The following is a 57,671-nucleotide window of genomic DNA, read 5'->3' on the forward strand; positions in this document are numbered from 1 at the left end:
CGGCGGCAACACCGAGCCGGTGCCGATGAAGAAGGTCGGCGAGATCACCCTGCCGAAGACCACCACCGACAACCCGCTCAACATCATCGGCCGGGTGGCCATCACCGGGGCGGCCCGCTCGCCCGACGGCAGCAAGGTGGTCCTGCGCACCTACGCCGACGCCTTCGAGTACGACGTCAGTGGCGACGACATCGTGGCCGCCCTGACGACCGGCAAGCCCCGGGTCACCCCGCTGGCCGACCCGTTCGGCGAGGCCATCTCGTACACCCCGGACGGCACCGGGTTCGTGACGGTCTCCGACGGTGGGGAACTCTCGCCGGAGGACCCGATCGACATCCTCGGCTACACCCCGTCCACCAAGGGCGCCGAGGCGGTCGAGGGCGCGGCGGGGGTCAAGCCGGCGGCCGACAAGTCCTGGTACGACAACCTCAGCCTGGACCAGATCACCTACCTGATCGCCGCGGTCGGGGTGGTCGGTGTGGTGTTGGTCGGGGCCGGCATCGTCGGGATCGTGCGCTCCCGGCGGCGGGCCGCCACGGCCGGCGAGGAGTCGGACGATCCCGACGACGAGGTCTTCACCTCCGGTGCGGTGTCCCGGGCCGGGAGCTTACCGGCCGGTGAGTCCCCCCGGGGTGCCGAGCCGGCCCGTGGTGGTGGCGGCGTCTACGGCGCTCCGGCGGCGGCCGGTGGTGCGCCCGCCCGCCCGGCCGGCGGCGCGGTCTACGGCGGCGGCCGACCCCCGGCCGCGGCCGGGGCGGCTCCCCCCGCAGGCCCGGGCGGCGGTGCCCCGGCGGGCGGCGGGCGTCCGGCGGGTGGTGGTGTCTACGGTGGCGGTCGCCCGGCCGGCGGCGGTGTCTACGGTGCCGCCCCGGCCGGCGGTCCGCCGGTCAACGGCGCCGGCCCGCGCGGTGGTGCCCCGGGCGGCGGTGCCCCGGGCGGCGGTGCCCCACGCACCGTCCCACGCGGTGGTGCCCGGGGCGGTGCGCCGGCCGCCGCCGACCCGCGCGGCGGTGCTCCCGCCGGGGGGCGCGGTGGTGCGCCGGTCGGTGGGCGTGGTGCTCCTCCGGGGGCCCGTGGCGGTGCCCCGGTGGCCGGAGGCGGCACGCCGCCGGGTGGCCGGGGCGGCACGCCGCCGGATGGACGTGGTGGTGGTCCGGTCGGTGGACGTGGTGGTGGTCCGGCGGATGGACGTGGCGGCACGCCGCCGGGCGGGCGTGGTGGTCCGCCGGGCGGCCACGGCGGTGCTCCCGCTGGTGGGCGCGGCGGTGCTCCGGCTGGTGGGCGCGGCGCCGGCCCGGCGGGCGGGCGGGGTGGCGCTCCGGCCGGTAGGGACGGTGTCTACGGCGGTGGACGGGCCGAACCGCCGCGGCGCGAGGCCGGCCCCCGCGAGCCGCGTTCCGGTCCGCGCCGTGACGGCGGCGCTGATGACCGGCGGGGCGGCCCACCCCCCGGCCGCAGCGGCGAACGCTACTGAATCACCCGGCGCGACGCACGGCGACCGTCGCCACGGATACCCCCCCGGAGGGGGCACGGCGATCGCCACCAACGGATACCCCGGAGGGGGCACGGCGATCGCCGCGACGGGGAACAGCCGCTGAGGGCAGCGCCGGCCGCCTCCGACGGAGGCGGCCGGTCGAGGTGGGGTCAGATCCGGCGGAGCACGGCGACGACCCGACCCATGATGGTGGCGTCGTCGCCGGGGATCGGATCGAAGGCCGGGTTCTGCGGCATCAGCCAGACGTGACCGTCGCGTCGCCGGTAGGTCTTGACGGTCGCCTCGCCGTCGAGCATGGCGGCGACGATGTCACCGGCCTCGGCGATCGGCTGCTGCCGGACCACCACCCAGTCGCCGTCGCAGATCGCCGCGTCGAGCATCGAGTCGCCCTTGACCTGGAGCATGAAGACCTCGCCCTCACCCACCAGTTCGCGGGGGAGCGGGAACACGTCCTCCACCGCCTGCTCGGCCAGGATCGGCCCTCCGGCCGCGATCCGGCCCAGCATCGGCACGTACGCCGGGGTGGGGCGCTGGGCGCGGCTCAGCTCGTCGTCGGCGTCGTGGGGGGCGCGGACGTCCACCGCGCGGGGGCGGTTGGGGTCGCGGCGCAGGAAGCCCTTCTTTTCCAGCTCCTTGAGCTGGTAGGCGACGCTGGACGGGGAGACCAGACCGACCGCCTCGCCGATCTCGCGGACGCTCGGCGGGTAGCCGTGCCGCTCCACCCAGCTGCGGATGAACTCCAGGATGCGGCGCTGCCGGGCGGTGAGGTCGACGGCGGTCGGGTCGGGAAAGCCGCTGACCACCGGGGTGACCTGCCGGACGGCCGGCTGGCCGGTCCGGCTGCGGGCGGCGCGGGGACGCCGAGTGGCCGGGGGACCCGCCTCGGCGATCGGCTGCGGGTTCTTCTGCCGGTTGACCCGGTCCTCGGTCACGTCCGTCCTCCCTGGTCGGCGCTGGGTGCCTTGGCGGCTCGTGGTGCGTGCGGGGGTGTCGCGGTGCCGGGACCGACGTGGTGCGCCGTGCCCGGTCGTTCATGACCGTATAGGTGAGATCGGTCATTTTCAAACATCTGTACGACGCGCCCCGGCGTGTCGGACGGAAAGCCTGGCATCTCGTACGTCTGTTCTGGTAGATGGTACGTCCTTGTCGAACCCGTGTTCGACGGGTCGACACGTCCCGGGTCGGTCATCCGTTCCGTCGGAGCTGGCCGGACGGCCGGTAACCTCCCGGTGGTCCGGTCGGTTGGAGCTGTCGACGTCCGGGTGTGACGAGGTGGTCACGGGGGTGGGGGAGGCGGCTCGGGCGTGACGCGCCGGACACCCGGGCAACTTGACCCGACCCGGTCGGCGGCCTACGGTCGACCCCTAGATGTAGTAGTCACACGGGCGTAAGTTGCCCACAGGTTGGGTTCGACTACCCACCGCACTCCCGTATCGTCGACCACGGCGACGGCCGGTGACGCCGGCTCCGCCGGGTCGACGCGTGCCCGGAGGTGGGTGGCGGGCCCACGGTCGATCAAGGAGGTCGGGCGATGCGGTGTCCGTACTGCCGGCACGCCGACTCCCGGGTGGTCGACTCGCGCGAGGCCGACGACGGCCAGCTGATCCGGCGGCGGCGCTCCTGCCCGGAATGCGGCAAGCGGTTCACCACGGTCGAGGAGGCCGTGCTCGCGGTGGTCAAGCGCAGCGGGGTGACCGAGCCGTTCAGCCGGACGAAGATCATCGGTGGGGTACGCAAGGCCTGCCAGGGTCGGCCGGTCGACGAGGACTCCATCGCGCTGCTGGCGCAGAAGGTCGAGGAGACCGTCCGGGCCAAGGGGGCGGCCGAGCTGCCGAGCCACGACGTGGGGCTGGCGATCCTGGGCCCACTGCGCGACCTGGACGAGGTGGCCTACCTCCGCTTCGCCAGCGTCTACCGCTCGTTCGACTCGCTGGCCGACTTCGAGCGGGAGATCGAGACACTCCGGGCCGCCGCGCAGGCCCGTGTCGACGCGGCCGAGGCCGCCGACCGTACCGAATGACAGCTTTTCTGACAGCGACCTGGATTCCGACAGTGACGACGCGTGGCGGGTGGCCGCGCAGACGAGGGGGCCGATGAGATGGCGGGGGACGGCGTGACAACAAGCCGGACGCGGGCGGCGAAGAACGGCGCGGTGACGGGGCTCAAGGTGCAGCGGGTCTGGACGACCGAGGGCGTGCACCCGTACGACGAGGTGGCGTGGGAGCGCCGCGACATCGTCATGACCAACTGGCGGGACGGCTCGATCAACTTCGAGCAGCGCGGGGTGGAGTTCCCCGAGTCGTGGAGCGTCAACGCGGCGAACATCGTCACCACCAAGTACTTCCGGGGCGCGGTGGGGACCCTGGAACGGGAGTGGTCGCTCAAGCAGCTCATCGACCGGGTGGTCAAGACCTACCGGGCCGCCGGTGAGCAGCACGGCTACTTCGCCAACCCGGCCGACGCGGAGATCTTCGCGCACGAGCTGACCTGGATGCTGCTGCACCAGGTGTTCAGCTTCAACTCGCCGGTCTGGTTCAACGTCGGCACCCCGTCGCCGGCTCAGGTGAGCGCCTGTTTCATCCTTTCTGTGGATGATTCGATGGATTCGATCCTGGACTGGTACAAGGAGGAGGGGCTGATCTTCAAGGGCGGCTCCGGCTCCGGGGTCAACCTGTCCCGCATCCGCTCGTCACGCGAGCTGCTCTCCTCCGGCGGCACCGCCTCCGGCCCGGTCAGCTTCATGCGCGGCGCGGACGCCTCCGCCGGCACCATCAAGTCCGGCGGCGCCACCCGGCGCGCGGCCAAGATGGTCATCCTCGACGTGGACCACCCGGACATCGAGGAGTTCGTCACCACCAAGGCGCGCGAGGAGGACAAGATCCGCGCGCTGCGGGACGCCGGCTTCGACATGGACCTCGGCGGCAACGACATCGTCAGCGTCCAGTACCAGAACGCCAACAACTCGGTCCGGGTCTCCGACGAGTTCATGGCGGCGGTGGAGAACGGCGGCGGCTTCGACCTGCGGGGCCGGCTCGACGGGCAGACCATCGAGACCATCGATGCCCAGAAGCTGTTCCGCACCATCGCCCAGGCCGCCTGGGAGTGCGCGGACCCGGGCCTGCAGTACGACGACACGATCAACGACTGGCACACCTGCCCGGAGACCGGCCGGATCACCGCGTCGAACCCGTGCTCGGAGTACCTGCACCTGGACAACTCCTCGTGCAACCTGGCGTCGTTGAACCTGATGAAGTTCCTCCGCGCCGACGGCGGCTTCGAGGTGGAGAAGTTCGTCCGGTCGGTCGAGTTCGTCATCACCGCGATGGACATCTCGATCTGCTTCGCCGACTTCCCGACCGAGAAGATCGGCGAGACCACCCGCGCCTTCCGGCAGCTCGGCATCGGCTACGCCAACCTGGGCGCGCTGCTGATGGCCTCCGGCCTGCCGTACGACTCGGAGCAGGGCCGGTTGGTCGCCGCTTCGATCACCTCGCTGATGACCGGCACCGCGTACCGTCGGTCGGCCGAGCTGGCCGCGATCGTCGGCGCGTACGACGGCTACGCCCGCAACGCCGAGCCGCACAAGCGGGTGATGCGCAAGCACGCCGCCGCCAACGACGCCATCAAGCCGGCCGGCACGGTGGCCACCGCCATCGCCCGGGAGGCCACCCGGCAGTGGACCGAGGGCAACAAGGTCGGTGACCGGTACGGCTGGCGCAACTCGCAGGCCGCCGTGCTGGCGCCCACCGGCACCATCGGTCTGATGATGGACTGCGACACCACCGGGGTCGAGCCGGACCTGGCGCTGGTGAAGTTCAAGAAGCTGGTCGGCGGCGGCTCGATGCAGATCGTCAACCAGACCGTGCCGCGCGCCCTGCGTAGCCTCGGCTACCCCGAGGAGCAGGTCGAGGCGATCGTCGAGCACATCGCCGACCACGGTCACGTGGTGGACGCCCCCGGCCTCAAGCCGGAGCACTACCCGGTCTTCGACTGCGCGATGGGCGAGCGGTCCATCGCCCCGATGGGCCACGTCCGGATGATGGCGGCCGTCCAGCCGTTCATCTCGGGTGCCATCTCCAAGACCGTCAACATGCCGGAGCAGGCCACCGTCGCCGACGTCGAGAAGATCTACTTCGAGGGCTGGAAGCTCGGCCTGAAGGCGCTGGCGATCTACCGGGACAACTGCAAGGTCGGCCAGCCGCTCTCGGTGGCCAAGCCGAACAAGACCGCCGCCCCGGCCGTCGTCGAGGCGCCGGCCCCGGCCGCCGTGGAGAAGGTCGTCGAGTACCGCCCGGTGCGCAAGCGGCTGCCGAAGAAGCGCGCGTCGGAGACGGTCTCCTTCTCCGTCGGCGGCGCGGAGGGTTACCTCACCGCCTCGTCCTACCCGGACGACGGGCTCGGCGAGGTCTTCCTCAAGATGTCCAAGCAGGGCTCCACCCTGGCCGGGGTGATGGACGCCTTCTCGGTGGCCATCTCCATCGGCCTGCAGTACGGCGTCCCGCTGGAGACGTACGTCAGCAAGTTCACCAACATGCGCTTCGAGCCGGCCGGCATGACCGACGACCCGGACGTGCGGATGGCCGCCTCGGTGATGGACTACATCTTCCGTCGCCTGGCGCTGGACTTCCTGCCCTACGAGCGCCGTGCCGAGCTGGGCATCTTCACCGCCAAGGAGCGGGCCGCGCAGTTGCGGGCCGAGGCCGAGGCAGAGGCCAGCGGCACGGACCTGACCGCCATGGCGTCCTCGGCCCCGGTGGAGACGATCGAGCCCAGGACCGGCCCGCTGGCCCAGCCGGCCCTGGAGTTGGCCGAGGTGGCCGCCGCCAAGCCGGCACCCGCCGTGGGCTCCTCCACCGAGTTGCTGGAGGCCGTGATCGGCAAGGCCGCCGACGCGCCGCTCTGCTTCACCTGCGGCACGAAGATGCGCCCGGCCGGTAGCTGCTACGTCTGTGAGGGCTGCGGCTCCACCAGCGGTTGCAGCTGACCTACGGGGACTCCACGGGAGGGCCGGCACCGATCGGGTGCCGGCCCTCCCGCTTCTATCTCCATGATCGACTCCAGTGGGGCGAGGTAGCGGTATCGGTCTCACCCGGACACCACTACATCGCCCTCGGCGAGTGGATCAAGCCGATGCCGTGCGCGGCGCGGCCGACCCGCGGGAGAGGTCGCCGGGCGGACGCGACCATGCGGGACAGGTCGCCGGGCCGACAGGCGAGCCTCCCGGACAGGCGGCCGGGTGGGACAGGCGGCCGGGCCTCCGGACGGGGGTGGCGCGGGGCCGCGCGGGACGGGTGCGGCGGGGATGATCGGGGCATGACCACCGCCGACCGGTATGCCGAGTTCGCCACCCGCGAGGCGCACGGCGTCTCGCTGGCCTACGAGCGGCTGGCCCACGCGGTCGCCCGGGACGGCGAACTGCTGGCGCTGCTGGACACCCTGCCGTCGGCCAGGCGGCAGCCGCAACTGCTTCTCGGTGTCGTCCGCTGGCTCGGTGGCCCGGTCGACGACCCGGCCGCCTTCCGCGCCCACACCGTGACGCACTGGGCCGGCGTGCGGGCTGCGATGCTCACCCGTTCGGTGCAGACCAACGAGGCGGGGCGCTGCGCGGCGCTGCTGCCGGTGCTGGCCGCGCTGCCGCAGCCGTTGGCGTTGCTGGAGGTCGGCGCGTCCGCCGGCCTCTGCCTCTATCCCGACCGGTACGCCTACCGCTACGGCGACCACCTGCCCGGCTCCGGGGACCCGGCCCTCGACCACCTGCTCGGCCTGGGGGAGCCGGTCCTCGACTGCACGCTGACCGGAACCGAGCCGCCGGCCGCCCGGCCGGAGGTGGTGTGGCGGGCCGGCCTGGACCTGAACCCGCTCGACGTCACCGACCCGGCCGACGTGGGCTGGCTCGACGCGCTGATCTGGCCGGAGCACACCCACCGCCGGGCCAGGCTCCGGGCGGCAGCGTCGGTGGCCGCCGCCGACCCGCCGGAGCTGGTCCGCGGTGACCTGGTGGACGACCTGCCGGCGTTGGCCGCGCGGGCACCGGCGGGCGCGACACTGGTGGTCCTGCACACCTCCGTGCTCTATCAGGTGCCGTCGCCGCGCCGGGCGGCCTTCGTCGCGCTGGTCCGCACCCTTCCCGGGCACTGGGTGGCCAACGAGGCGGTCGAGGTGCTGGGCCACCCCCGGCTGCCGGCCCCACCCGACGGGGCGCTGTACAACGTGCTCAGCCTCGACGGGGCGCCGCTGGCCTGGACCCGCTCGCACGGCCAGGAGGTGCACTGGTTCGGCCGACCCAGGGTGGCGGTGTGACCGGGCGAGCCGGGCGGCCGGTGCTTCGTGGAGCCGGCGGGGAGACGACCCGGGCCGTGACGTTCCGTGCGGGTGGCGGGACAGCGGATGAGATCGATCATCACTAGGCTGGGGTGCCGACGACTCCGGTGAGGTGTCATGGCGAAGCCGTCGTTCCCCCGACCTGCCTTTCTCGCCCGTGCTGCCCGGTCGGCCCACCCGCTCCGGTGGGTCGTCGCCGGCGTCGTTCCGCTGGGCTGGGGTCTGGTCGTCGGCTGGTGGACACCGCGTGGTCCCGGCACCAACACCGAGGCGGTGACGTCGCTGCTGGTCAGCCTCGCGGTCGGCGAGCTCGCCGGCTGGTCGAGCCGGTCCCGTTGGGCGATGTTCGCGGCTCCGGTGTTCTTCGCGCTCGCCGTCGAGCTGGTCCGCTGGCCGCTGCGGGGGCCGACCGTGGACGCCCCGCACCTGAGCGGCTTCGGCCTCGGCGCGCTGCTGTTGGGGCGGGGCGTGCACGGGCTGCTGTCCCTGCTGCCGCTGCTGGTCGGCGCGGCGTACGGCGCGGGCCTGGCGCGGCGGGCCGCCCCGACGGCGGGCCGCCGTCCGGTGTGGACCTGGCTGGGACGGGTCGGGGTGGGGTCGCTCGCCGCGCTGGTGGCGCTCGTGACGGTCGGGGTGGCGCTGCCGGCCGCAACGGCCGCCCTGCCTGGTGGGATCGCCGAGCTGACCACCGTGCGCGGCGGCGGTGACCGGGAGTTGGGGGTGCTGCTGCGGGGAACCGACCGGCACGCCCCGGTGCTGCTCTTCCTGCCCGGTGGGCCGGGTGGTTCCGAGGTGGGGGCGGTCCGCCGGCACCTCGCCGGCCTGGAACGGCAGTTCGTGGTGGCGAGCATGGACCGCCGGGGCGCGGCACGCTCCTGGGCGGCGTTTCCGCCCTCGTCGTCGTTGACTCTCGACAACGAGGTAGCCGATCTGCTCGCCGTCGCCGACCGGCTGCGCCAGCGGTTCGGCCGACCGGACGTCTACCTGGTGGCGCACTCCGGCGGGTCGCTGGTCGCCACCGTCGCCGTGCAGCGCCGCCCGGAGCTGTTCCGGGCGTACGTCGGGGTCGGGCAGGCGGTCCACCTGCTGGACGCCGACCGCAGCCAGTACGCCGACACCATCGTTTGGGCCCGCCGCACCGGACGGGCCGAACTGGTGCGGCAGCTCACCGAGCTGGGGCCGCCGCCGTATCCGGACATGTACCACTACGAGCCGTTGCTGGCCAACGAGGCCGCCGCCTTCGACTTCGACCGCACCGGCAGCCACGAGGGGCGGGGCGGCGCGGGGGAGAACCTCGGCGTGGCCGAGTACACCGTGCTGGAGAAGGCACACGTGCTCGGCGGTGCCCTGGACGGCTGGGACGTGCTCTACCCGAAGGTCCAGCAGGTCGACCTGCGTACCCGGGTGCGGCAGCTCGCCGTGCCGGTCTACCTGGTCGACGGTGCGCACGAGGTGCCGGGCCGGCTGGCCCTGACCGACCAGTGGTACGCCCAGCTCCAGGCCCCGCACAAGGAGCACGTGGTGTTGGGCGACGCCGGCCACCGCTCGCTCTACCAACGGCCCGGCCCCTTCGTCGACCTGCTGACCCGGGTCCGTGCCGAGACCGCCGGCGCGGGCGGCTGAGCTCGTCGGGTCCGTAGACTCGCCGCGATGAGTGGCGAACGACGTCGTCCGTTGGCGGACCGGCCGTTGACCGAGCCGCACCCGTCCCGGCTGCCGCCAGAGCACCCTGACCGGGCACGGGTGCTGGCCGCGCACGCCACAGCCCTCGCCGCCGGTGAGGCCGGCTATCCCGACCCGGCCACCGGGCTGTTCGTCCTCAGCGCCGGTTTCCTGGCCCGGCGCGGCACCTGCTGTGGACGCGGCTGCCGACACTGCCCGTACGTCGACGACTGATCCAGCTGTCCCCGCTTCGGCCGGCCGCCCGGCTCGGGTGCGGACCGTCGGGGGACCGATGACGGCGCAACCGGGGCGAGGACCGGCCGGTGCGCCGGCGAGCCGACCCCCGGGTCTTCCGTCCGGGGAGGCCAACCCGTACGGTTCGACGACATCCGGCGGACCGTCGACCGGGCCACCCGGACGGCCTGCCGACCGGTCACCCGGCGGTTCTCCGTCGACGATCACGGAGGTGTGCCCGTGCACGGGCGGATCTGGCTGGCCGGCATGGGCGTGCTGTTGACCACGGGCTGCGGCGCGTCGCAGGGCGACCCGGTACGGCTGCCGGCGGGGGAGCCGGTCACCGTCGAGGTGGGTGCCGCCTCGTCCGGCGGGGCGTGCCGGCTGCTCGACTTCGCGGTGATCGAGGAACACACCGAGATCCGCTTCGACGTGGCGGCGGCCAGTGAGCGGGGGGACACCCGTACCTGCGTGGTGCGGGCCACGGACACCACCTGGCCGGAGCTGACCCTGACGGTCACCGACACCTCGATCGACGTGCCCACCTTCACTGCCGACGTGCTGCCCGACGGGGCGACGAAGGTGTCGAAGCTGGGCCAGGCCGCCTACCGGCGGACCGGCGCGAAGACCGCGAAGCACGGGCCGACGGCCGAGGTGGGCTGGCTGGCCGCCGAGGACCGGCTGGCCATGCTCCGCTGGACCTGCCCGCCGGCCGACGACCGGGCGACCGCCGGTGCGGTGGCCGCCCGCCTGGTCGACCTGGCCAGGAAGCTCGACACCCGGTCCCTGTGACCCCCGTCCGGGCTGACGGCGACCCGAGCCGAGCCCGGACCAGCGGCGACGGGGCCCACCCCGGCCCGGCGTACGCCGGCAGCGGCCCGTGGTCAGTGTGTGGCGACGAAGACCCGGGAGGCGACCTCGCGGGGCAGCCGGACCCGTTCGCCCGAGCGGTCGATGAACACCCCGTCGCGTTCCTGGGCCACGGTGACGGTGGCGCCCGGGTCCACCCCGGCGGCGTGCAGTTGCCGCAGCACGTCGGCGTCGGTCTGCACGCTCTCGCAGATCCGCCGGACCACCACCGGGCCGGTCAGCCCGGGGAAGGCGAGGTTCCGCTCACCCTCGACGGTGTCGGTGGCCTCGGCCTCCGCTGAGCCCAGCTCCTCCAGGCCCGGGATCGGGTTGCCGTACGGCGAGCGGGTGGGGCGGTTGAGCAGGTCGTAGACCCGCTTCTCCACCGCGTCGCTCATCACGTGCTCCCACCGGCAGGCCTCCTCGTGGGCCTCCTCGTAGGGCATCCCGATCACGTTCACCAGCAGCAGCTCGGCGAGCCGGTGCTTGCGCATCACGGACACCGCGCTGCCCCGACCCAGATCGGTGAGCGCCAGGTGCCGGTCGCCCTCGACGGTGAGCAGCCCGTCGCGTTCCATCCGGGCCACGGTCTGGCTGACGGTCGGCCCGCTCTGCCGCAACCGCTCGGCGATCCGGGCACGCAGGGGCGGCACCCCCTCCTCTTCGAGTTCGAGGATGGTGCGCAGGTACATCTCGGTCGTGTCGACCAGGTCATGCTTCACGTCAGCGGCCTCCCGGTGGTCGATGCTACCCCGGCGTACGAAGATCGACCTGCGCCGAATCGCGAGGTCGGTGCCCCGATGGTGTTGACTGGACGTCATGTCCGGTACCGATGACCTCCTGATCGAGCCGGACCGGCTCGCCACCGAGTTGGCCCGGCCCGACCCGCCGGCCCTGCTGGACGTGCGTTGGCGGCTGGCCGGCCCGCCGGGCCGCGAGGACTACACCGCAGGTCACCTGCCCGGGGCGGTCTTCGTCGATCTGGACACCGCGCTGTGCGGTCCGCCCGGTGCGGCGGGGCGGCATCCGCTGCCCGAACCGGCCGCGCTCCAGGCCGCGCTGCGGGCCGCCGGCGTCCGCGCCGGTCACCCCGTGGTGGTGTACGACGGCGGCGACGGGCTGGCGGCAGCCCGCGCCTGGTGGACGTTGCGTTGGGCCGGCCACCGGTCGGTGCGGGTGCTGGCCGGCGGTTGGTCCGGCTGGCTCGCCGCCGGGCTGCCCCACACCGTCGAGGTGCCCACCCCGAAGCCCGGCGACGTCACCGTCCGGCCGGGTGGGCTGCCGGTGCTCGATGCCGACGGCGCGGCCCGGCTCGGGGCGGCCGACGACGGCGTGCTGCTGGACGTCCGGGCCGCCCCCCGCTACCGGGGCGAGACCGAGCCGATCGACCCGGTCGCCGGGCACGTGCCGGGCGCGGTCAACCTGCCCGCCCCCGAGTACGTCGCCGAGGGCCGCTTCCCGACCGCCGAGGCGTTGCGGGACCGGTTCGCCGCCGTCGGGGTGGACGCCGACCGGCCGGTGGGGGCGTACTGCGGGTCGGGGGTGACCGCCGCGCAGGCCGTGCTGGCACTGCACCTGGCCGGTCGGCCGGACGCCGCGCTCTATGTCGGATCGTGGAGCGGCTGGATCGCCGATCCGGCCCGGCCGGTGGCCACCGGCCCGACACCAGCGGGTTGACCAGCGCGTGTGGTGGGCGGCCGGTGACCGGCGTGCGACGATGACCCCATGTCGGACGACACGCTGGTGGTGTGGGACGAGTCCCTGCTCGACTACGACATGGGGGAGCATCCGCTCGACCCGGTCCGGGTCGAGCTGACCGTCGCGCTGGCCCGGGAGTTGGGCGTCCTGGACCGGCCGGGGGTACGGCTGGTCCGGCCCGAGCCGGCCGACGACGCGACGCTGACCCGGGTACACCTGCCCGACTACCTGGCGGCGGTCCGGAACGCCCCCCGCGATCCGCTCTTCGCCGGTTACGGCCTGGGCACCTCGGACAATCCGGTCTTCGACGGGATGCACGAGTCGAGCGCGTTGGTGGCCGGGGCGACGGTGGCCGCCGCCGAGGCGGTCTGGCGGGGCGAGGCCCGCCGCGCGGTCAACGTGGCCGGTGGGCTGCACCACGCCATGCCCGACCGGGCCGCCGGGTTCTGCGTCTACAACGATCCGGCGGTGGCCATCGCCCGCCTGCTCGACCTGGGCGCCGAACGGGTCGCCTACGTCGACGTGGACGTGCACCACGGCGACGGTGTGCAGGAGGTCTTCTACCACGACCCCCGGGTGCTCACGGTGAGCCTGCACGAGACCCCGCTCGCGCTCTTTCCCGGCACCGGGTTCCCCGACGAGACCGGTGGCCCCGGGGCGCAGGGCAGCGCGGTCAACGTGCCGTTGCCACCGGGCACCGACGACTCCGGCTGGCAGCGTGCCTTCCACGCGATCGTGCCGTCGGTGCTGCGGGCGTTCCGGCCGCAGATCCTGGTCACCCAGTGCGGTGCCGACGGGCACCGGATGGACCCGCTGGCCGACCTGCATCTCTCGGTGGACGGGCAGCGGGCCACCTACCTGGCGTTGCGGGCGCTCGCCGACGAACTGTGCGACGGCCGGTGGGTGGCCACCGGCGGCGGCGGGTACGCCCTGGTGGAGGTGGTGCCCCGGGCCTGGACCCATCTGCTGGCGGTGGCCACCGGCACCCCGCTCGACCCGGCGACCCTCACCCCACCGGGCTGGCGTGCCCTGGCCGCCCACCGGCTGCCCGGCCGGGACGTCCCGCTGCGGATGACCGACGACGTCGACCCGTCCCACCAACCGTGGCAGCCGACCGGCGAGCCGAACTCGGTGGACCGCGCGGTGGCGGCCACCCGCAAGGCGGTGTTCCCGCTGCTCGGGCTGGACCCGTACGACCCGCGCGACTGAGCCGGGGACCTGGGGAGGGACCGGTGACAACTGTCGACCAGCCGGTGGACGTGCTGCTGCGCGACGGCAGCACCGTCGGCCTGCGACCGATCCGGCCGCAGGACGCGCCGGAGATCGTCGCCATGCACGGGCGCTTCTCGGAGCGCACCCGCTACCTGCGCTACTTCTCGCCGTACCCACGGATTCCGGAGCGGGACCTGCGCCGGTTCGTCATCGTCGACCACCGGGACCGGGAGGCGTTCGTGGTGCTGGTCGGCGACCGGATCGTCGCCGTCGGCCGGTACGAGCGGCTGGGCCCGGCGGCCCCGGAGGCCGAGGTGGCGTTCGTGGTGGAGGACGCCCACCAGGGCCGGGGGATCGGTTCGGTGCTGTTGGAGCACCTGGCCGACGCGGCCCGTCGGGCCGGCATCGGACACTTCGTCGCCGAGGTGCTGCCCACCAACGGGGCGATGCTGCGGGTCTTCGCCGACTTCGGCTACCAGGTGCAACGTCAGTTCGCCGACGGGGTGGTGCACCTGACCTTCCCGATCGCCCCGACCGAGGCGACCCTGGCGGTGCAGCGGGGTCGGGAGCACCGCACCGAGGCGCGGTCCATCGCCCGGCTGCTCGCCCCGCGCGGGGTGGCCGTCTACGGGGCCAGCGCCACCGGGCAGGGGGTCGGCGCGGCCGTCCTCGGGCACCTGCGCGACGGCGGTTACCCGGGGGCGATCGTGCCGGTGCATCCGAGCGCGCGCACGGTGGCGGGGCTGCCCGCGTACCCGTCGGCGGCCGACGCGGGGGTGGACGTCGACCTGGCGGTCGTCGCGGTGCCCCCCGACGCGGCGGCGGGGGTGGTGGCCGACGCGGCCGGTGCCGGCGTGCACGGCCTGGTGGTCATCTCCGCCGGCTTCGCCGAGGCCGGACCGGCCGGCGCGGCGGCCCAGCGGGGCCTGGTCCGGGCGGCGCACGCCGCCGGCATGCGGGTCGTCGGCCCGAACTGCCTGGGCGTGGCGAACACCGACGAGCGGGTACGCCTCAACGCCACCCTGGCCCCGGTGCTGCCGGCCCCCGGACGGGTGGGCTTCTTCAGCCAGTCCGGCGCGTTCGGGGTGGCGCTGCTGGCGCAGGCGCAGCGCCGGGGGCTGGGCCTGTCGAGTTTCGTGTCGGCCGGCAACCGGGCCGACGTCTCCGGCAACGACCTGCTCCAGTACTGGCAGGACGATCCGGGCACCGATGTGATCCTGCTGTACCTGGAGACCTTCGGTAACCCGCGCAAGTTCGCCCGGTTGGTGCGCCGGATCGGCCGGGACAAACCGGTGGTGGCGCTGGCCTCGCTGGCCCGCCCGGTCGGGCCCGGCGTCGGACCGGCGCTCGACGAGGCCGCCGTCAACGCCCTCTTCGCGCAGTCCGGGGTGATCCGGGTGGACACCGTCGCCGAGTTGCTCGACGTCGGGACGCTGCTGGCCAACCAGCCGCTGCCCGCCGGTGGTCGGGTCGGGGTGGTCGGCAACTCGTCGGCGCTGACCGGGCTGGCAGCCACCGCCTGCGCCGGGCAGGGCCTCACCGTCGCCGACGGCTACCCCCGCGACGTCGGCCCGCACGCCGGGGCCGCCGAGTTCACCGTCGCGCTGGCCGGGGCCGCCGCCGACGACCGGGTGGACGCGCTGGTGGCGGTCTTCGCCCCGCCCCTGCCGGGGCAGCTCACCGTCGAGGAGGCGGACTTCACCGCCGCCGTGGCGGCGGCGGTGGCCGGCGGCAAGCCGACCGTGGTGACGTTCCTCGCCGGCCGGGTGCCGGTCGGGCTGCCCGGGTACCCGAGTGTGGAGGAGGCGGTCCGGGCGCTGGCCCGGGTCAGCCGGTACGCCGACTGGCTGCGTCGGGACCCGGGCACACCGCCCGAACTTCCCCGGGTGGACCAGGTCGCCGGGCAGGCGGCGCTGCGCGGTGACACCGCCGATCCGGCAGCGCTGCTCGCCGCGTACGGCGTCGAGGTGGTCGGATCGGCCCCGGCCGGCACCGTCGACGAGGCGCTCGCCGCCGCCGGACGGCTGGGTTGGCCGGTGGCGTTGAAGGCCGCCGCGCCCGGCCTGCGGCACCGCCTCGACCTGGGCGCCGTCCGCCTCGACCTGGCCGATCCGGGCGCGCTGCGCCGGGCGTACGCGGACCTGACCGCGGTCTTCGGCGCGGACGTCCTGGTGCAGCCGATGGTGCCGCCGGGGGTGGCCTGCGTGGTGGAGTTGCGCGAGGACCCGGCGTTCGGGCCGGTGGTCGGCTTCGGGCTGGGTGGGGTCGCCACCGAACTGCTCGGCGACCGGGCCTGGCGGGCGGTGCCGTTGACCGACCGGGACGCCGCCGAACTGGTCGACGAGCCCCGCGCGGCACCGTTGCTGCGCGGCCACCGGGGTGCCGCCCCGGTGGACCGGGCGGCCCTGGCCGACCTGCTGCTGCGGGTGGGGCGGCTCGCCGACGAGCAGCCCCGGGTGCGGTCGCTCACCCTCAACCCGGTGCTGGCCCGACCGGACGGCATCTCGGTGCTGCACGCCGCCGTGGGTGTCGGCACGGCGGACGCCCGTCCGGACACCGGCCCGCGCCGGCTCTGACCGTCACCGCGGTCATTCGGTGTCGACCGCCGCCGCCCGTGGTCGATGCCGGTGACCCACCGTCGGGTCCCGGCCTCCCTGCGGTGGCCGGTGTGGTGGGTCAGGTCCGGTCGGAGATCTGCTGTACCGCCCAGCCGTTGCCGTCGGGGTCGGTGAAGTGGAGGAAGCCGACGTTGTCCAGCGGGTGGGGCACCGGGCGGGGGTTGACGCCGACCACCTGGATGTCGCTGACCGGTACGCCCCTGTCGAGCAGTTCCGCGTGGGCCCGCTCCAGGTCCGACACGACGAGTTGGAGCCCCCGGAGCGACCCGGGCGGCATGTCGGGCACCGCACCCCGGCCGATCACCACCGAGCAACCCGACCCGGGCGGCGTGAGCTGCACGATCCGCACGTCGGCACCGATCCGGGTGTCGTGGTCGACGGTGAAGCCGAGCCGGTCGGCATAGAACTCCTTGGCCCGGTCCACGTCGGAGACCGGCACCACCACCACTTCCAGGGTCCAGTTCATGCCCCCGACCCTGCCGCAGCGGTACGACGCTTCCCCGTACGACACGGTGCAGGCCCCCGGCGAACCGCCGGGGGCCTGCACCGAACCGTCCCGCTCAGCAGGCGTACGCCTCCAGCCGCTGCGCCCGCTCCGGGTCGCGCAGCTTGAGCAGGGTGACCTTCTCGATCTGCCGGATCCGCTCCCGGGACAGGCCGAACTCCTTGCCGACCTCGTCGAGGGTGCGCTGCCGGCCGTCGTCCAGGCCGAACCGGAGCCGGATCACCGCCTGCTCCCGCTGCGAGAGGGTGGACAGCACGATCCGTACCTCGTTGCGCAGTTCGCCGTTGGCGGCCGCGTCACCCGGCTCGGTGCGCTGGTCCACCGAGGCGACGAAGTCACCGAGGGCGCTCTCGCCGTCCTCGCCGACGGCCTGGTCGAGGCTGACCGGCTCCCGGTCGTACGAGATCAGCTCGATGACCTGGAACTCGGGGATCTCCATCGCCCGCGCCACCTCGGAGACGATGGGCTCGCGGCCCAGCGTGACCGACAGCTCCCGGCGGACCCGGACCATCCGGTTGACCTGCTCGACCATGTGCACCGGGATGCGGATGGTGCGGGCCTGGTCGGCCATCGCCCGGGTGATCGCCTGCCGGATCCACCAGGTGGCGTACGTGGAGAACTTGTAACCCTTGGCGTAGTCGAACTTCTCGACCGCGCGGATCAGGCCGAGGTTGCCCTCCTGGATCAGGTCGAGGAAAGCCATCCCCCGCCCGGTGTAGCGCTTGGCGATGCTGACCACCAGCCGCAGGTTCGCCTCGAGCAGGTGGTCCTTGGCGGCGCGCCCCTGCCGGGCGATCAGCGCGAGGTCGGCGTGCAGGTCACCGGAGACGGGAGTGCACGTGGACAGCTTCTCCTCGGCGAACAACCCGGCCTCGATCCGTTTGGCCAGCTCCACCTCCTGGGCCGCGGTGAGCAGCTTGGTCCGGCCGATGCCGTTGAGGTAGGCCCGCACCAGGTCTGTGGAGACCCCGCGCTCGTCGGTGGCGTCCAGGTCGGTGAGGGCGTCGGTGCCGTGCTCGGCGTCGATGGTGGTGGCCGGGCGCGTCTGGTTATCGATCATCTGCAGGGCCATCTCTGTGTCTCCCCGTGTCCGCTTTCGGTGCCGCGTACCGGCGCCATCGGCTCCGGTGATGGACAGCTTTCCAACCGGGACGTGAAACGGGGGTGAGGCGATCGGGGACCCGACAGCAATCCGGTCGGATGCGGGGTGTCGGCCGTCGTGGGTCTTGCCAGGTCCGGCTACCGTGCCAGCGGTCGGCCATCCGGGTCGGCAATGCGACAGGCAATGGAGGACGTGGTGGTCTTCAAGCGGCTCATGCAGTCGATGGGGGTGGGCGGTCCGGCGGTGGAGACCGTGCTCGCCAACCCGAACTGCCGTCCCGGCGGGGTGCTGGAGGGGCGGGTCCAGGTGGCCGGCGGCGACCACGCCACCGACATCGAGTACGTGGCGCTGGGCCTGCTCACCCGGGTCGAGGTGGAGGGCGCGGACTCCGAGTACGAGACCACCCAGGAGTTCGCCCGGCAGCAGGTCACCGGCCGGTTCCGGCTGGAGGCCGGGCAGCGTTACGACATCCCGTTCCGGTTCGCCGTGCCGTGGGAGACCCCGCTGACCGACCTGTACGGCCACCGCCTGCACGGGATGACCATGGGGCTGCGTACCGAGCTGGAGGTGGCCCGCGCGGTCGACAAGGGTGACCTGGACGCGGTGTCGGTGCATCCGTTGCCGGCGCAGGAACGGCTGCTGGAGGCGCTGCTGCGGCTGGGCTTCCGGTTCGCCCGCGCCGACGTCGAGCGCGGCCAGATCTATGGCGTACGGCAGAGCCTGCCGTTCTACCAGGAGATCGAGTTCTACCCCGCCCCGCAGTACGCCGGGGCGATCAACCAGCTGGAGGTCACCTTCATCACCGACCCGCGCCAGGTGCAGGTGGTGCTGGAGATGGACAAGCGGGGTGGCCTGTTCACCGAGGGCCGGGACGCCTTCGGCCGGTTCACCGTCGACCACGCCACCGTCGACCGCACCGACTGGGCCGCCCAACTCGACGGCTGGCTCCGCCAGTCCCTCCAACGCCGAGGCCTCTTCTCCTGACCCCCACCCCACCCTGCGCTCCCGCCCCGCCCTGTCCGCGGTGATCAAGAGGTTTACGTCAAATAGAAGATCAAACTTGACGCAAACCTCTTGATCACCGGGGCGAGGCGTGGGGTGGCCGGGCGGGCGGGGCGGGGGTGGTAGGGCGTGGGGTGGGTTAGAGGTCCAGGAGGAGGGTGCGGGGGCCGGTGTTGATGCTCTCGACCATCATGTGGGCGCGGAAGCGGCCCGTCTCGACCGTCGCGCCCCGGGCGCGTAGCGCCTCGACCACGGCGGTGACCAGGGGCTCGGCCAGTTCGGCGGGGGCGGCGGCGGTCCAGCTCGGGCGGCGGCCCTTGCGGGTGTCGCCGTAGAGGGTGAACTGGCTGACCACCAGGATCGGGGCACCGGTGTCGGCGGCGCTGCGCTCGTCGTCGAGGATGCGTAGCTCGTGCACCTTGCGGGCCATCGTCCGGGCCAGCTCGGGGGTGTCGGTGTGGGTGATGCCCAGCAGTACCAGCAGGCCGTCGGTGATCGCGCCGACGACCTCGCCGTCGACGGTGACGCTGGCCCGGCCGACCGTCTGCACCACCGCCCGCATCAGTCGGTCACCGGTTCGACGATGCCCCGCTCGACCAGTCGCGCCACGATCGGGCCGGCCGCCTCGGCCAGTTCGTCCGTGGTGACGTCGTGCGCGGCGGCGAGCAGGGCGAGTTGGTCGCGCAGCGGCAGCCGTCCGTCGCAGCCGCCGACCAGGGCCAGCACCAGCGGGTCGATCTCCTCGCTCCAGCGCAGCCCGTGCGGCATCGTCAGGACCTGCCGGTCCACCGCCCAGCCCTCGTCGCCGATCGTCGCCTCCTGGCGCAGTTGCAGCCCGGGGGCCGCCCGGTAGCGGGTGGCGAGCAGGCCGTCGGCGCCTCGGGCCCGGAGGAAGTCCTGCCGGTCGAACCAGGCGGCGACCTGGTCGCCCAGTGGTGGCTCGACCCGCTGACGCAGGTCCTCCACCCGGACGACCGGGTCCTCGTGACCGCTGTGGCGCAGCGAGACGATGCCGAAGCCGATCGCCTCGACCTTGTGCGCGTCGAACCAGTCCAGCCAGGCCGCCGCCCGGTGCGGGTCGGCCGCCTCGCCGACGTCGGTCAGCCACAGGTGGACGTACGCCATCGGGTCGGCCACCTCGCGCTGGATCACCCAGGCGTCCAGGCCGGTGCCGGCGAACCAGCCGGTGACCCGCTCCGCCCAGTCCTCCCCGGCGACGTGCACCCAGTTGGCCAGGTACTGCATGGTGCCGCCCTCGGTGAGCAGCCCCGGCGCGGCGGCGGCCAGTTCCGCGCCGATCGCGTCGCCGACCCGGCCGGAGTCCCGGTAGACGTGGGTGGTGGTGCCCGGCCCGACCACGAACGGCGGGTTGCTGACCACCAGGTCGAACCGCCGGCCGGCCACCGGGGCGACCAGGTCGCCGCGCAGCAGTTCCCAGTCCTGCCCGTTCAGGGCGGCGGTGGTGGCGGCGAACCGCAGCGCCCGCTGCGACACGTCGGTGGCGGTGACCTGCCCGGCGTGGGTGGCCAGGTGCAGGGCCTGCACGCCGGACCCGGTGCCCAGGTCGAGCGCGGTGCGTACCGGGTGGCGGACGGTCGCGCCGATCAGGGTCTGAGTGGCCCCGCCGATGCCGAGCACGTGTTCGCTGTGCAGTGGTCGACCCGGCCGCGCGCTGGCCGGTGCGTCGGCCAGCACCCACCAGTCGTCCCCGTACGGCTCGAGGTCCACCCCGGCGCGCAGGCCGTCACCAGACGGCTCGACCAGCCCGGCGGCGACCGCCTCGGCGAGGTCGAGCGGGGCGAGCGCGGCGGCCACCACCGGTTCCGGCTCGGTCTGGTCGCAGATGAACACCCGGATCAGGGTGGCCAGCGGGTCCCGGTCCTCGGTGGCGCGCAGCGCGGCCCGGAAGTCGTTGCGGGCCACCCCGCCGGTGGCCTGCGGGCCGAGCCGGCCGGCGATGCCGTTGGCGGTGAAGTCGGCGCTGGTGAGCGCGGCGCGTAGCGCCTCGACGCCGGCGGGGGAGAGCAGCATGTCGTCACGGTCCACCCCGCCATCCTGCCTGGCGCGGGGGCGTCCGGTGGCGGGCACCCGGGACATCCATAACACCGGCTCAATCCTTCAGCCGTTATCTCTTTTACGTCTGTCAATGTCTAGTTAGCATTCCCTCAACATCAGTCGATGGGACGCTCGGGCGGCCCCGCCTGTCCGGTCGTACCCGGTAGGGAGCTCAGACGATGTCCGACGTGTCCGTCCCCCGGCGTCGCGCGATCCGCGCGGTCGCCGTCGCGGCCGCCGCCGCGGCCCTCTCCGTCGCCGCGGGCGCACCCGCCCTCGCCGCCCCCACCGGCCAGATCCGCTACGCCTCCGCCCCGGACGCGATCGGCGGCAGCTACCTGGTCGTGCTGAAGGGCGACGCCGTCGGCGCCGCCAACAGCCGCGCCGCCCGGACCGCCGTGCCGGACCGGGCCGCCAGCCTGACCAAGCGGTACGGCGGGAACGTCGCCGACGTCTACAGCGCCGCGCTCACCGGCTTCAGCGCGAAGATGAGCGCCAGCCAGGCCCGGCGGCTCGCCGCCGACCCGTCGGTGGCCTACGTCGAGCAGGACCGGGTGATGACCACCCAGGCGACCCAGGCCAACCCGCCGTCCTGGGGCCTGGACCGCATCGACCAGCGCAACCTGCCGCTGAACTCCAGCTACACCTACCCGAACACGGCCACCAACGTGCGGGCCTACATCATCGACACCGGCATCCGGACCACCCACACCGACTTCGGCGGCCGGGCCACCTGGGGCACCAACACGGTCGACTCCAACAACACCGACTGCAACGGCCACGGCACCCACGTCGCCGGCACCGTCGGCGGCACCAAGTACGGCGTCGCCAAGGGCGTCCAGCTGATCGCGGTGAAGGTGCTCAACTGCCGGGGCCGGGGCAGCACCACCGGCGTGATCAACGGCGTCAACTGGGTCACCGCCAACGCGGTCAAGCCGGCGGTGGCCAACATGAGCCTGGGCGGCGGCGTCAGCACCACCCTCGACACCGCGGTCGCCAACTCGATCAGCTCGGGCGTCACCTACGCCCTGGCCGCCGGCAACTCCAACGCGGACGCGTGCAGTTCCTCGCCGTCGCGGGTCGCCTCGGCGATCACCGTCGGCGCGACCACCAGCACCGACGCGCGGGCCTCCTACTCCAACTACGGCAGCTGCGTCGACCTCTTCGCCCCCGGGTCGCGCATCACCTCGTCCTGGAACACCAACGACAGCGCCACCAACACGATCGACGGCACCTCGATGGCGTCCCCGCACGTCGCCGGCGCTGCCGCGCTGGTCCTGTCGGCCAACCCCGCCTACACCCCGGCTCAGGTCGCCAGCTCCCTGACCAGCAGCGCCACCACCGGCGTGGTCACCAGCCCCGGCTCGGGCTCGCCGAACCGGCTGCTCTTCGTCGTGAACTGACGCCCTCCGGCACCGACGGCCCGGTGGACACCGCGGGTGTCCACCGGGCCGCGTCGCGTCCACCGAAGGCCGGCGCACCATTGACCGGTCCTCGACGGCCCGGCGCGGCGGCTCGTCCGATCCCGGCTCGTCCGATCCCGGGGGTCCGGGCGTGGCGGGTCGGGCGGATGTCGGCGGTCCGGGTTCGGCACTCAGAAGGCACAGATCTTCGTCGCCCTGCTCGGCAAGCGGTACGGCGTCCGCCCGGACGGCTGGCGGGAGGCCGCCGGCGGCTACGGCGACGCGGACACCTACCGGTCGGTCGCCGACGTCACCGACGCGGAGTCGCTGCGCCGGGTCCGCGCGCACAAGCAGCAGGTGAAGGCGGCGGCGAAGGCCGACCGGGGCTGACGCAACCGGAGCCGGGGCGGTTCGTTGAGATCCGCGACAGCGGCGACGGGTGGGCGATGGCGGACGAGCGGGGTGCGGCGCTGCTGCGCGGCGGGGTGAGTTCGCCCCGGGCCACCTTCCTGGAACTCTTCTTCGACCTGGTGTTCGTCTTCGCGCTGACCCGGGTGTCCCAGCGGATCATCGACGACCTGAGCGCCACCCGCCAGGACCTGCTGGCCGAGATCGTCCAGACCCTGTTGATCTTTCTGGCCTTCTGGGCGGTCTGGACGTTCACCGCCTGGGTCACCAGCCGGTACGAGCCGGAGCGTCCGGAGATCCAGTTCGTGGTGGTCTACACCATGCTGGGCTGCCTGGTGATGGCGGTCGCCACCCCCCGGGCCTTCGACAGCCGGGGGCTGGCCTTCGCTCTCGCGTTCGTGGCGGTGCAGGTGGGTCGACCGCTCTTCCTCACCCTGGCGCTGCGGGGACATCCACGTCGGCTGGTCACCATTCGGGTGGCGTCCTGGGCGGCGATGAGCGCGGTGCCCTGGGTGCTCGGTGCGGTGTCGACCGGGCCGTGGCGGCTGGCCTGCTGGTCGTTGGCCGTGGTGGTCGACTACGCCGGGCTGATGTTCGGCTGGCCCGTGCCCCGCCTCGGGGCGACCCGCACCTCCACCTGGGCGGTGCTGGGGGAGCACCTGGCCGAGCGGTACCAGCAGTTCTTCCTGATCGCCCTCGGCGAGAACATCCTCATCATCGGGCTGTCCTTCAGCGGGCACAGCTTCTCCGGCGTCAGCTCGGGCGCCTTCCTGCTGTCCTTCGTCACCACCGTGCTGCTCTGGCGGATCTACTTCCACCGGGCGGGTCACCTGCTCACCGAGGCGATCCGGGTGGCCCGGAGCCCCGGCCGGCTGGGGGAGTCGGCGAGCTGGACGCACCTGGTGATCGTCGCCGGAGTGCTGGCCACGGCGGTCGGTTACGAGTTGGCCATCGTGCACCCGTACCAGCGCACCGAGCTGTCCTGGGCGGTCTTCCTGATGGGCGGCCCGGCGGTGTTCCTGCTCGCCCGGGCCCGTTTCGAGTACGAGATCTTCGGGCGGGTCTCCCGGTCCCGGATCATCGGGGTGTTCGCCCTGGCCGTGCTGGTGCCCGTCGCGACCCGGACGGCCACCGTGCTGGCGCTGGCCGCGGCGGCCACCGTGCTGGCGGCGATCACCGTCGCCGACTACCGCCGGGCCCGCGGGCAGGCCCCGGAGCTGCCTCACCCGGCCCTCTGAGACCGCCCCGCTGCCGGGGCCGCGCGTCAGGCGCTGGGGCGGATCACGCGGCGGCAGTGTGGATCACGCGGCGGCAGTGTGGATCACGCGGCGGCAGTGCGGGTCACGCGGCGGTGGGGCGGGAGAGCGAGGCGAGCGCCCGGCGTACGTCGGCGAGCGACACGGTGGCCGAGTCGTCCAGGTCGGCCAGGCCGGCCTCGATCCACTGCCGCATGAGCGTGGTCACCCCGATGCCGCGGGCCTCGGCTGCCGCCCGGACCCGCTCGTAGGTGTCCATCGGCAGGCGTACCGAGCGGCTGACCATCGGCACGTCGGTGTCGGGGGAGGGTAGTTCCACCGGCGGGCTGTCGTCGATCAGCTCGGCGAACGCGTCGTCGCCGCCGTGGAATCGCTTGATGGCCTCGTTACGGTTCATCGCCGTCGCCTCCTCATCGGCGCGTTCTCCGCACGGTCTCGTCGTAGCGCTTGGCCTCGACGTCGCTCAGTTCGCGGGCGGAGAGGACGTCCCAGTCGTGGTCGGTGCCGTCGGCCTCGGCGAGCAGAACGGCCAGGCGTCGACCGTGCCGGCTCGCGGCGTAGACGACCGTCAGGTCCTCGCCGAGGTGCCGGATCACCCGGCGGGTGCTGTGCAGCGCCTCCCAGACTTCCCCGGGGGTGACGTCGTAGACCCGCAGGTTGGCCAACGCCTCGTCGGTGAAGCTGAACCGGCTGCCCACCGGGGCAGCGTACCACGCACGTAACACGCACCTCAGTGCGACGATTTTCGCTGATCAAGGCGGTGCGGTGACAGGATGGGGGCAATTCCTCAGGAGGTCCATGGTGAAGCGTCAGGCGTACCAGCCGATTCTGATCACCGACGCCTCGCGCAGCCAGGACGACCAGCTCACCAGCAGGCAGAAGCGGTATGTGCTGATGATGGGCATCCGGGTGGCCTGCGTGATCGCCGGAGCGGTCCTGGTCGGCACGAAGGCCCCGCTGCTCTGGCTCTGGCTGCCCCTGGTGGCGCTGGGCATGATCCTCATTCCCTGGCTGGCGGTGCTGCTCGCCAACGACCGTCCGCCCAAGGAGGAACACCGCCTCGCCAACAGGTTCCAGCCCCGCCACCGCGACGAGACCCCACCGATGAGCCTCACCGCCGAGGAGCGTCCGCACCGGATCATCGACGTCGAACCCTGACCGCCGCTCCGGTGCCGGCACCGCTACCCGCCGGTCGCCTCCGGACGGGCACCCACCGTGGACACCGCCAGGGCGCCCAGGTCGGCGGCCCGGGTCAGCGCGGCACGCGGTGTCGCGCCGGTCGTCCACGCGGTGAGCAGACCCGCCGCGAAGGCGTCCCCCGCGCCGGTGACGTCCACCACGGCGACCCGCAGCGAGGGGGTCACCCCGACGGTGGCCCGCCGGTCCACCCAGATCGCACCCGCGCCGCCGCGCTTGACCACCACCCGACGGGCCGCCGCCGACAACGCTCGCGCCTGTGCCGCCGGGTCCAGCCCGCCGGCCAGCACCCCCGCCTCGTCCGCGTTGACCAGCAGCAGGTCGATGTCGCGTACCCAGGACAGGAAGGCCGCCGCGCCGATGCGCCGCAGCGGCGCGGCGGAGGCGGCGTCGACACTGGTGGTCAGCCCACGCTCGCGGGCCGCGGCCAACGCCCGCAGCCCGGCCGGTCGCGACCCGGCATCCAGCAGGCAGTACGCGGACAGGTGCAGGTGGGTCGCGTCGGGCGTCGCCGCCAGGGCCCGGTCGACGTGCCCGGCGGTCAACCGCAGGTTGGCACCCCGCTCGGTGACCATGGTCCGCTCGTCGGCGGTGGCCAGCACGATCACCGTCCCGGTGCTGGCCTGCGGATGCACCTCGATCGCGCAGTCCACCCCCGCCCGCTCCAGCTCGGCCACCCGGTCCCGACCGGCGCTGTCGTCGCCGACCGCGCCGACCAGCGTCACCGGAGCGTGCTGGGCGGCGATCCAGGCGGCGGTGTTGGCCGCCTGACCACCGCCGGTGACCTTGATGGCCGCCGGGGTGTCCGAGCCGGTGGCCAGTGCTCCGGCGAGCACCGCCACCACGTCGGTGATCAGGTCGCCGACCACCACGATCCGACCCGGACCGGTCATGCCGTGCCGCGTCGGGCCGACGCGACCGCGATCCGGGCCGCCAGGTCGGCGTTGCGCAGGATGATCCGGATGTTGACCGCCAGGCTGGCGCCCTCGGTGGCCGAGTGGAAGTGGGCCAGCAGGAACGGGGTGACCGCCTTGCCGGTGACGCCGTCGCGGTGCAGCCGGGCCAGCCCCTCGGTGAGGGTCCGGTCGTGCAGTGCCGGATCGAGCTGCTCGTCGACCGGGAGCGGGTTGGCCACGAGCAGTCCGCCGCTGTGCACGCCGTGCTGTTCCCGGGCGGCCAGCACCTCGGCGACCTGCTCGGGGGAGTCCACCGACCAGTCCAGGTCGAACCCGGCGTCGGTCAGGTAGAAACCGGGGAAGCGTCGGGTGCGGTAGCCGACCACCCCCACGCCGAGGGTCTCCAGCCGCTCCAGGGTGGCGCCGACGTCGAGGATCGACTTGACCCCCGCGCAGACCACCGCGATCGGGGTACGGGCCAGGGTGCCCAGGTCGGCCGACTCGTCGAAGGTCTGTGCCGCCTCCCGGTGCACCCCGCCCAACCCGCCGGTGGCGAAGACACCGATTCCTGCGGCGGCGGCCACCGCACTGGTGGCGGCCACGGTGGTGGCGCCGTCCGCGCCGGTGGCCGCGGCCACGGCGAGGTCGCGGACGGAGAGCTTGGCCACACCGTCGACGGTGGCGAGGCGGGTCAGTTGGGCGTCGTCGAGGCCGACGACGAGTTCGCCACCGACCATGCCGATGGTGGCGGGGACGGCCCCGGCGTCCCGTACCGTCTGCTCGATCTCGCGGGCGACCCGCAGGTTGTCCGGTCGGGGCAGTCCATGCGAGACGATGGTGCTCTCCAGGGCGACGACGGGACGGCCGTCACGCAGGGCGTCGGCGACCTCGGTGCCGAGGCGGAGGTGAAAAGTGGTCACGTCCGTTACCGTAACTGGCCGCCGTCGAGGTGGGCTGCGGTGGACCGGACTCGGTCGACCTGCCAAACTTGTGCAGTTGGAGGTGTGACTGTGAGTACAGAGGTTCTTGAGCGTCCGGAGTTGAAGGACGCCGACACCGGTCCCGAGATGTTCCATTACGTACGCAAAGAGAAAATCGCCGAGAGCGCCGTGATGGGCACCTACGTGGTGGCGCTCTGTGGCGAGACGTTCCCGGTGACCAAGGCCGCCAAGCCCGGCTCGCCGGTCTGCCCCAAGTGCAAGGAGATCTACGACTCGTACCGCGAGTGATCCCGGGCAGCCGGGCGGGCCGCCCGGCGTAACCTACGGCGGTGTGAACACCTCCACCGCCCTGCTCCTGGCCGACCTGACCGGGGTGGCCGTCTTCGCCGCCTCCGGCGCCTCCGCGGCGGTGGCCAAGCGGCTCGACCTGTTCGGCGTCGTCTTCGTCGGGTTCGTCGCCGCGCTGGGCGGTGGGATCTTCCGCGACCTGGTCATCGACGAGGTCCCACCGCTCGCCTTCGCCGACTGGCGCTACGCCGCCACCGCCGCGGTCACCGCCACCGCCGTGTTCTGGCTGCACCCGCAGCTCGCCCGGCTGCGCACCACCGTGCTGGTGCTGGACGCCGCCGGCCTGGGCCTGTTCACCGTCACCGGCACGCTCAAGGCGCTCGACGCCCGGGTGCCGGCGGTCGGCGCCGTGGTGATCGGCATGCTCACCGCGATCGGCGGCGGCCTGGGGCGGGACCTGCTCACCGCCGAGATCCCGGTGGTGCTGCGCCGGGAGATCTACGCCGTCGCCGCCCTCGCCGGCTCGATCATGGTGGTGCTGTTGGCGGGGCTCGGGTACGCCGGGGTGGGCGGGCTGACCGCAGCGGCGCTGCTGGTCTTCGTCCTGCGCCTGGTGGCGCTGCGACGGCGCTGGTCGGCCCCGGTGGCGGCGGTGCGGCCCCCGGAGACCGGCATCGGCCGCCCACCCTCCTGAGGACCGGTCGGCGTGGTGTCGGCTGGGGTTGCCGGGCCCGGCTGGTTATGCTGGGCCGGCCTTCGCGGCATGCCCGGCGCGGAGGCGTTTTCATGGGCGGCGGAACCGTGGCCCTCGGCCCGGATCCGCCTCGTGCGGTCGGAGAGGAGCCTCGGGTGGCACCCCGGTTGCCGGCGTTGGAGACGTTCCCGCCCCTGCGGGCCTGGCAGCGCAAGGCGATGGTGGAGTACCTGCGCCGTCGTACCGACGATTTCACGGCGGTGGCCACCCCGGGCGCCGGCAAGACCACCTTCGCCCTGCGGATCGCCGCCGAGCTGCTGGTCGACGGCACCATCGAGGCGGTCACCGTGGTCGCCCCGACCGAGCACCTGAAGACCCAGTGGGCGCAGGCCGCCGCCCGGGTCGGCATCCAACTCGACTCCGCGTTCCGCAACGCCGACCTGCACTCCGCCGCCGACTTCCATGGCGCGGTCGTCACCTACGCCCAGGTCGGGATGGCCCCGCAGGTGCACCGGCGGCGCACCATGACCCGCCGCACCCTGGTCATCCTCGACGAGATCCACCACGCCGGGGACTCCCGTTCCTGGGGCGACGGGGTCAAGAACGCCTTCGACCCCGCGGTACGCCGGCTGATGCTCACCGGCACGCCGTTCCGCTCCGACGACAACCCGATTCCGTTCGTCACCTACGAGCGCGGCGGTGACGGGCTGCTGCGGTCCCGCGCCGACTCGGTCTACGGCTACTCCGACGCGCTGCGCGACGGGGTCGTGCGTCCGGTGCTGTTCCTGGCGTACTCGGGGGAGACCCGGTGGCGCACCAACGCCGGCGACGAGTTGGCGGCACGGCTCGGCGAGCCGATGACCCAGGACCTCGTCGCCCAGGCCTGGCGCACCGCGCTCGACCCGGCCGGCGACTGGATGCCGCAGGTGCTGCGGGCGGCCGACGCCCGGCTGACCGTGCTGCGCAACGCGGGGATGCCCGACGCCGGTGGCCTGATCATCGCCACCGACCAGCAGAACGCCCGCTCGTACGCCAAGCTGATCGAGCAGGTGACCGGCGAGAAGGCCACCGTGGTCCTCTCCGACGACCAGGGGGCGTCCGCGCGGATTGCGACGTTCGCGGTGTCCCAGCAGCGGTGGCTGGTGGCGGTCCGGATGGTCTCCGAGGGCGTCGACATCCCCCGGCTGGCCGTCGGGGTGTACGCCACCAGCGCCAGCACCCCGCTCTACTTCGCCCAGGCCATCGGTCGGTTCGTCCGGGCCCGTCGCGCCGGCGAGACGGCCTCGGTCTTCGTGCCGAGCGTGCCGCACCTGCTCGGACTGGCCAGTGAGATGGAGGCCGAGCGGGACCACGTGCTCGGCAAGCCCAAGGACCGGGAGGGCTTCGACGACGAACTGCTGGAGCGGGCCCAGCGCGACGACCAGGCCAGCGGCGAGCTGGAGAAGCGGTTCACCGCGCTCTCCGCGACCGCCGAGCTGGACCAGGTGATCTTCGACGGGGCCTCCTTCGGCACCGCCGCCCAGGCCGGCACCCCGGAGGAGGAGGAGTACCTCGGGCTGCCCGGCCTGCTCACCGCCGCCCAGGTGTCGCAGCTGCTGACCAAGCGCCAGGCCGATCAGCTCGCCGCGCAGCGCCGCCGAGCGGCCGTCCAGACCGCTGAGCCGGCCGCTCCGGCCCCCGCCGCCCCCGCGGTACCCCTGAGTGCTGCCCAGCGCCGGGTGGCGCTACGGCGTCAGCTGAACGCTCTGGTGGCCGCCCGGCACCACCGCACCGGCCTTCCCCACGGCAAGATCCACGCGGAACTCCGCCGACTCTGCGGCGGCCCCCCCAGCGCCCAGGCCACCATCGAGCAACTGGAAGAACGCATAGCCACCCTCCAAACCCTCTAACCCCACCCACCCCTGCGCCCCCACCCGCCCCACCCGCCCCACCCGCCCCCCGCCCGGACTCCGGTGATCAAGAGGTTTTGGTCAACAAACGGCGCTCCGGTGACCAAAACCTCTTGATCACCGGAGTCGGCGGGTGCGGTGGGGGGTGGCGAGGTGGGGGTGGGGGTGGGGGTGGACATAAGCCGGCCGGAGGCACCCTTGGGTGCCTCCGGCCGGCTTATGTCGTCGTAGGGGTTACCGTCAGTTCGCCATCAGATCGGCGCCTCGCCAGCTGAACTCCGGGTCCGTTGCGAACTTCACCGTGATCTTCACGAGATCCTCGGCGTACTTGTTCGCGTGGTGCCCACAGAACACCAACTCGCTCCCACCCGCCAGACTGATACGGAGCTTGCCGGCAGCATTGCAGCGGTCGCACCGTTCATCGGCGGCTGGGGGAGCCACCGTTTCGGGCGGCGGCGTGAGGGTCGGGGTCATCGCCTTCCTCCTCTGGTCGTCACCGATGAACACTCTCTTCGGTCGTTGCTCACTCATCGTGCAACACCCTTACCGGGCCCCGCCTTCCCAGTGTGCCCGCGGGGGACCGAGGTCACACCTGACGGGAAGGACAGTGTGCCGTGCCACCAGGGTGCCACGTCAACGATCACAAACACGTATTGGACCGGTCACCTTCGAATGTTCTACGCCTGGTGATCAAACCGACACGACGGGTTGACGTAACCGGCTCAGTCCAGGTAGTCCCGAAGCACCTGGGAGCGCGACGGGTGCCGGAGCTTGGACATCGTCTTGGACTCGATCTGCCGGATCCGTTCCCGGGTCACCCCGTAGACCTGGCCGATCTCGTCGAGCGTACGCGGCTGGCCGTCGGTCAGGCCGAAGCGCAGCCGTACCACCCCCGCCTCGCGCTCGGAGAGCGTCTGCAGGACCTGCTGGAGCTGGTCCTGCAGCAGCGAGAACGAGACGGCGTCGACGGCGACCACGGCCTCCGAGTCCTCGATGAAGTCACCGAGCTGGCTGTCGCCCTCGTCACCGATGGTCTGGTCGAGCGAGATGGGCTCCCGAGCGTACTGCTGGATCTCCAGCACCTTCTCGGGTGTGATGTCCATCTCCTTCGCCAGCTCCTCCGGGGTGGGCTCGCGGCCCAGGTCCTGGAGCAGCTCGCGCTGGATCCGGCCGAGCTTGTTGATCACCTCGACCATGTGCACCGGGATGCGGATGGTGCGGGCCTGGTCGGCCATCGCCCGGGTGATCGCCTGCCGGATCCACCAGGTGGCGTACGTGGAGAACTTGTAGCCCTTGGTGTAGTCGAACTTCTCGACCGCGCGGATCAGGCCGAGGTTGCCCTCCTGGATCAGGTCGAGGAAAGCCATCCCCCGCCCGGTGTAGCGCTTGGCCAGCGACACGACCAGCCGGAGGTTGGCCTCCAACAGGTGGTTCTTGGCCCGCTCGCCATCCCGGGAGATCCAGAGCAGGTCTCGCTGCATGTCCCGGGTGAGCTTCTCCTCGCCGTCGTCGGCGGCACGCAGCCGCTCGGCGGCGTAGAGCCCGGCCTCGATCCGCTTGGCCAGCTCGACCTCCTGCTCGGCGTTGAGCAGCGGAACCTTGCCGATCTGCTTGAGGTACGCCCGGACGGAGTCGGCGGAGGCGGTGAGTTCCGCGTCCCGCCGCGCCTGCTTGAGCGCCTCGGACTCCTCGTCGTCCCACTCGAAGTCGTTGTCGGTGGCGGAGGCGGCGGCATCGGTCTCGGCGGCCCGGGTCAGCTCGGCCGGCTCCTCGACCACCACGTCCTCGATCTCGGCGGCCAGCTGCTCGGGATCGATCTCACCCTCGGCGCCCTCGCCCTTGGCCTTCCCGGCGGCCTTGCCGGCGCCGGCAGCGGCCACCGTCGCCTTGGTGGCGCGGGTGGACTTCGTCGCCTTGGCGGCCGGGGTGGCGGCCTTGGCGGCCACCCCCGCGGTGGTGGCCGCCTTGCGGGGGGCCACCTTGCGCGGAGTGGGCGCGGTGGTCTCCTCGGCGGCGGGTGCCTGCTTCGGGGCCGGCGCGGCGGCCTTCTTGGTCGTCTTGGCGGTGGTGGCGCGCGAGGCCGGGGTGGCCGATCGCGCAGCCGCCACCCGGCGGGGGGAACGGGTGCTGGCGGAGCCGTCGACCACCACGGTGACGCCCGCCTCGGAGAGCGCCCGCAGGATCTTCTTGGCCTGGGCCGGGGTCACCTCGGCGGTCTCGACGGTGCGCGCGAGCTGGGCCGACGTGAGCTGACCACCGGCGCTCTGGGCGTGGGCGATCAGGGTGTCGGTGAGCGAGCGAACGTCGGCGCCGGGCTGGCGGGGTTCTGTCACGAATGACCTTCCGGAGGCGAAGAGCGAGCACGGCCGGGGTCGTCCGGCGCAGCGTGGCGTGCCGTGCCGTGCGATGTCGTTGAGTGACCCCCGTGTCCCGGGCCGGCTGTGCGGCTGCGGTCCGTGGCGCGTGGGCAGGGTGAATTGTAACCCCGGTTGCCGCGATCATCCTGCGGCGCACGGCAACCGGCCGTCTGTACCGCCGGTTCGGCCCGGATGTCGACTTTGTGGCCAGCCGGTCGACCGGGCCGGGAGCGCGGTGGGTCGGTGCCCGGACCTGCCCCCACACCGGTGAGCGTCAGGGCCGCGACCGCGCCTGCCTATGCTGTCCGGACGAGATCGGTGATGTGCCGCGGGGCACGCGTGTCGCGCCGGACGACAGGGGCGGGTCCGTCGGGTCCCGGGTCTCCGCTGGTGCGTCCGGTGCCCGTATCGCGGCGCGAAAGGGGCAGTTTCGATGACCGGTTCGACGCCGACACCGCAGAACCTGCTGGAGATCGCGATCAAGGTGGCCCGGGACGCCGCCACGACCGCGGCCAGGATGCGGGCCGAGGGGGTCTCGGTCGCGGCCACCAAGAGCACCGCCACCGACGTGGTCACCGCCGCCGACCGGGCGGTGGAGCGACAGGTCCGCGAGGCCCTGCGCGCGGCCCGTCCGGACGACGTGGTGCTCGGTGAGGAGTACGGCGGCGCGGAGGCCGGGGCGGTCCGGGCAGGTGGGGTGCGCTGGATCGTCGATCCGATCGACGGCACGGTGAACTACCTGTACGGGCTGCCGTACTGCGCGGTGTCGCTCGCCGCCGAGGTGGACGGCGAGGTGGTCGCCGGGGTGGTCCGCAACGTGTCGACCGGCGAGGAGTGGACCGCCACCGTGGGCGGCGGCGCCTGGCGCGACGGTGCACGGGTGCGCTGCTCCGCCGAGACCGACCTGGGGCAGGCGCTGGTCGCCACCGGCTTCGGCTACGACTCCGGCCGTCGCCTGCACCAGGCCCGGGTGGTCGCCGAGCTGATCGGGGACGTCCGGGACATCCGGCGGATGGGGGCGGCGGCGCTGGACCTCTGCCTGGCCGCCGAGGGGCGGGTGGACGCCTACTACGAGAAGGGGCTGGCCGCCTGGGACCTGGCCGCCGGTGGGCTGGTCGCTGCGGAGGCCGGGCTACGGGTGACCGGGCTGAACGGCGAACCGCCCGGCCCCGACCTGGTCATCGCGGCCCCTCCAGCGCTGTTCACGCCGCTGCACACCCGGTTGGCCGCCCTGGACGCCTCCGGCGGGCCCTGAACCCGGCCGGTCCGGCGGTGGCGGTGCGACCCGGCCTGGACGGTGGGCGTCGACGCCGCGTCGAGCCCCGGTCCGATCCCGCCGCCGGGAGGGTCGCCTGGGTGACTGTTCGTCGGGCGGTCCCGGTGCGGGGCCGGAGCCGCCGACCCGGGGCGTTCCGGCATCCGACCCGGCTGGACGGTGAGCCGTCCCGCGACCACCGGGCGGGTACGCGTCCCGCGACCGGCAGCCGGTTACTTGTTCTCGACCGGCATCGGGCAGGAGCCCTCGGGTGCGGTCGGTGCGCCCAGGTCGCCGAGGGACTGGTTGACCTCGGTGGTGGTGGCCAGTTGCTGGAAGCCGTCGCCCAGCACCACGTCGACCGTGTCGTCCTGGCGCTTCGCGTCGTAGTCCCGTTCGGCGTTGTTGAGGAAGAAGGCCCGCAGCAGGTGCGCGGAGCCGACGCCCTTGGGGCCGAAGCGCAGGAGGGCGACACCGTCGAAGTGCGCGGCGTTGCCCTCTTTCTTGACCTGGAACTTCCGGTTCCGGAAGTCGTCGCCCACGCTGCTGGCCAGGCCCGGCTCGCTGGTGCCGTTCAGGATGTTGATCTTGACATCCTTGTAGGTGCGCAGGGACAGGTCGGCCAGCGGCCAGCCCTCGGGGCAACCCCTGGCGCTGGCCCCGCTGCCCTGGGTGTCGCGGACCACGGCGACGACGACGAAGACCAGGGCGACGGCCGCCAGCAGGCCGACGACAACGAGTGCTCGCACTCGCGCAAAGCTCATCTGGGTGCTCCCGGACAGTGGGTGGTGGCGGCGAACGTCGGCGGCGGGCAGCGTCGTCGGCCGTCGAGTACGCCGCTGAGGTTAACGGTTGTCCGGCAGTCGCGTGGAAACAGTCCGACATGCCGGCGCGCCAACCGGGAACGGGGTACTACTACCCCTATCTTCGTGTCGCCTGAGTCACATTGGGAACATCTTGGGGTGCTGGGGCGTACATCTCAGCCGCGAGGGCGGTATACATGCCTCGCCTGGGAGGGGGTAAGGTACCGCGCTCGTCGGGGCTTGCCCCGGAGGCCTCGATCCAGAGGCCGTCGGGTGGGGCGACCGACACACATTGGTGGCCGGCCAGTGGGAACCGAAACAGCGTCGCCCGGCGTTACAACCGGAAGCGACAACATCGATATGGGAGAGTGAAACCGATGGCCACCGACTACGACGCCCCGCGTCGCGACGAGGTCGACCTCGGCGAGGACAGCCTGGAAGAGCTCAAGGCCCGGCGGGTCGACTCACAGTCGGGCGCCGTGGACGTCGACGAGGCCGAGGTGGCCGAGAGCTTTGAGCTGCCCGGCGCCGACCTGGCCGACGAGGAGCTGACCGTGAAGGTCCTCCCGATGCAGCAGGACGAGTTCCGATGCGGACGCTGCTTCCTGGTGCACCACCGCAGCCAGTTGGCAGTCGAGCGCAACGGCGACCTGATCTGCCGTGAGTGCGTCTGAGTACCCACCACACCGGCGGCGGCCTCCTTGCGGGGCCGCCGCTGCCCGAGCCGCCGTGCGCATACGGCGGGTTGCTGCTTGACTCGTGTAGGCGTCCACCACCACCGGTGGGAACCTCGGGAGGGCAGGCGGATGAACGAGCACGGCGAGCGGCACGGCGAGTCCGACCCGGACGGTCCGCTGTCCGATGCCGGGCCGCCCGTCGCCATACCCGGGAACGGGGCCTCCGGGGGTGATCCGGCTGCTGCCCGGGCCGGCGACGAGCTGGGTGCGACGGTGGCGGCGCTGACCGCCGACGACATCGCGCCCGCCCGGCGTCGGCAACTGCTCACCCGGCTGGTCGGTCAGGCCCGCAGCCGGGGGCTCGCCGACCTGTTCAAGCCGAGGGCGGCGCTGCGCTGGATGGCCGACACGGTCGCCGACGTCGCGCCGCACATCCCGGTCCGGGACCTGGCCACCCTGCGGCGGCACTTCCCCGGCCTGGACGACGAGGCACTCGCCGACCGGCTCGTCCGCAACGCCACCCGGGCCACCGCCGGGGTGGGTGCGGCCGGTGGCGGCGTCGCCGCGGTGGAGTGGGTCGTCGCCCCGACCCTGCTCTCCGCCCCGGTGCTGCTGGCCGCCGAGACGGTGGCCGTGGTGTCGATCGAGCTGAAGCTGATCGGCGAGCTGCACGAGATCTACGGCGCGCCGCTGCCTACCGGCGGGACCCCCCGGACCGTCGCCCTGGTCCAGTCCTGGGCCAGCCAGCGGGGAGTCAACCCGATGATGCCGGGCGTCGGGGTGGGCGCGGTGCTCGGCACCGCCGCCCGCAAGGAACTACGCGACACCCTGCTCAAGCGCTTCGGCCGCAATCTGACCACGCTGGGTCCGTTCCTCACCGGGGCCGCCGTCGCCAGCTACCTCAACCGCCGGGCCACCCGGTCGCTGGCCGATCAGCTCCGCCGCGACCTGCGCAAGCAACGCCGGGAGCTGCCCCCCGGCGGCCGACCCGCGCTGCCCTGACCGGGCTGCCCTGACCGGGCGCGTTCAGGCCGGGCTGGTTCAGGTCGGGGCTGGTTCAGGCCGCGTCGCGGGCGGCCAGCAGCGCGGCGGCCAGCTCGGTCGGCCGGCGGGAACTCACCACCCAGAACGGGGTCGGGTCCGCCGGATCGTCGAGCACCACCTGCACCGCGCCGCCGATCCACGGCCGCTGCACCACGAAGGCCAACGGGTCCGCGCCCACCCCGAGCGCCTCGCGCCGGCCCTCGGCGTCGAGCGGGACGGCGTCGGCGACGTACCGCACGGGCAGGTGGGCGTCGTCGACCCGCAGCTCACCGCCGTCGACCGCGACCCGGACCCGGCCCAGCCACCACAGCCCGGCCAGGACGGCCGGCAGCAGCAGCACGAAGGGCAGCCAGGCCCGCACCCCCTCGGCGCCCATCCACAGCTCGGCGGCGGCGAGCCCGGCCAGGGCGAGCCCGGCCAGCCAGCACCACCACGGCAGACCGAGCCGCTCGGAGTACGCCGGGACGGCCGCGACGCGCGGCGTCGGCGACGACGGGGAAGGCGACAGGCTCACACTCGAAGGGTACGGAACACGACGGCCGGACGACCCGGCAGGATGGCAGGGGCACCCCGTGAACGCCGACGGAAGAGGCAGATCGTGACCCACGTCGTACCCGTGCCCGTGCGGCAGCTCGACCCGGAGCTGCCGCTGCCCGCGTACGCCCATCCCGGTGACGCCGGGGCCGACCTGGTGGCCGCCGCGGACGTCGAGCTGCCCCCCGGCGGCCGGGCCCTGGTCCCCACCGGCGTGGCGCTGGCCCTGCCGGAGGGCTACGTCGGCCTGGTCCACCCGCGCTCCGGGCTGGCCGCCAGGCTCGGCGTGACGGTGCTCAACGCGCCCGGTACGGTCGACGCCGGCTACCGGGGTGAGATCCTGGTCAACCTGATCAACCATGATCGGGACGCACCGGCGAAGATCTCCCGTGGCGATCGCATCGCGCAACTCGTTGTCCAGCGGGTGGAGCGGGCCGATTTCCAACCGGTGGCGGTGCTGCCCGGGTCCCGACGGGGGACCGGCGGACACGGGTCGACCGGCGGCCACGCCGGGCTCGTGCCCCCGCCCGGTGGCCCGACCGGGCCTGAGGGCGCCGACCGGGCGGGCAAACGGACGGAAGAGGTGGCAGGGTGAGTGCGAACAGCGGAGGGTGGGCGCAGTGATCTTCTCCCGAAAGCGGGCCGACGGTGGGCGGCACGCCCGTGACCAGCGGGCCGACGTCCTCGACTCGTCCGAGGCGGCGGGCCCGGCCCGTGGCCCGTACGACCTCGCCGAGGCACCGGACGACGTGCAGCGCCTCGACCTGGGCAGCCTGCACATCCCGGCGGTGTCCGGGGTCGAGGTGCGGGTGCAGGCCGACCCCCAGGGCGTCGTGCAGCAGGTGGTGCTGGTGCACGGGGACAACGCCCTCCAGCTCGGTGTCTTCGCCGCGCCCCGCTCCGAGGGCATCTGGGACGAGGTGCGTGAGGAGATCCGGCAGTCGCTGATCGGCGACGGCGCCACCGCCCAGGAGGCCCAGGGCGAGTACGGCATCGAGCTGCACGCCCGGGTGAATACCCCGGACGGACCGACCGACCTGCGCTTCGTCGGCATCGACGGGCCGCGCTGGATGGTGCGGGGCGTCTACCAGGGTGCCGTCGCCACCGACCCGGCCGCGGCCGGCCCGCTCGCCACCTGCCTGGACGGCCTGGTGGTCGACCGGGGGCAGGAGGCGAAACCGGTCCGCGAGCCGCTGCCGCTGCGGCTGCCCCGGGAGATGGCCGACCAGGTCGAGGGCGGCGACGCCGCGGCGACCGCCCCGCGCGAGACCTGACCGACGCGGTCCGGGCCGGACGTCGCCACCCGAGGTGGCCGCGTCCGGCCCGGACCGCTGTCCGGTGGTGGTGGCGTACCGGCAGGGGGTCCGTCGGCACCCTCGTCGGGGTTGCGGCCGGGGACACCCCGGGCCGGGCGGTGGCGGCGGGACGTCGGGCCGGGTGGCCTCCGGCCGGGCGGGTCGGGCGTCGGCCGGGACGGGCTCACCGCACCGACGCCGTCGGGGGCCGATCGGCGTACGCTGGCGGCACGGTCCCGCTCCGGGGTCGGGGCAGCGCCGGTGCCGACCGGTCAGCGTGGAGAGGTGACGCGGAGGTCATGTCGACCGACGAGAGCCGGATGTCGCTCCGGGGCATCCTGCGCCGGTTCACCGCCAGCGAGGCCGAGATCGAGGCACAGGAGCTACGCCGGGAGAGCGCCGAGTCCGGTGGCGTGCTGGCCCGTCAGTGCATGCGGGGGCAGGTGGTCTCGGTCGCCGGGCGGCTCCGCACGGTGGTCTACACGCCGCGTACCAACCTGCCCACCCTGGAGGCCGACCTCTACGACGGCAGTGACGTGGTCACCCTGGTCTGGTTGGGTCGACGGCACATCGTCGGCATCGAGCCGGGCCGGCACCTCACCGCCCGGGGCCGGGTGTCCGTCCGGGACGACCGCAAGGTCATCTACAACCCGTACTACGAGCTGGAGTCGCCGAAGTGACGACGGGACAGCCCCCGGCCACCGAGCCGCAGACCACCCCGGCGGACGACGAACAGCTGCCCAGCCTCGCCGAGCAGATGGCCGACCAGTTGGGCGGCTGGCGCGGGCTGGTCGAGTCCAGCATCCCGGTGGTGGTCTTCGTGCTGGCCAACGTGGTCGGGGAGCTGCGGCCGGCGGTGATCGCCTCGATCGGGGTGGCGCTGCTGATCGCGGTGGTCCGGCTGGTCCAGCGCCGCCCGGTCCGGCACGCCGTCAACGGGCTCTTCGGCGTCGGGATCGGGGCGGCCATCGCCTGGCGTACCGGGGACGAACGGGACTTCTACCTCCCGGGCATCCTCTACGGCATCGGCTACGGCATCGCCCTGCTGCTCTCCGCGGCGATCCGGCAGCCCCTGGTGGGGTGGATCTGGTCGGTGCTGGTGGCCAAGGGGCGCTCCGAGTGGCGCGACGATCCCCGGCTGGTGCGCACCTTCACCCAGCTCACCGTGCTCTGGGGCGTGGTGTGGCTGGCCAAGGTCGGGGTGCAGGCCGGGCTCTACCTGGCCCACCAGGACACCGCCCTGGGGGTGGCCCGGCTCGCCCTCGGCTACCCGCCGTACGCGCTGCTGCTGCTGATCACGGTCTGGACGGTGCGTCGGGTGACCCGGGAATCCGCCCCCCAGCCGCTGCCCGGCGGCTGAGCCGGAGCATCCTCCGTCCGTTCGGCTGCGGGACGCCTGAGCTGGCCCCCGGCGCCGCCGGCGGCTCAGGCCGCGCCCCGGGTCCGTTCCACGCTGTCCGGGCCGAGGATCACCGCGCGCACGTCGTCCTCCACCTGGGCGGTGCACACGAAGATCAGCTCGTCGCCGGCCTCTATCGGGTCGTCGGGGCTGGGCACCAGCACCCGCTTGCCGCGCAGGATCGCCACCAGCGCGGCGTCCCGGGGGAGCGGCACGGCGTGGATCGGCTGGCCGACGTAGGGCGCGGTCGGCGGCAGGGTGATCTCCACCAGGTTCGCCTCGCCCTGCCGGAAGGTCATCAACCGGACCAGGTCGCCGACGGTGACCGCCTCCTCGACCAGCGCGGCCATCACCCGGGGCTTGCTGACCGCCACGTCGACGCCCCACTGCTCGTTGAAGAGCCACTCGTTCTCGGCCCGGTTGACCCGGGCCACCACCCGGGGCACCGCGAACTCGGTCTTGGCCAGCAGGGACACCACCAGGTTGACCTTGTCGTCGCCGGTGGCGGCGACCACCACGTCGCAGCCCGCGACGTTCGCCTCCTCCAGGCTGGCCAGCTCGCAGGCGTCGGCCAGCACCCAGTCGGCGGTGGGCACCCGGTCCGGGCGCAGCATCCGCGGCTGCCGTTCGATCAGCATCACCTGGTGGCCGTTGTCGATCAACTCCTGGGCGATCGACCGGCCCACGTTGCCGGCGCCCGCGATGGCGATCCGCATGGCTCAGTGCCCTCCTTCGGGCGGCGTCGCGGCCACCGCGGTGACCGAGGCGGCGATGTCGTCGGTGACCAGCACGTAGAGCTGGTCACCCTCCTGTACGACGCTGGAGGCGGTGGGCAGCATGCCGATGCCGAACCGGGTCAGGTACGCCACCCGGGTCCCCGCCGTCTCCTCCAGTTGGCGCAGCGGCCGACCGATCCAGTCCTTGTGCACCGGCACCTCGATGATCGACACGGTGCTGGTCGGGTCCCGGAAGATCTCCACGTTGCCCTCGGGGACCAGGTGGCGCAGCATCCGGTCGGCCGTCCAGCGGACGGTGGCGACGGTGGGGATGCCGAGCCGCTCGTAGACCTGGGCCCGGCGCTGGTCGTAGATGCGGGCCGCGACCCGGGAGACGCCGAACGTCTCGCGGGCCAGCCGGGCCGAGATGATGTTGGAGTTGTCGCCGCTGGAGACGGCGGCGAAGGCGTCCGCCCGCTCGATACCGGCCTGGCGCAGCACCTCGCCGTCGAAGCCGGCGCCGGTGACGATGATCCCGGCGAAGTCGGGGCCGAGGCGGCGGAACGCGTCGGCGTCCTGGTCGATCACCGCCACCGAGTGCCCCCGGGACTCCAGGCTGTGGGCCAGCGTCGAGCCGACCCGCCCACAGCCCATGATCACGACGTGCACGGTGTCCCTCCCAAGGTGCGCCTGCGTCCTGGCGACTGTCGTCTGCGAGCCTGCCACGTCCACCCGGCCGACGGGGGACCGAACCGTACCGCGCCGGGGCGTGGGAACGGGATCAGGCACCCCCCGGCGACCACCATCCGGTGGTCGTACCCTTAGCGCTTGTGGCCAGTCCCACCTCGCTGCTGAAGCGACTCCTCGTCGGTCGACCGTTCCGGTCCGACCGGCTCCAGCACACCCTGCTGCCCAAGCGCATCGCCCTGCCGGTCTTCGCCTCCGACGCGCTGTCCAGCGTCGCGTACGCCCCGGACGAGATCCTGCTGACCCTGTCCATCGCCGGGGCGTCGGCCTTCCTGTTCTCCCCCTGGATCGCCCTCGCGGTGGTCGTGGTCATGCTGACCGTGGTGGCCAGCTACCGGCAGAACGTGCACGCCTACCCCTCCGGCGGCGGTGACTACGAGGTCGCCACGGCCAACCTGGGCCCCCGGGCGGGGCTGGCGGTGGGCAGCGCGCTGCTGGTCGACTACGTGCTCACCGTCGCGGTGTCGGTCTCCTCCGGGGTGGCCAACCTCGGCTCGGTGGTGCCCTTCGTGGCCACCCACAAGGTGCTGGTCGCGGTCACCGCGGTGGTGTTGCTCACCGCGATGAACCTGCGCGGGCTGCGCGAGTCCGGCACCGCGTTCGCCATCCCGACGTACGGCTTCGTGATCGTCATGGGCGGGATGATCCTCACCGGGCTGGTCCGGTACTTCGTCCTCGGCGACGACCTGCGCGCCCCCAGCGCCGGGCTGGAGATCCAGGCCGAGCACAGCGTCGCCGGTTTCGCGCTGGTCTTCCTGCTGCTGCGTACCTTCTCCTCCGGCTGCGCGGCGCTGACCGGGGTCGAGGCGATCTCCAACGGGGTGCCGGCGTTCAAGGCCCCGAAGAGCCGCAACGCGGCCACCACGCTGCTGCTGCTCGGCACCATCTCGGTCACCATGTTGGTCGGCATCATCTGGCTGGCCCGGCTGACCGGCCTCCAGTTCGTCGAGGACCCACAGACGCAGATCCTCTCCGGCCCCGACGGGTACGTGCAGAAGACCGTCACCACCCAGCTCGGCGAGACGGTCTTCGGCGGCGGGTCGGTGCTGCTCTACGTGGTCGCCGGGATGACCGCGCTGATCCTCTTCCTGGCCGCGAACACCGCGTTCAACGGGTTCCCGGTGCTCGGCTCGATCCTCGCCCAGGACCGCTACCTGCCCCGGCAGCTGCACACCCGGGGCGACCGGCTGGCCTTCTCCAACGGCATCGTCTTCCTCGCCGTCTTCGCGATCGTGCTGATCGTCGGCTTCCAGGCCGAGGTGACCCGGCTGATCCAGCTCTACATCGTCGGCGTCTTCGTCTCGTTCACGCTCTCCCAGGCCGGGATGATCCGGCACTGGAACCGGCACCTGCGCCACGAGCGGGACCCGGAGGCCCGCCGCCGGATGTTCCGCTCCCGGGCGATCAACGCGTTCGGCATGGCGATGACCGGCACCGTCCTGGTCATCGTGCTGCTCACCAAGTTCCTGCTCGGCGCGTGGATCGCCATCGCCGCGATGGCGGTGATCTACGTGCTGATGCTGGCCATCCGCCGGCACTACGACCGGATCGCCGCCGAGCTGGAACCCACCGAGATACGCGGCGTGCTGCCCGCCCGCAACCACGCCATCGTGCTGGTCAGCAAGCTGCACCAACCGACCCTGCGGGCCATCGCGTACGCCCGCGCCACCCGGCCGGACACGCTGACCGCGGTCACCGTCAACGTGGACGAGAAGGACACCCGGCAGCTCCAGCAGGAGTGGGAGCGGCGCGAGGTGCCGGTGCCGCTGACCGTGGTCGACTCGCCGTACCGGGAGATCACCCGGCCGATCCTGAGCTTCGTGGCCAACACCCGCCGGGAGTCGCCCCGCGACGTGGTCACCGTCTTCATCCCCGAGTACGTCGTCGGCCACTGGTGGGAGAACCTGCTGCACAACCAGAGCGCGCTGCGGCTCAAGGGTCGGCTGCTCTTCGAGCCGGGCGTGATGGTGACCAGCGTGCCCTGGCAGTTGGCCTCCACGGCGACCAAGAACCTCGACCGGCTGGACGAGACGCTGAGTCGTACCCCCGCCCGGGGGCCCCGGGTCGCGCCGCACAGCACCCTGCCGCCGCCCGTCCCGCCGGTGGCCGCCGCCCCGCCGGGCGAGCCCGGCCCGTCGACCGGAGACCGCCCGTGACCGCCCGCCCCGGCCCCGCCCGCCCCGTCACCACCGACCGCCCCGCCCCGGCCCGGTCCGACGCGCCCCGATCGGCCTCGACCCGGTCTGACGCGCCCCGATCGGCCTCGACCCGGTCTGACGCGGCTCGGCCCGACGCGGTCCGGTCTGATGCGGTCGGGTCCGATGCGGTCCGGTCGGCTGGTCCGTCCGGTGGTTCCGGGCAGGAGCGGGGCCCCGGGTTGGAGGAGGCCGAGCGGGTCGAGTTGACCGTCGACGCGGTCGCCCCCGGGGGGCACTGCGTGGCCCGGGTCGACGGCCAGGTGGTCTTCGTCCGGCACGCGCTGCCCGGCGAGCGGGTGGTCGCCGAGGTGACCGAGCTGCACCGGGGCTTCGCCCGTGCCGACGCCGTCGAGATCGTCGAGGCGGCACCGGAGCGGGTCACCCCGCCCTGCCCGTACGCCCGGCCGGGTGGTTGCGGCGGCTGCGACCTCCAGCACGTCGCCCCGGCCGCCCAGCTCGGCTGGAAGAGGGCCGTGGTCCGCGAGCAGCTCACCCGCCTGGGTGGGCTCACCGATGCCGAGATCGACGCGTTGCGGGTCACGGTCGAGCCGTTGCCCGGGGGACCGCTGGGCTGGCGGTCCCGGGTCCGCTACGCGGTCGACGCCGCCGGCCGGGCGGGGCTGCTCAAGCACCGCTCGCACGAGGTGGTGCCGATCGACCGCTGCCTGATCGCCCACCCGGCGATCCAGCAGCTGCCGGTGCTCGGTCGGCACTGGCCGACGGCCGATGCGGTGGAGGCAGTCGCCTCGACCGGCGGGGACGTCGTCGTCACCGCCCTGGCCGACGGCGTGCGCACCCGGGTCGACCTCTCCGGCCCGCCGCCGGCTGTCGACGTCCCGGGCGGGCCGGTGGTGGCCGAGGCTGACATCGCGGGCGGGCCGGTGGTGGTCGAGGCTGATCTGCCGGGCCGGCCGACGGCCCAGGTCGACGGGCCGGTCGGGTCGGCGGCGGTCGAGGTCGACGGGTCGGTGGCGGTGCGGGAGGTGGCTGCCGGTCGGGACTGGACGCTGCCGGCCGGGGGCTTCTGGCAGGTGCACCCGGCTGCCGCCGACACCCTGGTCGACGCGGTCCTCGACCTGCTCGCCCCGCAGCCCGGCGAGTCCGCCTGGGACCTGTACGGCGGGGCCGGCCTGTTCGCCGCCGCGCTCGCCGGCCGGGTCGGCCCGGACGCCCGGGTCACCATGGTCGAGTCCGCCGCCGAGGCGGTCGCCGCCGCCCGGCGGAACCTGGCCGACCTGCCCCGGGTCGAGGTGGTCGCCGCCCGGGTGGAGACCGCGCTGGCCCGCCGTCGGGTCACCGGCCCGGTCGACCTGGTGGTGCTCGATCCGCCGCGTACCGGTGCGGGCGCGGCGGTGGTCCGGGACATGATCGCCGCCAGTCCCCGGGCGATCGCCTACGTGGCCTGCGACCCGGCCGCCTTCGCCCGGGACGTGCGCACCTTCGCCCGGGCCGGCTGGCGGCTCGCCGCGCTGCGGGGCTTCGACCTGTTCCCGATGACCCAGCACGTCGAACTGATCGGCCTGTTCCTGCCGCCGTCGCGCTGACTAACCTGGCCCGATGAAGATCGTCGGGCTGATGTCGGGCACCTCGTACGACGGGGTGGACGTGGTCGCCGCCGAGTTCACCGCCGTCGGGGAGACCCTGCGGATGCGTCCGTTGGGGCACCGGGAGCTGGGCTACGACGAGGAGCTGCGGGAGCGGATCGGGGCGGTGCTGCCGCCGAACCCGACCACGATCGAGGCGGTCTGCCGGCTCGACAACGCCCTCGGCGCGGTGTTCGCCGACGCCGCCGCGCTCGGCGTCGCGCTGGCCGGCGGGCACGCCGACATGGTCGTCTCCCCCGGGCAGACCGTCTTCCACTGGGTCGACGGGGGCACCGCGCACGGCACCCTCCAGCTCGGTGCGCCGGCCCGGGTCGCCGCCCGGGTGGGCGTACCCGTGCTGTCGGACCTGCGGTCGGCGGACGTCGCGGCCGGGGGGCAGGGCGCCCCGCTGGTCCCCGCCTTCGACGCCCTGCTGCTCGCCCCGGGCGACCCCGACGCGGGCCGGCAGCACGACGGTGGCGGTGGTGCGGGCGGGCGACCCGGCGGTGGGGGCGGGCCCCGGGGGTCGGCCGGCAGCGGGGTACGGGCGGCGCTCAACCTGGGCGGCATCGCCAACCTCACCGTGGTCGCGCCGGACGCACCCGTGCTCGGGTACGACGTGGGCCCGGCCAACGCCCTGCTCGACGCGGCGGCCCGCCGGTTCCTCGGCCGACCCTGCGACACCGACGGGGCCAGGGCGGCGGCCGGCCGGGTGCACCCCGGACTGCTGGCGCTGCTGCTCGCCGAGCCCTACTACGCGGCGGCACCGCCCAAGTCCACCGGCAAGGAGCGGTTCCACCCCGGCTACCTCGACGAACGGCTGGCGGGGCTGGGGGAGCCGGTCGCCCCGGACGACGTGTTCGCCACGCTGACCGAGCTGACCGCCCGGACGGTGGCCGCCGCCTGCGCGCGGCACCGGGTGACCGAGGTGGTGGCGGCCGGTGGTGGGGTGCGCAACCCCACCCTGTGGGGTCGACTGGCTGCCCTCGCCGCCGATCGCTGGGTGCTGCGCACCACCGACGAACTGGGGGTGCCCGCCCAGGCCCGGGAGGCGTACGCGTTTGCCCTGCTCGGCTGGCTGTCCTGGCACGGGCTGCCGGGCGCGCTGCCCTCGGTGACCGGCGCCCGACGGGCCGCCGTGCTGGGCTCCTGGACCCCGTCCGGGCCGCCGCACCGGGTGACCGGGCAGGTCCCGCCGCGCCGGTTGGTCGTGCAGCACTGAACGGGCCGTCCGGCCCGGCCAGCCCTGGGCGGGCGCGGGGCTGAGCTGGCTGCCTCAGCGGGTGACCCGGGCTCCCACCTGCGGTGATCCACGGCCGGGCTGCGTAGTGGGCGGCGGCCGATAGACTCTCTCGTCATGAGCGTTGATGAGGACACGGCCCACCACGGTCGGCTGCTGGGCACCGTCCGTGATCCGCAGGACGTGAAGCGGATGACCGGCGAACAGCTGGACATCCTCGCCGCCGAGATCCGTGACTTCCTGATCGCCAAGGTCTCCCGCACCGGTGGGCACGTCGGCCCCAACCTGGGGGTGGTGGAGCTGACCCTGGCCATGCACCGGGTCTTCGACTCCCCGCGCGACCGGCTCCTGTTCGACACCGGCCACCAGTCGTACGTACACAAGATCCTCACCGGCCGGCAGGACGGCTTCGACAAGCTCCGCCAGCGCGGTGGCCTCTCCGGCTACCCCAGCCAGGCCGAGAGCGAGCACGACCTGATCGAGAACTCGCACGCCTCCACCGCCCTGTCCTATGCCGACGGGCTGGCCAAGGCGTACGCCCTGCGCGGCGAGCAGCGCAGCGTGGTGGCCGTGGTCGGCGACGGCGCGCTCACCGGCGGCATGTGCTGGGAGGCGTTGAACAACATCGCCACCTCCGGCAACCGGCTGGTGATCGTGGTCAACGACAACGGCCGGTCCTACTCGCCGACCATCGGCGGCCTCGCTGACCACCTGTCGTCGCTGCGGCTCAACCCCGGCTACGAGAAGGTCCTCGACACGGTCAAGGACGCCCTCGGCAACACCCCGTTCGTCGGCAAGCCGATGTACGAGGTGCTGCACGCGGTCAAGAAGGGCATCAAGGACGCGGTCGCCCCGCAGGCGATGTTCGAGGACCTCGGCATCAAGTACGTCGGCCCGGTCGACGGGCACGACATCGTCGCCGTCGAGTCGGCGCTACGCGCGGCGAAGAACTTCGGCGGCCCGGTGATCGTGCACGCGGTGACCCGCAAGGGCTACGGCTACCGCCCGGCCGAGGAGGACGAGGCGGACTGCCTGCACGGTCCGGGCGCCTTCGACGCCGAGACCGGCAAGCTGCTCGCCGCCCCGTCGGTGAAGTGGACCCAGGTCTTCGCCGACGAGTTGGTCGCCATCGCCGACGAGCGGCCCGACGTGGTGGGGATCACCGCCGCGATGGCCGAGCCCACCGGCATCGCCACCCTGGCCCGCAAGCACCCCCACCGGGTGTACGACGTGGGCATCGCCGAGCAGCACGCGGCCACCTCCGCGGCCGGCCTGGCGATGGGCGGCCTGCACCCGGTGGTGGCGGTCTACGCGACCTTCCTCAACCGCGCGTTCGACCAGGTCCTGCTGGACGTGGCGATGCACAAGCTGCCGGTGACCTTCGTGCTGGACCGGGCCGGCATCACCGGGCCGGACGGGCCGAGCCACTACGGCATCTGGGACATGTCGGTCTTCGGGGTGGTGCCGGGCCTGCGCATCGCCGCGCCCCGCGACTCGGCCAGCCTCCGCGAGGAGCTGCGGGAGGCGATCGCCGTCGACGACGGTCCCACCATCGTCCGGTTCCCCACCGGCACCGTCGCCGCCGACCTGCCGGCGATCCGCCGGGTCGGCCCGGTCGACGTGCTGGCCGAGTCGGCGCGTACCGACGTGCTGCTGGTGGCGGTGGGCTCCTTCGGTCTACTCGGCATGGAGGTGGCGTCCCGCCTCGCCGAGCAGGGCTACGGCGTCACCGTGGTCGACCCGCGCTGGGTGCGTCCGGTGCCGGCCGAGCTGGTCGAGCTGGCCGCCGGGCACCGCCTGGTGGTCTCCGTCGAGGACGGCGTCCGGATCGGCGGCGTCGGCGACGCGCTGGGCCAGGCGATGCGGGACGCCGACGTCCGGGTGCCGCTGCGCGACCTGGGCGTACCGGCCGACTGGCACCCGCACGGCACCCGCGCGCAGATCCTCACCGACCTGCGCCTGACCGCACAGGACGTGGCCCGCGACGTCACCGGTTGGATCTCGGGCCTGGACGGCGACACCCCCTCGGTGGAAACCGTCCGCCTCCCCGCCCGCGACACCACCCCCAACTGACCGAACCCCACCCCCATCTCCGACGCCTGGAGGGCGGTCACGGCAACGCCGTGACCGCCCTCCAGACATCCCCGCGTCCAGCCCCAGCCCCGCGCTCCCTGCCCGGGCTCCCCGCTCCCGCTCCCCGCGCCTGCTCTCGCCCCCACTCCCGCCCCGGTGATCAAGAGGTTTTGGTCAGGGGGAACGGTTCTGGTGACGTAGACCTCTTGATCACCGGGAAACCGCCCGGGGAACGTGGGGGCCAGGCGGGGCGGGGCGGGGCTGGGTCAGCGGCCGCCGGCGGAGCGGTAGTAGGTCTTTTCGGCGGTGGCCAGGCTGAAGGTCTGCCGGGCGGCGGGCATCGGGACGACCACCAGGCCGGGGCGGTCCACCAGGCGGGGGGTGCCGGGCGGCACCGACAGGGACGCGTCCCGGTTGCCCCGCCAGGTCAGCACCACCAGCGGCTGCCCCGGCACCGGCAGCACGTACGTCTGGAGCGGGTTGGACCGGTCGGCGGGGGAGACCACCGGCCTGCCGTCGCCGGCCGGGCGGTAGACCACCGCGGTCATCGTCCCGGCGCCGGTCTCCCAGGTCAGCTGCTCCAGGTCGCCGGGGTCGGCGCCGCCGCCCAGCATCATCTCACCGATCGCCCGGACGGCCACCTTCTCCATCGGCCACGACTCGGGCGCCGACCGGGGTGCGTCCCGGTCGCCGATCCGGCGCGGGATGCTCCCGAACGGCCCCTGCTCGTCGGCGAGCATGCAGGTGTCCAACCCGTCGAGGGCCCGTCGGCCGGAGCCGGTCTCGTCGCGGACCAGTGGGTATCTCGGGTCGGCGGTGGCGACGCCCAGGTCGAGCAGCCGGTCGGCGGCCCGGCCCCGGGGCAGCGACTCGGTGGCCCGCAGGGTGGCCGTCACCGGCACCGCCCGGCAGTCGGGCACCTGCACCTTGGCGGTGAGCCCGTCGGTCAGCATCAGCGCCCGGCCGTCCGGGCCCAGCAGTCGCTCCACCCGGCCGGAGGTCAGGTAGCGCCGGCCGTCGGGCAGGTACAGCGGGAGCACGTCGGCGTAGGTGAGGTAACCCGGGTCGGTGTACTCGCTGGCCCGGGTCACCTCGTACCGGCCTGCCCGGCCGGTGAGCTGGAGCAGCCAGGAGGCGCTCTCCCCGGGCACGTCTGCGGCGACCAGGGCCAGCGGGACGCCGTCGACCTCACCGGACCAGAGGATGCCGGAGGACGGCAGGTGGGCGCGGTCGTCGATCGGTGAGCGCCAGGCACGGACCGCCGCGGTCACCGCCGCGGTCACCGTGGCGTCCCCGGCGAGCGATCCGCGTGGCGGCCACACCGCGAGGGTGCCGTCCAGACTGTCGTAGCCGACCCGTAGCTCGCGGGCCTGACGTTCGGCGACCGGGCCGCAGGCCGGGACGGCCAGCAGCAGGCCGAGCAGCGCGGTGACCGTGGTGCCGCGACGACGAACCGAAGCCACCTGTACGCCCCCGATCGCGTCGCCGTCGTTGTCGGAAGCCCACATGGTACGCAACGCCCGGTGACGCCCCGCAGCCGTGTCCCCGATGACCACAAGGGACACCAGAGTGAATTTCGGGCTATTTCTCGGCTCCGGTAGACTCCGCCGACTGTGACGTCTGCCGAGCCCCGTGGCGCCTCCGCACCGGCCCCCGACGACTCCGAGGGCACTGCCCGCGGCACGACGGCCACCGCGACAGCGCCCCCACCCGAGACCCTTACCACCCCTGACGACCTGCGCACCACCGGCGCACCGGCACCCGTCGAGGCGGCGCCGGTCGACGCGCCACCGGTGGGGATGCCGCCTGTCGGGGCAGCCGGTGAGTCGGGAGCCGACGACGGCCGGGTGGCGGCGGTGGTCGTACCGGAGCGGGAGGTGGCCGACACGGACGGTGATGGCGCGACGCCGCCCGCGTGGTGGCGGCGCTGGCGCTGGACGGCCCGCCGCAAGGATCTGGTGGTCTACGGCATCTTCCTGGTCGTCGCGCTCTGGGTGACCAGCCGGATCTGGATCGACCCGGCCGGCCGGGTGGCCTCGCTCTACAGCAGCGACCCGGCGCAGGTGCAGTTCTTCCTGGCCCACTCGGTGCGGGTGGTGCTGCACGGGGAATTCCCGTTCTATACTGACCAGTTCAACTTCCCCGACGGCGTCAACCTGATGGCCAACACGGCGGTGCTGGCGCTGGGTATCCCGATGGTGCCGATCACGCTGCTCTTCGGACCGGCGGTCTCCTTCGTGGTGCTGGTCACCCTCGGCCTCGCCGGCACCGCCGCCGCCTGGTACCACGTGCTGTCCCGGCACCTGGTGCGGCGGCGGCTCGCCGCGGCGGTCGGCGGCTGGTTCTGCGGGTTCTCCCCGGCGATGCTCTCGCACGCCAACTGGCACCCCAACATCATCAGCCAGTTCCTGCTGCCGTTCATCGTGTGGCGGGTGATGGTGCTGACCCGGTCCACCCGGCCGCTGCGCGACGGCCTGCTGCTCGCCGTGCTGGTCACCGGTCAGGCGTTCATCAACGAGGAGATCCTGCTCTTCACCGCGCTGGCCTGCGGCATCTTCCTGATCGCCATGGTGGCCCAGCGGCCGGGACTCTGGTCGGCGGCGTGGCGGCCCCTGGCCAAGGGGGTGGCCGCCTGTGCGCTGCTGGCCGGGGCGCTGCTGGCGTACCCGCTCTACATCCAGTTCGCGGGGCCGATGGCGTACCACGGGCTCAGCGACGCGGTGCAGGACTACGGCAACGACATCGCCGCCTTCTTCGCCCCCGGCTCGCCCACCTTCGGCGGCAACGAGCGGGCCAACGTCAACCTGGCCCCGAACTACTCCGAGGAGAACGCCTTCTTCGGCTGGAGCCTGTCGCTGATAGCCGTCGGCATCGTGCTCTGGCTGCGCCGCGAACGACTGGTCCGGGCGCTCGCCGTCACCGGCGCCTTCTTCGCGCTACTCTCCCTCGGCGAGCGGATCTCCTGGTGGGGGCGGGACCTGGTCACCGGGCCGTGGGAACTGCTGGTGCGGTTGCCGCTGCTGGACGCGGTGGTGCCCACCCGGTTCGCCCTGATCACCTCCGTGGTGATCGGCATGCTGCTGGCGCTGGCCGTGCAGCGGGCCTGGACGCTGCGCGGCGCGCAGTGGCGGCACGCCAAGACCGTCACGGTGGCCGCCCTGGTGCTGGCCCTGCTGCCGATCGTGCCGATGCCGCTGAAGGTGACCTCCCGCCCGCCGGTGCCGGACTTCATCACCGCCGACCGCTGGCGGGAGTACGTCGGACCCGGGCAGACCCTGGTGCCGGTGCCGGTGCCCAGCATGGGCAACACCCACGGGATGCGGTGGGCGGCGACCACCAACCTGGACTTCAAGATCCCCGGTGGCTACTTCCTGGCCCCGCGCAACGGCAACACCGGCGACCCGGGGCGGTTCGGCGGGCGGCCCAGTGGCATCGGGCAACTGCTCGACGAGGTGGCCACCACCGGGCGTACCACCAAACTGGACGACCGGCAGCGTCGGCGCAGCCTGGACGAGCTGCGGCACTGGAACGCCGCCGTGCTGGTGCTGCCGTTGCGCCAGCACAACGCGGAGCCGTTGCGCCGGACCGTCGAGCAGTTGGTGGGCCCCGCCCGCCGGGACCTCGACGTGTGGGTCTGGGACGTCCGGCCGCTGTCCGCCCGGACCGCCTGAACCCACCCGCCGGCCCCGGACCACCTGGGCCCACTCGGGTGGCCCCGGACGGCCTGTGGCGCTCCGCCGGCCCGGGTCGGGGTCGGCGGGGTCAGTCGACCAGGGGGCGGACGTCCCAGAGCCAGACGTCGTCGACCCGTTGCGCCGGGCCGAGGAGGCCGGTCATCAGGTCCCGCAGCACCGCCTCGCGCGGATGGGCGCCCAGCACCACCACCGACGCCTTCCAGAAGCGCAGATCCGTCACCGCCTGCCGACGGTTCTCCTCGGTCAGCGCGGGCACCGTGCCGGCGTCCATGGTGGCGTAGATCAGGGTGCTGGTCGGCCGGTTCGGGGCGCCGAAGACGCCCTGGCCCAGCTCGTTGGGGCCGATGAAGTAACCGCCGGGCACCGGGAACTCGTGCCCGGTCAGCGCGCTCCACCGCAGCGTGGGCAGGCCGTGCACGTTGCTCGGGATCGGCACCGGCACCAGGGTGCGCCCGGCCGGGACGTACGGCCGCCAGCCGCCGGCGGTGATGAAGTGCGGTGGCAGGTCCATGTGCTGCGCGGGCAGCGGACGGGGGAACAGCGGCAGCACCGCCAGCGCGATCGCCGCGTACCCGACCGGGCGGATCCAGGGGCGGCGGGCCGGCGGCCCCGACGGGGCGGTCGCGACGGTCTCCCCGGCCACGGTGTCGTCGGCGGCGGTGCGTGGTGCGGGCACCCGGGGCCGGCCGGAGCCGCCCACCGCGTCCCAGGCCAGCGCGAGCAGGACACCGACCGCGCCGGTCACCACCAGGGTCAGCCGGGTCGGCATCATCATCTCGACCAGCGGCAGATCATCCGAGATGTACGCCCACGGCCCGTCGATGGTGGTCTCCACCCCGTTGAACCGCACCTTCGGGCCGATCGCCGCCACGGTGAAGACCACCACCAGCACCCCGGCGATCCGGGCGGCCAGCGAACGCCGCCAGAGCAGCACCAGGGCGGCCAGCGCGACCAGCACCAGCGGCCAGCCGAACCAGGTGTTCTGCTCGGTCAGGCCGATGGTCTTCTCCACCGCCTCGTCCCCGGCCACGGTGTCCCGGGCGAAGGTGACGAAGGCCATCAGGTCCTCGCCCCAGTTGTGGAACACCCCGCCCTGCAACCCCCGGTAGGACTGCGGCCCGTTGAACTGGTACCAGATCGGGTACGCGGTGAGCAGCAGCGCCAGCCCACCGCCCAGCCCGAGCGCGGCCAGGAAGCCACCGACCCGCGCGCGGGCCTCACGGGGCCGCTGCACCACGTACGCCGCCACCGCCACCAGGCAGGCCAGCGCGGTCAGCAGCAGCATCTCCTCGTTGATGAAGATCTGGTACGCCACCAGCAGGCCCAGCACCAGGCCGTCGCGTCGCCACCGGCCGGGCCGGCCCAGCCGCAGCACCCGGGCCACGATCACCGGCAGCAGGAAGTTGGAGACGAAGTTGGGCTGCCCGTTGGCGTGGTGCACGATGCCCGGCGCGAAACCGAGGAACGCGCCGCCGACGAACGCGCCGGCCCGCGAGCGCACCAGGTGCCGGGAGAGCATCCAGTACGAGGTGGCCGCCGTCGCGGCGAGCGCCCCGCCCAGATAGAGCGCGTAGGTCACCTGCGGGCCGAACAGCAGCGTGATCGGGGCCAGCGGGATGGTCATCCCCAGCAGCGAGGTGTTCGCCATCATGTTCACCCCGTCCGGGGCGTTCTGCCGGGCGCTGAACAGCGGGTTCTCCAGGTGCCGCACCGAGTACGCGCCGTGGGTGAACAGCCACTCGAACCAACTGTGGTCGGTCGGCAGGTGGGACGACACCCGGTGCTGCACGTCCACCCAGTAGTTCAGGCACACGAGAACGCCGATCAGCACATAGGCTCCGATGGCGAGCGCGTCGGCCCGGCCCGGCCGTCGGCGGGGCCGCCCGTGCGGATCGGCCGGGTCGGGCACGACGGCGTCGGGCGCGGATGTCGGGTTCAACGAGGGATCTACCACCGGCACGGCCACGACGGGCCATCGTACAGGCGGCGACCGGCCCCTCCGGTGACCCGGTGGGTGGCGATCCGCGTCCACCGAAGGGCGGTGCGGTCGGCGGGGTGTGGCGGTCGAAAGAGGGTGCGCGTGACGGTCATCGATCTGGGTGAACTCCGCGACGCCGAGCCGGAGCCGCCCGGTCCCGCGCCCCGGGCCGTCGGCCGGCCGCTGCGACTCGCCGCGGTGCTGGCGTTCACCCTGCTGGTGCTGACCGCCGCCGCGCCGGTGGAGCACCGGGCGGCCTTCGTGCTGCCGGCCTCGCTCGGCACGTCGGTGCTGCTCCACGACGGGGAGGTCTTCCTGCACGCCCCGACCGGCGATCCGACCGCCCCGGGTCGGTTGAGCGCCTGGACGATCCCCACCTCACCCCGGGCGCGGCCGGTGCGGCGGTGGCAGGTGTCGGTGCCGGTGACCAGCGGGTCCGGGACGCTGCGCCGGCACGGCGACCTGTTGCTGGTCACCGGCACCGCCGGCGGACCGGACGGGGCGTACCGGACGTTCGCCTACGACCGGGAGACCGGCCGGCTGCGCTGGCAGCGGACGGGGGGTGGCGAGTCGGCAGGAGTCGACGTGCTCTTCTCCGAACTCGGTCCGGAGGGGCCGATGACTGTCCACTCCGTCGATCCGTCGACCGGCCGGAACCGCTGGTCGGCGTCGATGTCGCCGGCAGCCACCCTGTACCGGACGGCGGCCGACGGGGTGGACCGGATCGTGACTGTGAAACCGCCCGGCCCGGTCGAGGTCTGGGACGCCCGGCGCGGGGTACGTCTGCACCGTGCGCAGCTCGACCACGAGGGAACGCCGTCGAACACCGGGTTCGAGATCGTCGGCGACCTGCTGCTCGCCATGCAGGCGAACACCGGCCGACTCACCGGGTACGGCCTCGACGGGCTGGACCGTCGATGGGAGGTGCCGTTGACGACGCCGGTGTTCTTCACCCCGTGCGGGTCACTGCTCTGCGCGCTCGGCGAGGCCGGCGGGGTACGGGCGTTGGACCCGGCGACCGGGCGGACGGTCTGGCAGGACGCCCGTTGGGGGTTCGACAGCGAGGTGTACGGCGGTCGGGTGGCGGCGAGCAGCCTGGGTGGGGGCGGCTGGCATCCGCTGGTGGTGCTCGACGTCGCCTCCGGGCGGCAGGTCGCCGACCTGGGCATCTGGAAGCTGGTCCGGCCGACCACGCCGGCCGGGCCGGGGCTCGGGATGCGGCCGGCCGGTGAGGGTCGGATGGTGGTCGCCGACCTGGACGTGGCCGCCGCGCGGGTCCGGGTGCTCGACGTGCTGCCGGCCGTCTCCGGTGACTGCCAGACCGACGCGGAGTTGCTGCTGTGCCGGCTGGTCGACGGCACGTTCGGGGTCTGGCGGCTGCCCCGATGACCGTGATCGACCTGGGTGAGGTGGGTCACCCCGACGAGCCGACGCCCCCGGCGCCGCGCCGGCCCCGGTTGCGGCGTTCGGCCGGCCACCCGGCGTCCGTCGCCCTGATCGTCCTGGTGGTGCTGCTCACCATGGCCGGCGCGGCACCCGGGCCGACCCGGTTGGCCCCGGTGCCTGTGCCGGACGTGCCGGAGCCCAGCCACCTGATCGTCGGCGGCCTGCTGGTGCTCGCCTACCCGTCGGCCCTGTCACCTGCCGGCAGCCGGCAGCTCACCGCGATCGACCTGGCCGACGGGCGGGTCCGCTGGGAGGTGTCGCTGTCGCCCCGGCACCAACTGGTGGTGCTGGAGGGGGTCGGCGACGACGTCGTGGTCACCACCGACCCTGGCGGCGAACCGGTCTCCATGGTGCTCGACCACGCCGACGGGCGGACCCGGTGGCGGCAGCCCGGGGTGGCGGTGCCGGCCCGGGACGGGGGGTTGCTGCTGGAGGACCTCCACGTCGACCGGCTGGCGGTGCGCGGGGTCGATCCGGCGACCGGCGCGGCCCGTTGGACGGTCACCGCCGGGGCAGCCACGGTCGGCTACCGGACGGGGGTGCGCGGCGTCGAGGAACTCGTCGTGGTGACCAGCGCCGGCCGGGCCGAGGCGTACGACGTCGGCACCGGCGTGCGCCTGCTCGCCTTCCCGGTGCCACCCGCCCGGGGCGACCACCACCACGTGGCCCAACCGGTCGGTGACCTGCTGCTGGTCGACGGGGAACCGGGTCTGCTGGCCGGGTACGACCTGGCGTCCGGCCGGCGGCGGTGGGACACGCCCGTACCGACGTCGGACGGCTGGTCCGTGCGGCCCTGCGGCGACGCCGTCTGCCTGGGGGCGTCGTTCGGGACCCGGGTGCTCGATCGGGTGACCGGCCGGGAGCGCTGGACCTCCGACTGGTGGGCTCCGGTCGAGTCGGTCGCCGGCCGGATGATCGGGGTCAGCGCCGACGGGCAGCAGGGGTTGGCGCTGCTCGACGCGGCGACCGGCCGACCCGTGGTCGAGTTGGGCCGGTGGGAGGTGGTCCACCAGTGGCAGCCCACCGTCCCGCTGCTGGTCGTCCGGCCCGCCTCCGGCGACCGGCAGGTGCTGGCCGAGCTGGATCCGACCGACGGCACGGTACGGGTCCGGGACGTGCTGCCCGGGCGGTGGGACGCCTGCTGGCACCGCCAGGGGGTGCTGGTCTGCTGGCGGCAACGCAACACCCTCGGGGTGTGGCGGATGCCGGGCTGACGGTGCCCCGGACGGCCCTCCTCCGGTCGGCCGTTTGGCCGACGGGGCTAGGTTGTCGGACAGGTCGGCGAGGAGGTCGGGATGCGGGTGCTGGTGGTCGAGGACGAACGGAACCTCGCCGACGCGATCGTGCGGGGGCTGCGCAAGCGGGGGATGGCGGTCGACGTGGCGTACGACGGGGACGCCGGCCACGAGGCCGCCTTCGTCACCCGGTACGACGTGGTGGTCCTCGACCGGGACCTGCCCGGGATGCACGGCGACCAGATCTGCGCCGAGCTGGCCGCCTCCGGCACCCTCACCCGGGTGCTGATGCTGACCGCCAGCGACACCGTGGCCGACCGGGTGGCGGGGCTGGGCCTCGGCGCGGACGACTACCTGCCGAAGCCGTTCGCCTTCGACGAGCTGGTGGCCCGGGTGCAGGCGCTGGCCCGGCGGGCGACCCCGGCTGCCCCACCGGTGCTCCAGGTGGGTGACGTGGTGCTCGACCCGGCCCGCCGGGTGGTCACCCGGGCCGGCGCCCCGGTCGACCTGACCAACAAGGAGTTCGGGGTGCTCAGCGAGCTGGTCAAGGCGCGCGGCGCGGTGGTCTCCAGCGAGGAGTTGCTGGAACGGGTCTGGGACGCCAACACCGACCCGTTCACCACCATCGTCCGGGTCACCGTGCGGACCCTGCGCAAGAAGCTCGGCGATCCACCGTTGATCGAGACGGTGGTCGGGGCCGGCTACCGGACGGTCAGCCCGTGAGCGCGAGGAGCGAGCCGGGTGTGCGGGCCGGGGTGGGTTCGTGACCCGGCGGTTGCGGCCCACCCTGCGGCTGCGGTTGACGCTGCTCAACGGGGTGCTGCTGGTCGGGGCCGGGGCGATCCTGGTGACGTTGGCCTGGCTGCTGGTCCGGGACGCGCTGCGGCCCACCGACGAGCTGCGGCCGGGCACCACCGTGCTGCTGGCCGACGGGCGCTCGCTGGACGCGGCGGTGTGGCAGGACCAACTGGTCGCTGCCGCCTCCGACGAGCTGCTGGTCAAGGGCCTGCTGGCGTTGCTGGCGATCAGTGTGGTCGGGGTGGCCGGGGCGTACTGGGTGGCCGGCCGGACGCTGCGCCCGCTGCACCAGGTCACCGCGACCGCGCGTCGGCTCGGCGAGACCACGCTCGACCAGCGGATCGGCTGGTCGGGGCCGGACGACGAGGTGGCCGAACTGGCCCGAACCTTCGACGCGATGCTGGACCGGATCACCGCCGCCTTCGAGGCGCAGAAACGGTTCGTCGCCAACGCCTCGCACGAGCTACGGACCCCGCTGGCGGTGATGCGTACCGAGATCGACGTGACACTCAGCGACGACGAGGCGGACGCCGCCGAGTACCGCCGGATGGCCGTCGTGGTCCGGGACGCCTCGGAGCGCGCCAACGGTCTGGTGGACGCGTTGCTGGTGCTGGCCCGGAGTGAGGCTCAGAAGGGTCGACTGCTGGCCCGGCGTACGGAGTGTGACCTGGCCACCGGGACCGCCAACGCGTTGTCCGCCATGTCGCGGGAGGTGGAGCGGATCGGGCTGCGGGTGCAGTCCTCACTGCGACCTGCCCCGGTGACCGGGGACCCGGGCCTGCTGGACCGGCTGGCCGGGAACCTGATCGAGAACGCGGTGCGCTACAACCACCTGCACGGCCGGCTGTGGGTGCGTACCGGCACCGACGGGCG

Annotated in this window: 50 protein-coding genes and 2 pseudogenes (2 of these 52 cut by a window edge); 34 read left to right on the forward strand and 18 right to left on the reverse strand. The window is 73.5% G+C overall.

The features are described from left to right. Positions 1-1,264, forward strand: a pseudogene (locus tag GA0070216_RS22155) (hypothetical protein) (its annotated part extends 659 nt beyond the left edge of the window); the annotation flags it as partial. Positions 1,265-1,644: 380 nt separating this feature from the next. Here GA0070216_RS22155 and lexA read toward each other — a convergent pair. Then, entirely contained in the window at positions 1,645-2,427 is a 783-nt protein-coding gene (gene lexA / locus GA0070216_RS22160) for a transcriptional repressor LexA (protein WP_091249548.1), read from the reverse strand. 599 nt (positions 2,428-3,026) lie between these two features. Here lexA and nrdR point away from each other — a divergent pair. The 6 genes from nrdR to GA0070216_RS22190 all read left to right on the forward strand — a co-directional run bounded on the left by nrdR (position 3,027) and on the right by GA0070216_RS22190 (position 10,504). Then, entirely contained in the window at positions 3,027-3,515 is a 489-nt protein-coding gene (nrdR, locus tag GA0070216_RS22165; RefSeq protein ID WP_091249551.1) for a transcriptional regulator NrdR, read from the forward strand. Between the two features lie 78 nt (positions 3,516-3,593). Then, the gene (locus GA0070216_RS22170; protein WP_091249554.1) at positions 3,594-6,479 is read left to right on the forward strand and encodes a vitamin B12-dependent ribonucleotide reductase; all 2,886 of its coding nucleotides are present in this window, start codon (positions 3,594-3,596) and stop codon (positions 6,477-6,479) included. A 329-nt stretch (positions 6,480-6,808) separates the two neighbouring features. Continuing rightward, entirely contained in the window at positions 6,809-7,795 is a 987-nt protein-coding gene (locus GA0070216_RS22175) for a DUF2332 domain-containing protein (protein ID WP_091249558.1), read from the forward strand. Between the two features lie 138 nt (positions 7,796-7,933). Beyond that, positions 7,934-9,439, forward strand: coding sequence for an alpha/beta fold hydrolase (locus GA0070216_RS22180; protein WP_091249561.1), 1,506 nt, complete (start codon positions 7,934-7,936; stop codon positions 9,437-9,439). 27 nt (positions 9,440-9,466) lie between these two features. Continuing rightward, complete coding sequence (locus tag GA0070216_RS22185) at positions 9,467-9,712, forward strand: DUF5522 domain-containing protein (protein WP_091249565.1); 246 nt, start codon at positions 9,467-9,469, stop codon at positions 9,710-9,712. Between the two features lie 240 nt (positions 9,713-9,952). Beyond that, positions 9,953-10,504: a hypothetical protein gene (locus GA0070216_RS22190; protein WP_091249842.1), complete on the forward strand. Its 552-nt coding sequence runs from the start codon at positions 9,953-9,955 to the stop codon at positions 10,502-10,504. Positions 10,505-10,596: 92 nt separating this feature from the next. Here GA0070216_RS22190 and GA0070216_RS22195 read toward each other — a convergent pair whose 3' ends face one another. Beyond that, positions 10,597-11,283 (reverse strand): iron-dependent transcriptional repressor DtxR, encoded by a 687-nt coding sequence (locus GA0070216_RS22195; RefSeq protein WP_091249845.1) that lies wholly within the window; start codon positions 11,281-11,283, stop codon positions 10,597-10,599. 97 nt (positions 11,284-11,380) lie between these two features. On the opposite strand from GA0070216_RS22195, the gene GA0070216_RS22200 reads away from it, so the two are divergent. Genes GA0070216_RS22200 through GA0070216_RS22210 form a run of 3 tightly spaced genes read left to right on the forward strand, consistent with a single transcriptional unit; the run spans position 11,381 to position 16,047 of the window. Continuing rightward, entirely contained in the window at positions 11,381-12,238 is an 858-nt protein-coding gene (locus GA0070216_RS22200) for a sulfurtransferase (RefSeq protein WP_091249567.1), read from the forward strand. Positions 12,239-12,286: 48 nt separating this feature from the next. Continuing rightward, complete coding sequence (locus tag GA0070216_RS22205; protein ID WP_091249572.1) at positions 12,287-13,468, forward strand: acetoin utilization protein AcuC; 1,182 nt, start codon at positions 12,287-12,289, stop codon at positions 13,466-13,468. Positions 13,469-13,491: 23 nt separating this feature from the next. Next, positions 13,492-16,047: a bifunctional acetate--CoA ligase family protein/GNAT family N-acetyltransferase gene (locus GA0070216_RS22210; RefSeq protein ID WP_091249574.1), complete on the forward strand. Its 2,556-nt coding sequence runs from the start codon at positions 13,492-13,494 to the stop codon at positions 16,045-16,047. Between the two features lie 100 nt (positions 16,048-16,147). On the opposite strand, the gene GA0070216_RS22215 is transcribed toward GA0070216_RS22210, so the two are convergent. After that, positions 16,148-16,555, reverse strand: a complete 408-nt coding sequence (locus GA0070216_RS22215) for a VOC family protein (RefSeq protein ID WP_091249576.1) — start codon at positions 16,553-16,555, stop codon at positions 16,148-16,150. 94 nt (positions 16,556-16,649) lie between these two features. Next, entirely contained in the window at positions 16,650-17,666 is a 1,017-nt protein-coding gene (sigB, locus tag GA0070216_RS22220; RefSeq protein WP_425413179.1) for an RNA polymerase sigma factor SigB, read from the reverse strand. A gap of 225 nt (positions 17,667-17,891) precedes the next feature. On the opposite strand from sigB, the gene GA0070216_RS22225 reads away from it, so the two are divergent. Next, the gene (locus tag GA0070216_RS22225; RefSeq protein WP_091249851.1) at positions 17,892-18,680 is read left to right on the forward strand and encodes a sporulation protein; all 789 of its coding nucleotides are present in this window, start codon (positions 17,892-17,894) and stop codon (positions 18,678-18,680) included. A 157-nt stretch (positions 18,681-18,837) separates the two neighbouring features. On the opposite strand, the gene dtd is transcribed toward GA0070216_RS22225, so the two are convergent. Next, positions 18,838-19,260 (reverse strand): D-aminoacyl-tRNA deacylase, encoded by a 423-nt coding sequence (gene dtd / locus GA0070216_RS22230; RefSeq protein ID WP_091249578.1) that lies wholly within the window; start codon positions 19,258-19,260, stop codon positions 18,838-18,840. Next, on the reverse strand, positions 19,260-20,744 hold the full coding sequence (locus GA0070216_RS22235; RefSeq protein ID WP_176739080.1) for a DUF7782 domain-containing protein: 1,485 nt from the start codon (positions 20,742-20,744) through the stop codon (positions 19,260-19,262). Before GA0070216_RS22235 ends, dtd begins: the two co-directional genes overlap by 1 nt. Before the next feature lie 188 nt (positions 20,745-20,932). Between GA0070216_RS22235 and GA0070216_RS22240 the strand changes: the two genes are divergently transcribed. The 3 genes and pseudogenes from GA0070216_RS22240 to GA0070216_RS22250 all read left to right on the forward strand — a co-directional run bounded on the left by GA0070216_RS22240 (position 20,933) and on the right by GA0070216_RS22250 (position 23,802). Then, entirely contained in the window at positions 20,933-22,156 is a 1,224-nt protein-coding gene (locus tag GA0070216_RS22240; protein ID WP_091249580.1) for a S8 family peptidase, read from the forward strand. A gap of 180 nt (positions 22,157-22,336) precedes the next feature. Then, positions 22,337-22,546, forward strand: a pseudogene (locus GA0070216_RS35650) (HhH-GPD-type base excision DNA repair protein); the annotation flags it as partial. 56 nt (positions 22,547-22,602) lie between these two features. Continuing rightward, entirely contained in the window at positions 22,603-23,802 is a 1,200-nt protein-coding gene (locus tag GA0070216_RS22250; protein ID WP_091249583.1) for a low temperature requirement protein A, read from the forward strand. Between the two features lie 103 nt (positions 23,803-23,905). Here the strand turns inward: GA0070216_RS22250 and GA0070216_RS22255 are convergent, their stop codons facing one another. Then, complete coding sequence (locus tag GA0070216_RS22255; protein WP_091249586.1) at positions 23,906-24,217, reverse strand: hypothetical protein; 312 nt, start codon at positions 24,215-24,217, stop codon at positions 23,906-23,908. Between the two features lie 13 nt (positions 24,218-24,230). Continuing rightward, the gene (locus tag GA0070216_RS22260; protein ID WP_245722642.1) at positions 24,231-24,518 is read right to left on the reverse strand and encodes a hypothetical protein; all 288 of its coding nucleotides are present in this window, start codon (positions 24,516-24,518) and stop codon (positions 24,231-24,233) included. Positions 24,519-24,618: 100 nt separating this feature from the next. Between GA0070216_RS22260 and GA0070216_RS22265 the strand changes: the two genes are divergently transcribed. Then, positions 24,619-24,978: a DUF3099 domain-containing protein gene (locus GA0070216_RS22265; protein WP_176739082.1), complete on the forward strand. Its 360-nt coding sequence runs from the start codon at positions 24,619-24,621 to the stop codon at positions 24,976-24,978. A gap of 23 nt (positions 24,979-25,001) precedes the next feature. On the opposite strand, the gene GA0070216_RS22270 is transcribed toward GA0070216_RS22265, so the two are convergent. Then, the gene (locus GA0070216_RS22270) at positions 25,002-25,910 is read right to left on the reverse strand and encodes a carbohydrate kinase family protein (protein WP_091249591.1); all 909 of its coding nucleotides are present in this window, start codon (positions 25,908-25,910) and stop codon (positions 25,002-25,004) included. Continuing rightward, positions 25,907-26,833 carry a pseudouridine-5'-phosphate glycosidase gene (locus GA0070216_RS22275; protein ID WP_091249595.1) on the reverse strand — a complete coding sequence of 309 codons (927 nt, stop codon included), beginning with the start codon at positions 26,831-26,833 and terminating at the stop codon, positions 25,907-25,909. The genes GA0070216_RS22270 and GA0070216_RS22275 overlap by 4 nt, the downstream gene beginning before the upstream one ends. Before the next feature lie 84 nt (positions 26,834-26,917). On the opposite strand from GA0070216_RS22275, the gene GA0070216_RS22280 reads away from it, so the two are divergent. The 3 genes from GA0070216_RS22280 (at position 26,918) to GA0070216_RS22290 (ending at position 29,725) form a co-directional block, all read left to right on the forward strand. Next, a complete protein-coding gene (locus GA0070216_RS22280; protein WP_176739083.1) occupies positions 26,918-27,142 on the forward strand; it encodes a DUF3039 domain-containing protein in 225 nt (74 codons plus the stop codon). 43 nt (positions 27,143-27,185) lie between these two features. Beyond that, the gene (locus tag GA0070216_RS22285; protein ID WP_091249598.1) at positions 27,186-27,836 is read left to right on the forward strand and encodes a trimeric intracellular cation channel family protein; all 651 of its coding nucleotides are present in this window, start codon (positions 27,186-27,188) and stop codon (positions 27,834-27,836) included. Between the two features lie 155 nt (positions 27,837-27,991). Further along, complete coding sequence (locus GA0070216_RS22290; RefSeq protein WP_091249600.1) at positions 27,992-29,725, forward strand: DEAD/DEAH box helicase; 1,734 nt, start codon at positions 27,992-27,994, stop codon at positions 29,723-29,725. Between the two features lie 240 nt (positions 29,726-29,965). Here GA0070216_RS22290 and GA0070216_RS22295 read toward each other — a convergent pair whose 3' ends face one another. Together GA0070216_RS22295 and GA0070216_RS22300 are read right to left on the reverse strand one after the other, a co-directional pair. Further along, positions 29,966-30,199 carry a DUF7455 domain-containing protein gene (locus tag GA0070216_RS22295; RefSeq protein WP_091249861.1) on the reverse strand — a complete coding sequence of 78 codons (234 nt, stop codon included), beginning with the start codon at positions 30,197-30,199 and terminating at the stop codon, positions 29,966-29,968. Positions 30,200-30,447: 248 nt separating this feature from the next. After that, positions 30,448-32,058 carry an RNA polymerase sigma factor gene (locus tag GA0070216_RS22300; RefSeq protein ID WP_091249603.1) on the reverse strand — a complete coding sequence of 537 codons (1,611 nt, stop codon included), beginning with the start codon at positions 32,056-32,058 and terminating at the stop codon, positions 30,448-30,450. Positions 32,059-32,515: 457 nt separating this feature from the next. Here GA0070216_RS22300 and GA0070216_RS22305 point away from each other — a divergent pair, with 457 nt between their 5' ends. Next, positions 32,516-33,337, forward strand: coding sequence for an inositol monophosphatase family protein (locus GA0070216_RS22305; protein WP_091249606.1), 822 nt, complete (start codon positions 32,516-32,518; stop codon positions 33,335-33,337). 233 nt (positions 33,338-33,570) lie between these two features. On the opposite strand, the gene GA0070216_RS22310 is transcribed toward GA0070216_RS22305, so the two are convergent. Next, positions 33,571-34,086, reverse strand: coding sequence for a LytR C-terminal domain-containing protein (locus tag GA0070216_RS22310; protein ID WP_176739084.1), 516 nt, complete (start codon positions 34,084-34,086; stop codon positions 33,571-33,573). 431 nt (positions 34,087-34,517) lie between these two features. Between GA0070216_RS22310 and GA0070216_RS22315 the strand changes: the two genes are divergently transcribed. After that, complete coding sequence (locus tag GA0070216_RS22315; RefSeq protein WP_067315205.1) at positions 34,518-34,814, forward strand: DUF4193 domain-containing protein; 297 nt, start codon at positions 34,518-34,520, stop codon at positions 34,812-34,814. Between the two features lie 132 nt (positions 34,815-34,946). Then, complete coding sequence (locus GA0070216_RS22320; protein WP_245722643.1) at positions 34,947-35,819, forward strand: hypothetical protein; 873 nt, start codon at positions 34,947-34,949, stop codon at positions 35,817-35,819. A gap of 55 nt (positions 35,820-35,874) precedes the next feature. Here GA0070216_RS22320 and GA0070216_RS22325 read toward each other — a convergent pair whose 3' ends face one another. Then, positions 35,875-36,375 carry a DUF3093 domain-containing protein gene (locus GA0070216_RS22325; RefSeq protein ID WP_091249613.1) on the reverse strand — a complete coding sequence of 167 codons (501 nt, stop codon included), beginning with the start codon at positions 36,373-36,375 and terminating at the stop codon, positions 35,875-35,877. Positions 36,376-36,417: 42 nt separating this feature from the next. On the opposite strand from GA0070216_RS22325, the gene dut reads away from it, so the two are divergent. The 4 genes from dut to GA0070216_RS22345 all read left to right on the forward strand — a co-directional run bounded on the left by dut (position 36,418) and on the right by GA0070216_RS22345 (position 39,050). Beyond that, positions 36,418-36,990 carry a dUTP diphosphatase gene (gene dut / locus GA0070216_RS22330; RefSeq protein ID WP_245722644.1) on the forward strand — a complete coding sequence of 191 codons (573 nt, stop codon included), beginning with the start codon at positions 36,418-36,420 and terminating at the stop codon, positions 36,988-36,990. A gap of 25 nt (positions 36,991-37,015) precedes the next feature. Further along, positions 37,016-37,669, forward strand: a complete 654-nt coding sequence (locus GA0070216_RS22335; RefSeq protein WP_091249623.1) for a DUF3710 domain-containing protein — start codon at positions 37,016-37,018, stop codon at positions 37,667-37,669. A gap of 320 nt (positions 37,670-37,989) precedes the next feature. Continuing rightward, positions 37,990-38,370, forward strand: coding sequence for an OB-fold nucleic acid binding domain-containing protein (locus GA0070216_RS22340; protein WP_091249626.1), 381 nt, complete (start codon positions 37,990-37,992; stop codon positions 38,368-38,370). Next, entirely contained in the window at positions 38,367-39,050 is a 684-nt protein-coding gene (locus GA0070216_RS22345) for a DUF3159 domain-containing protein (protein ID WP_091249629.1), read from the forward strand. The genes GA0070216_RS22340 and GA0070216_RS22345 overlap by 4 nt, the downstream gene beginning before the upstream one ends. Positions 39,051-39,115: 65 nt before the next feature. Here the strand turns inward: GA0070216_RS22345 and GA0070216_RS22350 are convergent, their stop codons facing one another. Continuing rightward, positions 39,116-39,805, reverse strand: a complete 690-nt coding sequence (locus GA0070216_RS22350; RefSeq protein ID WP_091249633.1) for a potassium channel family protein — start codon at positions 39,803-39,805, stop codon at positions 39,116-39,118. Positions 39,806-39,808: 3 nt separating this feature from the next. Next, on the reverse strand, positions 39,809-40,474 hold the full coding sequence (locus GA0070216_RS22355; protein ID WP_091249637.1) for a potassium channel family protein: 666 nt from the start codon (positions 40,472-40,474) through the stop codon (positions 39,809-39,811). Positions 40,475-40,635: 161 nt separating this feature from the next. On the opposite strand from GA0070216_RS22355, the gene GA0070216_RS22360 reads away from it, so the two are divergent. The 4 genes from GA0070216_RS22360 to dxs all read left to right on the forward strand — a co-directional run bounded on the left by GA0070216_RS22360 (position 40,636) and on the right by dxs (position 47,646). Next, positions 40,636-42,708, forward strand: a complete 2,073-nt coding sequence (locus GA0070216_RS22360; RefSeq protein WP_091249640.1) for an APC family permease — start codon at positions 40,636-40,638, stop codon at positions 42,706-42,708. A 221-nt stretch (positions 42,709-42,929) separates the two neighbouring features. Next, on the forward strand, positions 42,930-44,294 hold the full coding sequence (locus tag GA0070216_RS22365; RefSeq protein ID WP_091249866.1) for a class I SAM-dependent RNA methyltransferase: 1,365 nt from the start codon (positions 42,930-42,932) through the stop codon (positions 44,292-44,294). A 13-nt stretch (positions 44,295-44,307) separates the two neighbouring features. Then, entirely contained in the window at positions 44,308-45,555 is a 1,248-nt protein-coding gene (locus tag GA0070216_RS22370; protein WP_091249642.1) for an anhydro-N-acetylmuramic acid kinase, read from the forward strand. Between the two features lie 135 nt (positions 45,556-45,690). Next, complete coding sequence (dxs, locus tag GA0070216_RS22375; RefSeq protein WP_091249645.1) at positions 45,691-47,646, forward strand: 1-deoxy-D-xylulose-5-phosphate synthase; 1,956 nt, start codon at positions 45,691-45,693, stop codon at positions 47,644-47,646. Between the two features lie 266 nt (positions 47,647-47,912). Here dxs and GA0070216_RS22380 read toward each other — a convergent pair whose 3' ends face one another. Then, positions 47,913-49,109 carry a hypothetical protein gene (locus GA0070216_RS22380; RefSeq protein ID WP_091249869.1) on the reverse strand — a complete coding sequence of 399 codons (1,197 nt, stop codon included), beginning with the start codon at positions 49,107-49,109 and terminating at the stop codon, positions 47,913-47,915. 336 nt (positions 49,110-49,445) lie between these two features. Between GA0070216_RS22380 and GA0070216_RS22385 the strand changes: the two genes are divergently transcribed. Then, the gene (locus GA0070216_RS22385) at positions 49,446-51,317 is read left to right on the forward strand and encodes a glycosyltransferase family protein (RefSeq protein WP_425413182.1); all 1,872 of its coding nucleotides are present in this window, start codon (positions 49,446-49,448) and stop codon (positions 51,315-51,317) included. A gap of 91 nt (positions 51,318-51,408) precedes the next feature. Here the strand turns inward: GA0070216_RS22385 and GA0070216_RS22390 are convergent, their stop codons facing one another. Next, positions 51,409-53,295 (reverse strand): DUF6311 domain-containing protein, encoded by a 1,887-nt coding sequence (locus GA0070216_RS22390; RefSeq protein WP_425413183.1) that lies wholly within the window; start codon positions 53,293-53,295, stop codon positions 51,409-51,411. 126 nt (positions 53,296-53,421) lie between these two features. Between GA0070216_RS22390 and GA0070216_RS22395 the strand changes: the two genes are divergently transcribed. The 4 genes from GA0070216_RS22395 to GA0070216_RS22410 form a co-directional block, all read left to right on the forward strand. After that, positions 53,422-54,708 carry an outer membrane protein assembly factor BamB family protein gene (locus GA0070216_RS22395; RefSeq protein ID WP_141723159.1) on the forward strand — a complete coding sequence of 429 codons (1,287 nt, stop codon included), beginning with the start codon at positions 53,422-53,424 and terminating at the stop codon, positions 54,706-54,708. After that, positions 54,705-55,979, forward strand: a complete 1,275-nt coding sequence (locus GA0070216_RS22400) for an outer membrane protein assembly factor BamB family protein (RefSeq protein ID WP_091249657.1) — start codon at positions 54,705-54,707, stop codon at positions 55,977-55,979. Before GA0070216_RS22395 ends, GA0070216_RS22400 begins: the two co-directional genes overlap by 4 nt. Before the next feature lie 81 nt (positions 55,980-56,060). Continuing rightward, positions 56,061-56,723 carry a response regulator transcription factor gene (locus GA0070216_RS22405; RefSeq protein WP_091249660.1) on the forward strand — a complete coding sequence of 221 codons (663 nt, stop codon included), beginning with the start codon at positions 56,061-56,063 and terminating at the stop codon, positions 56,721-56,723. Positions 56,724-56,763: 40 nt separating this feature from the next. Continuing rightward, positions 56,764-57,671, forward strand: the 5' portion of a protein-coding gene (locus GA0070216_RS22410; RefSeq protein ID WP_091249663.1) for a sensor histidine kinase. 295 nt of this gene lie beyond the right edge of the window; only the first 908 of its 1,203 coding nucleotides appear in the window; the start codon lies at positions 56,764-56,766; its stop codon lies beyond the right edge, outside the window.

The organism is Micromonospora matsumotoense (genome assembly GCF_900091525.1).
Taxonomy (GTDB): Bacteria; Actinomycetota; Actinomycetes; order Mycobacteriales; family Micromonosporaceae; genus Micromonospora; species Micromonospora matsumotoensis.

Coding starts and splice junctions, on each gene's coding strand:
- nrdR (WP_091249551.1), top strand. CDS start 3,027: ATGCGGTGTCCGTACTGCCGGCACGCCGACTCCCGGGTGGTCGACTCG.
- GA0070216_RS22170 (WP_091249554.1), top strand. CDS start 3,594: ATGGCGGGGGACGGCGTGACAACAAGCCGGACGCGGGCGGCGAAGAAC.
- GA0070216_RS22175 (WP_091249558.1), top strand. CDS start 6,809: ATGACCACCGCCGACCGGTATGCCGAGTTCGCCACCCGCGAGGCGCAC.
- GA0070216_RS22180 (WP_091249561.1), top strand. CDS start 7,934: ATGGCGAAGCCGTCGTTCCCCCGACCTGCCTTTCTCGCCCGTGCTGCC.
- GA0070216_RS22185 (WP_091249565.1), top strand. CDS start 9,467: ATGAGTGGCGAACGACGTCGTCCGTTGGCGGACCGGCCGTTGACCGAG.
- GA0070216_RS22200 (WP_091249567.1), top strand. CDS start 11,381: ATGTCCGGTACCGATGACCTCCTGATCGAGCCGGACCGGCTCGCCACC.
- GA0070216_RS22205 (WP_091249572.1), top strand. CDS start 12,287: ATGTCGGACGACACGCTGGTGGTGTGGGACGAGTCCCTGCTCGACTAC.
- GA0070216_RS22215 (WP_091249576.1), bottom strand. CDS start 16,555: ATGAACTGGACCCTGGAAGTGGTGGTGGTGCCGGTCTCCGACGTGGAC.
- sigB (WP_425413179.1), bottom strand. CDS start 17,666: ATGGCCCTGCAGATGATCGATAACCAGACGCGCCCGGCCACCACCATC.
- dtd (WP_091249578.1), bottom strand. CDS start 19,260: ATGCGGGCGGTGGTGCAGACGGTCGGCCGGGCCAGCGTCACCGTCGAC.
- GA0070216_RS22240 (WP_091249580.1), top strand. CDS start 20,933: ATGTCCGACGTGTCCGTCCCCCGGCGTCGCGCGATCCGCGCGGTCGCC.
- GA0070216_RS22250 (WP_091249583.1), top strand. CDS start 22,603: ATGGCGGACGAGCGGGGTGCGGCGCTGCTGCGCGGCGGGGTGAGTTCG.
- GA0070216_RS22255 (WP_091249586.1), bottom strand. CDS start 24,217: ATGAACCGTAACGAGGCCATCAAGCGATTCCACGGCGGCGACGACGCG.
- GA0070216_RS22265 (WP_176739082.1), top strand. CDS start 24,619: ATGGTGAAGCGTCAGGCGTACCAGCCGATTCTGATCACCGACGCCTCG.
- GA0070216_RS22270 (WP_091249591.1), bottom strand. CDS start 25,910: ATGACCGGTCCGGGTCGGATCGTGGTGGTCGGCGACCTGATCACCGAC.
- GA0070216_RS22295 (WP_091249861.1), bottom strand. CDS start 30,199: ATGACCCCGACCCTCACGCCGCCGCCCGAAACGGTGGCTCCCCCAGCC.
- GA0070216_RS22305 (WP_091249606.1), top strand. CDS start 32,516: ATGACCGGTTCGACGCCGACACCGCAGAACCTGCTGGAGATCGCGATC.
- GA0070216_RS22315 (WP_067315205.1), top strand. CDS start 34,518: ATGGCCACCGACTACGACGCCCCGCGTCGCGACGAGGTCGACCTCGGC.
- GA0070216_RS22320 (WP_245722643.1), top strand. CDS start 34,947: ATGAACGAGCACGGCGAGCGGCACGGCGAGTCCGACCCGGACGGTCCG.
- dut (WP_245722644.1), top strand. CDS start 36,418: ATGGCAGGGGCACCCCGTGAACGCCGACGGAAGAGGCAGATCGTGACC.
- GA0070216_RS22340 (WP_091249626.1), top strand. CDS start 37,990: ATGTCGACCGACGAGAGCCGGATGTCGCTCCGGGGCATCCTGCGCCGG.
- GA0070216_RS22350 (WP_091249633.1), bottom strand. CDS start 39,805: ATGCGGATCGCCATCGCGGGCGCCGGCAACGTGGGCCGGTCGATCGCC.
- GA0070216_RS22370 (WP_091249642.1), top strand. CDS start 44,308: ATGAAGATCGTCGGGCTGATGTCGGGCACCTCGTACGACGGGGTGGAC.
- dxs (WP_091249645.1), top strand. CDS start 45,691: ATGAGCGTTGATGAGGACACGGCCCACCACGGTCGGCTGCTGGGCACC.
- GA0070216_RS22385 (WP_425413182.1), top strand. CDS start 49,446: ATGCCGCCTGTCGGGGCAGCCGGTGAGTCGGGAGCCGACGACGGCCGG.
- GA0070216_RS22400 (WP_091249657.1), top strand. CDS start 54,705: ATGACCGTGATCGACCTGGGTGAGGTGGGTCACCCCGACGAGCCGACG.
- GA0070216_RS22405 (WP_091249660.1), top strand. CDS start 56,061: ATGCGGGTGCTGGTGGTCGAGGACGAACGGAACCTCGCCGACGCGATC.